Here is a 40696-nt window from a genome sequence, read left to right on the forward strand (position 1 = left end):
GAAGAGGAAATAGATTGCTTGCCTGCTGTTGCTGTAGTCAAATTCTGTGTAGTTACGTGTGCCGTACGTCTCGGTTAGATACACTTGTGCATTGGCTTGCGCTTCGGTCATTTCAATAAAAGCTTCTAGGCTGTCATGATAATGAATATCGACATAAGGCCAGTAATCAAGACCGGCACGTTTAAGCATACGGTCGTCTGTTGAAAAGCCAAGAGGGTGAATTAAATGCAGGCTGGTACCAGTACCAGCACAGGTACGGGCAATGTTGCCTGTATTGGCAGGTATTTGAGGTTGATATAAAACTATGTTCAGGCTCATTTAAATGAATCAATAAATAATATGACCCTTAGTTTATATCAGATAAGACAGATGTTGTATTGCTAAATAATAATTGGTTTGTATTTCTGTGATTGATGATATTATTTGACTGATTTCAATATCAATAGATAATTATCTGAAATAAAAACAGAAAAATGGAATAAACTAAATGATTAATGTAAATGGTATTAATATTAATTATAAAAAATCAGGAAGTGGGGAGGCTTTAATACTATTGCATGGGAACGGTGAAGATCACAGTATTTTTGCTCCACTGATTCAAAAATTTCACCATAATTATACCGTGTATGCAGTGGATAGCCGTAATCATGGTTTAAGTGAAAAAACTACTATCTATGATTATAAAGTGATGGCAGATGATATTTATGCATTGATTATGGCTTTGGCCATTGATCCGGTTAATATTATTGGCTTTAGTGATGGTGCAATTGTTTCTTTATTACTTGCTCTACACGATCAGTCTGTGATTTCCAAGATGGCATTATTAGGAGTGAATCTTTCGCCTGCGGATTTTAATGCTGAAACTTTTGAGTTTATGCAGCAGTACTATGAACAAACAGGTGATCCGTTGTATAAAATGATGTTGGAGCAGCCACAGATTGATATATCTTCTCTGAAGGATGTCACTGTGCCAGCTTTTGTGATTGGGGCGGAAAATGATATTTATCATCCTGAGGTATTTAGCTCAATTGCTGAAGCTTTGCCCCATTCCAAATTAAAAATTGTGCCAGACCATGATCATGGCAGCTATATCATCAATAATGATTTATTGTATTCTGAACTTGCTGATTTTTTTAGTAATTCAGTATAAAGCCAATTTTTAAATGTGTTGTAGGATTCCTGTAAGTCAGTTTTATTGCGCCTTCATGCCAAATGATAACGTTTGGATGGATGTGACAAAAAATGGTAGAGCATGAAACGGTACATAATGAGTATAAATATTTATAAGATAAGAATAATTGCTTTGATTAACTTGGCAACCTAGTATGAAATTTTCTATATGCCTGGGTGTAAAACTGGGCGGTGATAAGCGTAGTAAAAGTCTATAAGCATATAAAGCATGTCTGGAGTCGCAGTAAAACTTGCTTTAATTCGGATATAAGGGGAGCGACAAAAATAAGGATTTGCATAAGAAAATTGCCACTTCAGTTGAATAAATGCTTAGAAGAAAAAAATTGTGTTTTCATGCGAAAATCATTTTTCTGTAAGAATTCGTACGGTCATAAATTGATTAATTTTTCTTAGGGGGAAAAAATAGATAATTTATCAGGTTTCTGTCTGCTAAATTATTTATTATTTTGGTTTATGAATGTGAGGTAGAACCATAAAAAACTAAAATATTCCATTCATTAATATTTAATAATTTTTTAAGAAGTTGCTTCGATGGCCAGTAATTTTATTTCTCTCTAAACCATATTATGCATAATCTATTCTGGCAAGTTTGCAACTAAAGAGTCATTTTGGATAGTGAGTGCCACGGGTGATTGATGCCATCACAAAATCCGTTATGGTAGCAGTTAAATTGCTTCAGGATGTGCGTAGTAAATTGCTGTTGGAGGAATGTTCATGTAGATCGTTTACACGAAACCCAGTGTGGATTTGAATGTTGGTGTACTTAAATGTTCCTAATTAAGGCCTCACTGATTTCAAAGTGAGCTTTTTCATTTAAACCCTAAGCAACTATCATCTGTGGTCTAGTATTGTTCAGTCGTTAAAATCTTTTTTGCGATACTGTGGACGCAATGCCAATAAATGGTTTAACAGGTTTGTTTTGAATTGTTCTTTGTCAGGCTGATAATACATCGGTTTACCGATATTGACATCGATAAACAGCGGCAAGGGAATGCGATTTCCTTTTGCCATAATCTGTTCAGTGCCTTGCAACCATACCGGAATAATTGGTACGTCAGGCATGGTGGCACTTAAATACCATAAACCTGATTTTAATGGCTGCATTTTGCCAGGTTCACCACGGGAGCCTTCTGGAAATAAAATCAGAATTTTGTTTTTGCGTAAGGCTTCTTCACAGCCTTGCAAGGGATTACCTTGACCGTTATTCTGGCGTGTAACCGGAATAATATTCAGTACATTGAGCGCAAACCATGCCATCCATTTATTGCTGAGAAAGTAATCTGCTGCTGCAGCTGGATGAATCTGACGCTGTTGCATGGGAGAATACAGTGACATTAATGCAAACACATCCATGTGGCTATTGTGATTGGCAACGAGAATAGCCGGCCCTTGTTTAGGCAGATTCTGGTGCTGGTGGATACGTAAACCCAGCCATAAACGCATAACTGGCCATACGATGCATAAGGCAAATAATGGTTTGAGTAATGATTTCAGCATGGCTTAGTAGTAAAAGTATCGGACAAAATGAAAAAATACTGGTGCCGTAAATATCAATGAATCAAGGCGGTCAAGAATGCCGCCGTGCCCAGGTAGTAGTGTGCCACTGTCTTTGATACCGATATCACGTTTGATGGCTGACATCACAATGTCTCCACAAAAGCCACTGACACTGATAATCAATCCGGCCAGTATGGCCATACTCCAGTTCAAAGGTGTCAGTATAGGGCCTAATAACATGGCTGCTATAGTGGTGCTACCTATGCCGCCAACCAAACCGGCCAGTGTTTTGTTCGGACTAACTTTTGGGGTGATTTTGATTTTCCCAAGTGATTTGCCCCATAGATATTGGGTAATATCGTTGAATTCTGTCAGTCCAACGAGAAACAGAACTAATAAAGCTCCAGTTTGCTGCTTATCATTGGGTAATACCAGCAGACAGGCAACATGGCTGAAAGCAAATACAGTAGTCATTAATCCCCATTGGAGCTGAGAAACTGTGCGCAAAAAATGTCTGGTATCGCCAGCAATAACCATACGAGCTGGTAAAAATAGAAACATATATACTGGTATGAATACGATAAACAATCCGTACCAGTCGATGCCGATTAACCAGTAGTTAATCGGAATGGTAATAAACATCCATAATATGGGCATTCTGTCTGCATGGCGGGCGGGAACCAGAGTTAAATATTCTTTTAAAGCTATAAAGCTCACTAAAGCAAAAAAACTTAATCCAAGCCAGCATGGGCTGATCAGTGCTAGTGAAAACAAAATAACAATTACCCACCATGTGCGGATACGCAGGGTGAGTTCGCGCCAATCTTTATTTTTTTGCAGGCAAACTAGTAGTCCGTTGATTATTGTTGCCAACAGTAAAAGGCTGAAGATAACCAATAGGGATTTTTGTAGCAGCATATTAACGGCCTCCATGTATGGCGCTGCGACAACGGTTAATGCAAGTCCAAATCAATAAGAGGATAGAGGCACACCAGATGAAATTATTCCAAATTGTTAAATTTGGCCAGATAGCTATCAGTAAAGACCAGCTACCAAAAATCAGCGCACGGTCACTTTTTCCCATCGGGCCAGCATAGCTGCGAATGCCGTTAATGGTTTGCGCGAGAATGCCACTGAATTCAGTTAAGGCTGCACAGAACAGCATAACCAGTACGTTGGCTGTATTGCTGTGGGGTAATAATATAAATGGTAAATACAGCGCAATATCAGATAATACATCGCCAAGCTCGTTTAATACCGCACCAAGCCGGCTTTGTTGATTACATTCGCGTGCCAGCATACCATCCAGTGCATTTAACGCCATGCGGATAAACAAAGTAATCGGCAACAGCCAAAATAATTTGGGATAAGGAAACAGAGCGAGGATGGCACCTATTAAAACTGAAAGGCCGATAGCAGTTAGCGTAATGTGGTTGGCTGTAATGCCTTTTCTGTACAGCCAAAACATTAGTGGACGTAGCAATTTTTGAAAAGCAGGTTTGATGCTATAGAGAGTCATGCTTGTGCAGATAAGTTTTGTAATCTTTATATTATAAAATGTATTTAAATTTAATGTTATGTTGTTTAAGAATGGAATTTGCCTTCAGGCTGATAAAAAATGATGCTACGATTCTGTATCGTGGCAAATAACAATAAAATAGATAACCGGTAATACTTGTAAAGTATTACCGGTTATCCTCAGAAAAGAAGTATTATCAGGCAGCTTATTCAGCCTGTGGCATTACCCACATTTGGTTCTGATTGTATTTCTGCATAAATTGTTTAAATTCATCTGACTGATAAGCTGCTTTTAAATCTTTTGCCCATTGTGTGTCTTTGTTTTTTTCATTGATGGTGACCACCATTTCCATTTCCGGAATCACCTTTTCACGCAGAACAGCTTTTTTCGGATCCAGTTTGGACTGATAGGCAATGCCCCCTGAGGCGAACCCGAAGTCCACTTCATTTAATGTGCGCGGAATCATAACTGAATCAATTTCTTTGATTTTTAGTAGTTTAGGATTGCTGGCAATGTCTCGTGTGGTTGCGAGTATTGGATTGGTGTTGGGTTTTAACTGAATTAAGTGGTTATCGGTCAGAATACGTAATGCACGTGAGGTATTAGCCGGATCGCTTGGAATCAGTACGCTGGCACCGTTGGGTGCCTGCTGGATGGAGGTGTATTTATTTGAATAAATGGCAGCTGGTACGGTTGGAATATGCACTAGCGGATATAGATGTGTGCCTTTTTCACGGTTGAAAACATTCAGATAGGCAGTATGCTGATCCAGATTGAAATCAACCTGTCCATTATTTACAGATTGATTATTCACTTCCAGCGTGGAAAAATTCAAGGTTTTAATCTTATAACCCTGTTTTTCCAGAATTGGCTTAACGCCTTGCTCAAATATGGTGGTGTAGGGCATGGCGGATGCACCGAACACGAGTTCTTTTTTAGTAGCCGTTGCGGCGGATGCGTTATCCTGTTGTGTTTTGGAGCAGGCTATCAAGCCTGTGGCTACCAGACAGGTTATAACAAGATAAATAATTTTGTTCATGATGGACCTGCTGAAATTTAATATGGAATATCAGTATATAATTGGAATTACGTTGCGAATATACTGATTTTAAATAACTTTACTACTAAATAGAATAAGTGTTTATGTCATTTGCTTTTGTCTGACTAGTTATGCTCACAGATTTAGAAAAAAACGCGATACGCGAACATTACCAAAATATCGCCAAAAGTCTGCCTAATTTCCGGCCACGTCAGGCACAGCGGGAGATGGTGGCCGCGATTGCTAATGCATTTTCACGCACTCAACAGCAGGAGGATGGTGGAGAAGCACCACAGCGCAATGGAGAATCAATTGTGGTGGTGGAGGGGCCTACAGGTGTAGGCAAAAGTCTGGCCTACCTGTTGGCCGGCGGGATTATGGCGCAGACGCGCGGCAAAATTCTCGTGGTCAGCAGTGCCACTGTAGCTTTACAAGAACAGCTAGTAGGGCGTGATTTACCCTTTGTGGTCAGACACAGTGGTCTGAATCTCAGCTTTGCACTCGCCAAAGGGCGTGGTCGCTATTTGTGTCCCTATAAACTGTATCAATTAACCCAATTGAACGCACAGGATAGTTTACAAGGGTTTGAACCACAGCAGGCGTTGTGGGACCGGAAACCTAAAAGTGAGGAGCTGGCGGTATTACGTGATATGGGCGACCAGTTTGCTGACCGTACTTTTAATGGAGATCGAGATACGTGGCCGCAACAGATTGATGATGGTCTGTGGCAGAAAGTTACCAATGACCGCCACGGCTGTTTGAAAGCTGGGTGTCCCAATCGACCGGAGTGTCCGTTTTTTTTGGCGCGAGAAACGCTGGAAACTGTAAATGTGGTGGTGGCTAACCATGATTTATTGTTGGCTGATATCGGTATGGGCGGTGGCGTTATTTTGCCATCACCTTCCAATAGCTTTTATTGTATAGATGAGGCGCACCATTTGCCACACAAAGCTTTGCAGCAGTTTGCGGCTGAACACAGCTTGAATCAAGCATTATGGTTTTTAGAACGCACTGGTAATGTTGTGGATAAAGTAGCTGGTGTGCTGGATAAAAGTGAACTTGCTGTAATGGCTACAGAAGCAGCCTCCGCTTTGCAGGAAAATTTGCAGGAATGGATGATGCATTTGGCTGATGAACCCAGCCTGGCGGCACAAGATGGCCATGATGAAAGTAGCTGGTTGTGGCCGGATGGCGTCATCCCAGCTACATTGAAAATATTGGTTGATAATACCGCTTTGGCCGCACGCATGCTGCTTAAACACATCAATAGTCTGAATGAGGCTCTATCGGCCGCACGACGTGATAAAAATCAGGACAGCAGTTTGCTTGACCGGCTTAGCGGTGATCTGGGTATGTTGCTGGCGCGTATAGAGCAAGTGGTTGATGTTTGGGATTTACTCGCAACTGAAAATGTTGAAGGGGAAGCACCGCTGGCTAAATGGATTACCCGAACGAGTAAAGATAAAGTTGATTACAGTTTTAATGCTTCTCCGATTACCAGTGCCGGCAAACTGGCCAGTGGTCTATGGCGACGTGCGGCAGGCGCTTTACTGACCTCGGCAACGTTACGCTCGTTAGGTACTTTTGATTTGCTGCTAAAACAAACTGGCCTTAATTGGTTAACAGATACCACTATGCTGGCACTAGATAGCCCGTTTCATTTTGCCGAGCAAGGGGAGCTATATATACCTGCACTGACTGCCAGTCCGAAAGATGCAGCTGCTCATACCAGCGAAATTGTAGAGTGGCTTCCAAAACTGATTAATGAAAACGAAGCCATTGGAACGTTGGTTCTGTTTTCTTCCCGCCGGCAGATGCAAGAAGTGGCATTGAAATTACCCTACAGCCATTTACCTTTGTTGCTGGTGCAGGGAGAACTACCTAAGCAAGTTCTCTTGCAGCGCCATCATCAGGCTATTACCGATGGAAAACCCAGCATTATATTTGGACTCGACAGTTTTGCTGAAGGGTTAGATTTACCGGGTGAAATGTGTGTACAGGTGATCATTGCTAAGTTGCCCTTTGCGATGCCGGATAATCCGATTGAAAAAACCCGTAATCAATGGATAGAAGCTCGTGGCGGCAATCCTTTTATGGAAATTACTGTGCCTGAAGCCAGCATTAAGCTGATACAGGCCGTTGGACGGCTGATTCGTACCGAAACAGATTATGGCCGTGTGACTATTCTGGATAACCGTATTCTGACAGCGCGCTATGGCAAGCAATTACTGGCATGTTTGCCGCCCTTCAGGCGCATCGGTTAAACAGGCCGGCAAGCGTGAAAAGCACAGCCTGCCTATGTTGCTGAGGATAGAGAGATTGTTGTATGACCAAGCTTAGCAATTGACAATCACTTGATTAATCTTTAATATTAGAAGCTTTCGTATATTTATCTGGATTAGCTCCTATGAAAACCTTTTCAGCTAAGCCGCATGAGGTGAAGCGCGATTGGTATGTGGTTGATGCTCAAGACAAAGTTCTGGGTCGTCTGGCTGCTGAAATCGCTCGCCGTCTGCGTGGCAAACATAAGCCAGAATACACGCCACATGTTGATACTGGCGATTACATCATTGTAATCAATGCTGACAAACTGCGTGTAACTGGTCAGAAACAGACTGACAAAAAATACTATCGCCACTCAGGCTTCCCGGGTGGTATTTACGAGCGTACCTTTGCAGAAATGCAAAACCAGTTCCCTGGCCGTGCGCTGGAAAAAGCCGTTAAAGGTATGTTGCCTAAAGGTCCGTTGGGCTACGCTATGATTAAAAAACTGAAAGTATATGCAACTTCAGAACATGGCCATGCTGCTCAACAACCTAAAGTTTTGGAAATCTAAGGACACGCAATGAACGGTAAATATTACTACGGCACGGGTCGCCGCAAAAGTTCAGTGGCTCGTGTTTTCCTGCAAAAAGGTAGCGGTCAGATTATTGTTAATGGCCGTCCGCTGGATGAATTCTTTGGTCGTGAAACCGGCCGCATGATTGTACGTCAGCCATTAGTGCTGACCGAAAATTTGGAATCTTTCGACATTAAAGTAAACGTTGTAGGCGGCGGTGAAACCGGCCAGTCTGGTGCGATTCGTCACGGTATTACCCGTGCATTGATTGACTACGATGCAGCGCTGAAACCAACTCTGTCTGCTGCTGGTCTGGTTACTCGTGATGCACGTGAAGTTGAACGTAAGAAATTCGGTCTGCGTAAAGCACGCCGTGCGAAACAGTTCTCCAAACGTTAATCTGTATTGCCACTGCCAACACAGTTTACAAATACAAAAAAAGAGCCATGTGGCTCTTTTTTTTGTATGCTTGATAAATAGACAGAAAATTAATCTGAAAATTAATACTATTCAGATGGGTTTTCAATATCAGAAATTTCATTAATTTCTTTACAGCAAAAGTCTGCTTTGGCGTATTCTGTTAGAAATTCATAAATAGTAAAATAGGGGACTCTGAACTCTTTGGCTGCATCGGCTAAATAAATTTTTCTAGGTGAAAATGGATTAGATTTTTCCTGAGAAATTATTGAGTAATTAAATGTAGCCGCATATGAGACTAGCCATGGATCCGCAGTTGTCAAATCAGCAAAATTTTTTTTTGCCACTGGCTTAAAACTTGGGTTATTATGAGCCCACTTAATGATTTCAGCATATTTTTCTATAGCGTCATAGTCATCCAGCCAAAATGATTCAGGTATATTTTTTTGTACCCAAATTGCTAACTCATCTTTTTTAACCTCAACTAATTCATGATAAACGGATTTGAGCGAATAAAGAATCTTTTTTTCATGAAGATTTAATAAAAAATTCCAAAATCCTTGACAGAAACAGAATTGATAATGAAAATTTTTTGCCTGAATAAAAACGTTTGCGTCAATTAAGAATTTTCCCATACTAAATACTATCCCTCATATTGCTATATAGCTTCATTACTGAAGGTGATTTCAGGTTTAATAATTTGGCCGCTTCTGATATCAAGATATGTTGATTTATTGTTTGTGTCAGAATTATTTTAGTTAAGCGCGTGCTGTTGCGTAGAGGATAACTTTTATAAGGATTACCGCCTGTATTTGCTTTCTTTGATTGTTGTCCATTATGTTGATTTTTCACACTATTGATGTAAGAACTAGCAATTAATTTCAGTTTTACCGCTTTGATTGTAGTAGCAAGTCTGCTGACTTTAAATATCTTACTAATTACGTTAATAGTGTCGTATATATCAGAATTAGGGAATTTCTTTCTTTCTGTCTGCCATTTTTGCTTAAACATATCATTAGGCATTAAAAAATGAGCTGCTACTTCATTACAAAATGCCTCCGTGGCATTATCGTTAACAGACCAATCAGATACTCCTTCTTTTCCAATCCATAGGTGAGCAACTTCATGAAGCAATGTGAAAATTTGAGCATTTTTTGAATCTTTAGTATTAATAAAAACAGCGGGAGCATAATTGTCGGTAATTGCAAATCCTCTGAATTCATTGACACTTAACGGTTTTTTGGTATTGTTTTTGACAATACCATTTTGAAAAATCAAAATACCAAGATTCTCAAATCGAGTTACTAAGTTTTTAAAATATACACTTTCTTCTCTGAATGAATCTAAATCGGTTTCGATATTAAAACCAATAGACTTTGCTATATTTTGAGCAACGTATTCCGGTTCAGAAATTTTGTAATCAACGCGTTCTACAAAATCAAGTTTATTATATATGTCTTCTTTTTTGAGGAAGTCTTTATACCATTCTATCTTATTATTTATATCTTCAAGAGTATCATAGAAATCAGTACTCAAAGGTACAGCTTGTTGTGTATTTCTGAAATCTGGTAATGTTGGGCGTGTTATTTCTGGTGGTTTATCTAAAAATAAAAATCCGAAAGGAATGTTTGCCAGTTTAGCTAATCTTAAAGCCTGAGCCTTGTTTACTATACCATTGACAAATCTATCAATTTTTTCTTCGGATTTCACGAGTTCCTGCGCGAGAATTCTAACATCCTTAGATTGTGAGTGTGCAATCCATTCTAGTATAGAATTAGAAATTTGGAATTCATATTTCATAATATTTATTCGAATATTTATTGAGATAGTAGAATACTTTATTAAACTACTTGTTTAATTAAAATTTTATTATACTTAATTAAATTCCTCTATATTGATTATTAAAATCTATATTCTTATCAAATCAAATACATTTCTTTTTGTATATATAATTGTTTTTAAGTGATTTATATGTAAAATTATTTTAGAATTAGTGTTGTAAAAAACTGAATATTATTTTCAATTTGAAATTGATAATATTCAATTCTAGAATTTGTAAACTTAAGCGTGTATGTAAAACCGAGAATTAATTGATTGAAGTGAATATTTAATCATTTGAGCAGCCAAATTCTGGAAGTATTGGGTACGCTTAGTAAAAAAGATGAAATGCATATCACAAAAGTACAGTATTTTCTCTGGCTACAAAGATTTGTGGTTTTCCAAATTTGTGTAGCAAGTTGTTTAGTGTCTAATCTGTGCTTTTCCTAATAAGGTCGAGAAAAACACAACAAGTACCAACATTGAAAGTTGGTGTGATGTCTTCGTAAGTTAGTTGTATTATATTGTAATTGAGGATTCTGAATATTAGCCGTATGGCAGCAATTTGATACAAAAATTTGTTTCTTGCTCTTACAAAAACTGCTTATGAGTTAACTTGATAAGCAGTTTTTGTAAGAGCAACTAGCAAGGTAAGTTATGTATGGCGCTGCTTTGAATAGCCGGTGTGCTGAGACTTTGGGGTAAGCTGCCTGTAAGACTGACGAGGATGCCGCTGAAGTTTACCATCTGTTCCTGACTGACCTGTTGTGCGATTTCGGGCAGGTGCTGCCGTAATTTGAATGTTGTATCATTGCTTTTATATATTTAAATTAAATATAAATCAATATGTTATGGTAAATGATGATGGTTAATCTATCGACAAACGTATTAATTTGCTAACGCTAACTAATCAAGCACTATAGCGCAAACAAAGGTCAGGAAAACATTTTTTTAGTTCAGTTGTGGTGTGATTGTTTTATGGTGATTATTGGGTTTAATTAATTATCTTGAATGAAAATTTTATTTGTTGAGATGCTATTTTTATAAATTTAATGATAATTAATTATGTTTAAAAGCACATATTTGAATTGTTTTTATGTGCTGCTACAAAGTGTGTTGATGTCAATTTTAATTGAGAAGATTGCCATGTCTGTGTAATTATTTTTTTCAGATAAACAACACGATATTGGAAATTGGCTAAATTTCTATTTATATATAATGATTTAGCCTAGGGTGCGGGTTTGTTATGGCGCTGTTTATAACGATTGTAGCCAAATAGGTATTGGCTGGGAAAACGTTTAACCCACTCTTCAACATTGTTATTAATGATTTGTGCATCATGTTCTCTGTTGCCGGTGAGTGTGCCAGTAAGTGGGGCGATGTGCAGGGCAAAGCCGCGGCCATGGGGTAGGCGTTCGCCGCAAAAGAATAGGGCTGTTACATTAGGCATGATGGCGAGCCGTGAAGCCAGTGTCATGGTATAGGCTGGCCGGTCGAAAAAGTTGGCCCAGACGCCTTCACCTTCTCCAGGCACCTGATCAGGCAAGATGATGGTGGCTTCTTTGTTTTTTAATGCCCGTACTACTTGTTTCACGCCTTGCATGTTGGCTGGTGCGGTGTAGCCGTTGTCACGCACGCGGCCGTTATTCATGACGCTTTCCAGCCAGCTTATTTTGGGTGGCCGGTACATGGCAGTGAGAGGGAATGGTAGTTTTTCGCTCAAGTAGCGGCCGGCAAGGTCGTAATTGCCTAGATGCGGGGTAATAAGGAGCAGCCCGTGTTTATTTGCAATGGCTTCTTCAATGTGTTTCCAGCCGTGCACTTCTTTGAACAAGGATACGATGTGGTTGCTGGAGCGGGTCCATGCGATGGACAGCTCTAATCCGCTCTTGGCAGTTTCAGCAAAAATGGATTTGACTAGTTTTTCTGCTTGTTGGTCGTTGGCAGCAATTTTGCTAAAATGCAGATTTTTGGTTGTGCGTTCACGTTCACTGGTGGCGAAGTAAAAGCCAAGGCGCCCCAGTATTGAGCCGATGCCCTGTAAAACTGGCAAGGGGATTAACGCCAATAAGGAAAATACGAAATAAACCAGCTTTTGCATCTGTTCTGTATCTCAAATCAAAATTTGGGCGACATTGTAACAAAAGCATCTATAACTGCCCATAAAGCAATATTAGCATCAGAAAGTATCCGCCAATTATGAGTGAATTTCTGTTTACTTCTGAGTCGGTTTCGGAAGGACATCCGGATAAAGTTGCCGACCAGATATCCGATTCTATTTTAGACGCTATCCTGACGCAGGATCCTTCAGCGCGCGTAGCTGCTGAAACGTTGGTTAATACCGGTTTGTGTGTGCTGGCCGGCGAAGTGTCCACACGCGCACATATTAATTATATACAAGTTGCCCGCGATACGATTAAGCGTATCGGTTATAACTCATCCGAGCTGGGTTTTGATGCCAGTGGCTGTGCAGTCATGGTTTGTTATGACGAACAGTCGCCTGACATTGCGCAGGGTGTGAATGAGGGTGAGGGGTTGGATCTGGATATGGGTGCCGGTGATCAGGGGCTGATGTTTGGTTATGCCTGTGATGAAACCCCGACGCTGATGCCGTTTGCGATTTATTATGCGCATCGTCTCATGCAGCGCCAGAGTGAAGTACGTAAAAGCGGTGAACTGCCGTGGCTCCGTCCGGATGCAAAGGCGCAGCTGACTTGTGTATATGATAGTGAAACCGGTAAGGTGAAGCGCATTGATACGGTGGTGCTCTCTACGCAGCATGATCCCGAAATCGGGCGTGAAGAACTGGTTGAGGTGGTGAAGGAACTGATTATTAAGCCGGTATTACCTGCTGAAATGCTAACTGAAGATACTCAGTATCTGATTAATCCGACCGGACGTTTTGTGATTGGTGGGCCGCAGGGCGACTGTGGATTAACTGGACGCAAAATTATTGTGGACACTTACGGTGGTGCAGCGCCGCATGGAGGTGGCGCATTTTCGGGTAAGGATCCCACCAAGGTAGACCGTTCTGCTGCTTATGCTTGCCGTTATGTGGCGAAAAATATTGTGGCTGCCGGTCTGGCTAGCCAGTGTCAAATTCAGATTTCCTATGCTATCGGTATTGCGCAGCCGACTTCGATTGCAATCGATACTTTCGGTACCGGTAAGATTGAGGAAAGTCGGCTTATTGAGATTGTGCAACAGCATTTTGATTTGCGTCCGAAAGGAATTATTAAAATGCTGGATTTACAGCGCCCTATTTATGCTAAAACAGCAGCATATGGCCATTTTGGACGTGAAGAGCCGGAATTTACTTGGGAGCGTACGGATAAAGCTCAGTTGCTGCGTGAGGCTGCGGGTATCTGATTTAGATGGGTTGATACAAACAGGTTGCTTTTAAGCAGCCTGTTTTTTATTGTATGCAGCTGATAAGGATATTTGTATAAAAGAGAAAAATAATGCTTAAAGCAGGCTGACGATTGGTCGTGAAATGAGCTGAAGTGACAGTTTGTGTGCGTATTGGTGGTTGGTTTGCTAAGAAAACGAGAGTTTTGTACATAGTGTATGGTGCAATTTTGTTGCCGACTGGTGTGAAAGGTTGTTGACACTAGCCAGAAAAAGCCGGTATCTGGTTAATACGGCGTAAAAAATTTCAAAAACTCTAAATATTTAATCTGTTATTAAATATAATTATGGTCTTAACGAATTAGGGTGGTTTGGGGTGATTGTTTTTTATTTTGTTTAGGAAACACTTATCCGATTGATGTCTGTAGCGGTTTATTAATAAGTTCTATTTGCGAATTGGATAATTTCATTCGGGCTGCTGTTTGGTGTGGTTGAATAGCTTGATGTTTCTTTTCTGCAACGATACAGCTGACGGCAGATGGTTTTTGCTAGTGTTGTCTGGTGGTTCAGTTTGTTGAGCTACTGATTATGCTGATGTAACGGAAAATAACGTTGGTATGGGATGGGTGGTGTAAATTAATTTTGTAGCATGCAGATTGATAAGCAAAAAATTTTAAAATTTTGATGCTATAGTGACTATTTTGGGGTTGGAATATTCTCTGCCAAACTATAAGCTCCATTTATAATAAGAGATAAATTTATTATAATGGCTTATTTTATGGACTTTGAGGTGCTCTGAAATGGGTTTTTCTCTTCCTGCTGCCGAACTGGAAGCTACTTTGGGGGTGCTGGCAGTGAAAATGCCGAGCATGAATGTTCAGCTGGTAATGCTAAGCCGTCTGGTGCGTTTGGTGCATGCAACGATTCACAATCAGCTGAATGAGCGTTTGCATAAACACCATTTGTCCGAAAGCTTGTGGCATGCGCTGCTGGCTGTGTATGCGCGGCCAAATCATGAGATTTTACCTTCGGAACTAAGCAATATTCTTAATCTCACCCGTACTAGTGCTACGCGTTTGTCTGATGATCTGGTTGTAAATGGCTGGGCTACTCGTTCAACTCATCCTTTAGATCGGCGCAAAATTACGCTGAAATTAACTAAGGCCGGTGAGGATTTGATTCAACGTGTCAGTCCGGAAACCAATGAGGTGCACCGGAGGGTATGGTCAGCCCTGAGTGAACCAGAATATGAACAATTGCAGCAGCTTTTAACAAAGTTATTAACTGCTGCTTAACTTTTTGCTGAGATTTGCATGAAATTAACTGTATTTGCGCGCCGATTGCGTCAGTTATCTCTTGTCAGCCCGCTGGCTTTGCTGTTGTTGTCTGCCTGTGCCAATTTTGGCCGCCAGCCTGAGTTACAAACCCCGCAGGATGCAGCCCAGCTGCATTTGCCAGCCGGTCAAACCATACAGTCAAAGCAGAGCTGGTGGCTTAGTCTGAATCAGCCGTTATTGAATCAGTTGATGGATATGGGTCTTGCTAGTGCCCCGGATTTACGTATTGCCGCTGCTCGTTTTGCTGAGGCTGAAGCGCAATGGCGTGGAACCAAAGGGGAGGCTGGTGTACAGGTAGCTTTGCAGGCTAATGGTGTGGCCGCTTACCTAAATCCGAAACCAGATTCAAACAGAGCGGGTGATGACCCGAATCATGTGTTTAGCAATGAAATGGCTGCGCTGGCAGTTAATTATACTTTTGATTTTTGGGGTAAGCAGCGTAATTTGATTAAGTCAGCACTAGGTGCGCGTGTGGCTGCCGCTTATCAGCAAGAGCAGGCACGGTTGCTACTAAGCCAAAGTATTGTGTCGCAATATACGCAATGGCAGTTGTTGCAAGAGCAGGCTAATGTGTTGCAAAAGCGTATTGCGGTGAATCAAGCGTTGCAGAAACTGGTGGCGAATCGGATTCGTGCTGGTCTGCAACCAGCAAGTGATGAATATGCTGTGTCGCAAAATGTACTGGCTATGCAAAGCGCTTTGCGCCAGACGCAGGCGGATATCGAACGTGCCCGGCACAGTATGGCTGCGCTGATAGGTGTTTCACCTGCTCAGATGCCAGCGATGGTACCGCAGCCGCTGGGGAAAGTACCAGAAGTGGCGGTAAATGGTTTACATGCCGATATTCTGGGGCAGCGACCGGATATTGCGGCGCAACGAGCTTTACTGCAATCGGATTATTTTGGAATTAAAGCGGCACAAGCAGCGTTTTATCCGAATATAGAAATCAAAGGACTGGCAGGTTTGGCGCATGTTGATGCGTTTGACTTGGTGCATTCTTCTTCACGTATGCTGGGTATTGTGCCGGCTATTTCGTTGCCGATATTTACGTCAGGCAGTTTGCAGGCTGCTTTGGCTGGTAAACGTTCTGCTTACAATGAGCAGGTGGCGCAATACGATAAAACGGTGCTGACGGCTTTGCAGCAGGCAGCCGATGCTGTCAGTGACTATCAGCGTAGTTCTGAAGCATTGCCTTTACAGCAGCAGGCGTGGCGGGTGGCGCAGAAAAATGCTGTATCCAGCAATAGACGCCATGCAGCTGGTCTGGAGAATGCGCTTACCAAGTTGCAACGCGAGGATGCAGCTTTAAGTGCACAGGCAGATTTAGCAAAAACCGCTGCGTGGCGGCAACAGAGCTGGAATAACCTGCATGCTGCGCTTGGTGGTGGTTTTAAAATTCCTGCAAGTGGCAATAATCAGTAACTGAGTGTTAATTTCCTATTTTCTTGAGCTATTGACGTATGAGTGAACAAAAGCAAACCAATGAGGCAGTGACTACCTCTCAACCGGCGGTACAACCGCAGTCAGAACGTGTGCCCGCCGGCCGCAAGCGTAAGCTGGTATTGCTGACGGTGGTATTTGTGCTGATTGCGCTGGGCTTTCTGCTGATGTATCTGCTGGTATGGCAGCATGAGGAATCCACTGATGATGCATATGTGAATGGCCATCTGGTGCAGATTACGCCGCAAATTACCGGTACGGTGCAAAAAGTAAACGTGGATGATACACAGACTGTTAAGGCAGGTCAGGTGTTGGTAGAGTTGGATAACAGTGATATGCAGCTGGCGTTTGAGCGGGCGCATGATGAGCTGATTAATGCGATTCGTCAGAATAAGCAGCAGACGGCTCAGTCGCATCAGGCCAGTGCACAGGTGGCGGCACAACAGGCCCAGTTAAAACGTTTGCAAGCTGATTTACAGCGGCGCCAGAGTCTGGCTGGTACCGATGCAATTTCTGCGGAAGAATTAAGCCATGCCCGTGATGCGGTAGTGGAAGCGCAGGCAAACCTGAAGGCCATGCAGGGGCAGGAAAATGCAGCTAAAGCTGTGCTTGGCCATAATGTGCCGCTGCGTCAGCAGCCAGCTGTGATGACCGCGGTTAGCCATCTGAAAAGTGCATGGCTGGATTTACAGCGTACTCAAATCAAGGCTCCGGTGGATGGACAGGTAGCGAAACGCAATGTGCAGGTAGGCCAGAAAGTGGCAACTGGTGCGGCGCTGATGGCGGTGGTGCCACTGAATAATGTCTGGGTAGATGCGAACTTTAAGGAAAGCCAGCTGGCGAAGATACGTATTGGTCAGCCGGTGGAAATTAAAGCGGATGTGTATGGCAGTAAAGTGACTTATCACGGTAAGGTGGCCGGACTGTCTGCCGGTACTGGTGCTGCGTTTTCACTGTTGCCGGCACAGAATGCGACTGGTAACTGGATTAAAGTTGTACAACGTGTGCCGGTGCGGATTGCACTGGATCCTAAAGAGCTGGCTGCGCATCCGCTGCGGGTAGGTCTGTCTATGGATGTAGAAGTGAATACGCGTAATCAGGATGGTCAGGATTTAACTGCTGCTACGGCGATTCCTACTAATGGCAATATGGCTGCGATTGATTGGACGCCAATCAATAATATGATTGAGCAAATTTTTGCCCAGTACGCGCCCTAATTCTGTTCTGCCTAATTATGATTCGATTGCTGCTGGCGCAGGGTGATTGTTCTCGTGCCAGTGGCGGTTACTGCGATGTTGATCTGGCTTGATTTTTATTTTAATTTCAGAAGCTTTCTCTGGTGAGTAGGAATATTCGTGCTCATGAGGCATGAAATGAGCTGACGCTACACCGAGAAGGTTTTTGTATTAAGGCTTTGCTTGAATGACGCATTCTCCCTTGAAAGGTCCGGCTCTTGCTCTGGTTACGGTGGCGCTGTCACTAGCCGTATTTATGCAGGTACTGGATTCCACTATCGCCAATGTGGCTTTGCCCACCATTACTGGTAATTTGGGTGCAGCCAATAGTCAGGGTACGTGGGTAATTACGGCGTTTGCCGTGGCCAATGCTATTTCGGTACCACTCACAGGCTGGCTGGCGCGACGCTTTGGCGAAGTAAAAGTATTTGTGGTGGCGACACTGTCGTTTGTGCTTGCTTCTTTTTTATGTGGTATTGCGCCTAGTCTGGCCTTGCTGGTGTTTTTCCGCGTGGTGCAGGGTGCTGTGGCTGGGCCGATGATTCCGTTGTCACAAAGTCTGCTGATGGCTGCCTATCCGCCGGAAAAACGCCCAATGGCGTTGGCGATGTGGTCGATGGTGATTATTGTGGCACCGATTTTTGGGCCGATTCTAGGCGGTATCATCAGTGACAACTGGCATTGGGGCTGGATTTTCTTTATTAATGTACCAATTGGTTTGGTGGCTGCCGGTATTTCTTGGCAGATGCTTAAAAAACGTGAAACCGAAACTGAGCACCAGCCTATTGACCGTATGGGTCTGTCGCTAATGGTAGTCGGTGTGGGTGCATTGCAGATGATGCTTGACCGTGGTCATGAGCTAGACTGGTTTTCATCCAATGAAATCATTACGCTAGCGGTAATCGCGGTAGTGTGCCTGAGCTACTTTATTATCTGGGAATGGTATGCAAAGTATCCGATTGTGGACTTGCGCTTGTTTAAGGACCGTAATTTTACTGTAGGGGTGATTACGCTCAGTACTGCCTATATGACGTATATGGGGGCCATTGTGCTATTGCCGATGCTGTTGCAGATGCAGCTAGGATATACCGCAACATGGGCAGGGCTGGCAACGGCACCGATTGGTATCTTCCCAGTATTGCTGTCGCCGCTAATTGGTAAGTTTGGCAACCGGCTGGATATGCGGGTATTGGTGACTATCAGTTTCACCGTTTACGCCATCTGTTTCTTCTGGCGGACTAATTTTAATGCCGGTATGAGTTTTATGGATGTATTCTGGCCGCAGTTTGTGCAGGGTATTGGAATGGCGATGTTCTTTATGCCGTTAACCCAAATCACTTTGTCGAATATGTCTGGTTCGCAGATTGCCAGTGCTTCCAGTATTTCTAATTTTGTGCGAATTTTAGCCGGCGGTATTGGTACGTCGATGGTTAATGTATTGTGGGATAAACGCGAAGCATTACACCATACACAATTGGTGGAGAACATTCATCCTTATAACAGTACTATGAATGAGTCGATTCAGGGGATGAATCAGCTGGGTATGAGTGGAATACAGCCATTAGGCTCAATCGAGCAGACCATCGGTCAGCAGTCGCATATTATGGGTGCCAATGATTTATTTTGGCTGTATGGCATGACATTTTTAGTTCTGATTGTGCTGGTGTGGTTTGCTAAACCGCCATTTGGCAGTGGCGGAGGTGGCGGAGCTCATTAAGCTAGTTTGGTTTATCTGATACGGCCTGTGTATTTGCGATACAGGCCGTGTTTTTATGAACTGGTTTTGTTTGGCTGTAAGTGATAAGAAAAGGGCTTAGATACAACTGTGAATGTAAATTGACGGCAGCTTGTGTACAATAGACGGCGTTTAATGCTGGGCTGGTTGAAAAACCAGTAGGTAATATTGTAATGATGATGAAACTGGCTTTTGCTTTTTTATATATGCTGCAGTTGCTACCTTTAGGGGCGATTCATGCGCTGGCACGCTGTGTGGGCTGGCTGAGTTATTATGCAGTTGCTCCACGGCGGCGAATTGGTTTGATTAATCTGCGCCACTGTTTTCCCGAATGGACGGAGCAGCAGCGACGTAAAGTATTGCGCGAACATTTTTATCATATGTCTATGCTGCTGCTGGAATATGGGCTGTACTGGTATGGTGATGCCGCGCGTTTAAAAAAATTGGTGCGCTATCAAGACAAACATTATCTTGATGAAGCGCTGGCCGCCGGTGAAAAAGTAATTTTACTTTATCCGCACTTTACTGCGTTTGAAGCGGCGGTGTATGCGCTCAACCAAGATGTACCCTTAATCAGTGTGTATTCACATCAGAAAAATAAACAGATGGATGAGCAGATTCTCAAGGGACGCCATCGCTATAATAATGTGTTTCTGATAGGGCGCACTGAAGGGCTGCGTGCGATTATTAAAAAAATCAAAAGCAGCAGTGCGCCGTTTTTATATTTGCCCGATCAGGATTTCGGACGAAGAGAATCGATTTTTGTAAACTTTTTCGGCATTCCCACAGCGACGATTGCTGGGCTGAGCCGTATCGCTGCTTTAACCAATGCTAAAGTGGTTCCAGCAATTCCGACACGGGAATCAGATGGCAAGGTTACCTTGCGGTTTTATCCGCAATGGGATAATTTTCCCAGTAAAGATATAGTGGCCGATACGCAACGAATGAATGATTTTATCGAAGCACGAGTACGAGAGCAGCCGTCACAGTATTACTGGCTGCATAAACGGTTTAAAACCCGCCCCGAGGGTGAAGCGTCGTTTTACCAAAAAATTCACAAATAAAAATCCGATTATCTGTTGTGGCAGACAATTGATTAAAATAAAACTGCTGCCAGAGCTTGGCTCTGGCAGCAGTTTTTGTATTCATACGCCAGACAAAGCGACAGACTGGCCGATATAGGCATCATCATGTAACGCTTTTAGCATGAAGTGCGCTACATCGGCACGTGCTATGCGGCCACTGCCTGCTGGTATGCCCCGTGCTGCCTCAGTATATTTTCCGGTTAGGGTATCGTGGGTTAGGCCAAGTGGGCGTACGATGGTTGCGTCTAAACCGGCTGCCTGAATTTGCGCTATGGCGGCACGATGGTCAGCCAGCGGATGGCGTAAAAACTCCATTGCGGCCTGTCCACGTTCACCTTCCAGCTCATTGTCTACGCCGGCGGAGGCACAATAAACGATGCGTTTAATGCCATGCTGTTGCATTTGTGGGGTGATATTGCTCAGCATACGTTCCAAATCATTGCCTGGCTTTATGCCTTGGTTGGTGTTAAGAGCCGAGGCCACTGCGTCGTAATGGCTGTTGTTTGTAAACAATGCTGCTACATCGGCTTTCTCAAACACGTCACAAAGACGAATATGTAATTTAGGGGGTTGGATATTAAGTTTTTTCTGCGAACGTACTGCTGCTGTCACTTCATCACCGTTTGCCAGTGCCTGTTCGACCAAAGCTTTGCCCACGCCGCCGCTGGCACCGAAAATAAGAATATGCATTAATGTTTTCCCGAAAATTAAAAATCAGTTTAATAAACCGATGTTAGAAAAATAATCTTGATAAACCTGTGCTTTGCGCTCAAGTGAGAGTGGATAAGCTCGCGAAGAAGAAGGCAGTCTGGAAAGGGTCAGCTGCCGTCCGTTTAGTATGGTTTCACTGGGATGGCCGATAGTTGGTACCGGAGTTTCTGCCGGGAGCAGTTGCAATAAAGTGGTGGTGGCTTTGTCGCCTGTGGTCATTATGTGCCGACAGTCTGGAATCTGTACCAGTAATGCCGCTAAATCCACTGGTGTTACCACTTCGAGAAATTTATCCGCCGCATTGTTTTGCAGGCGCTTGATTTGATAGGCTGTATCGTTGATGGCAATGCCACGTTGGTTAAGAAAAGCGCGAATTAAAGGCTCATTGAAGCCTTTTTGATCATTACTAAGAAAATAATTTTTATTCTGAAAAAACACCAGTCCGAATATGCGCCACATATCATTTTGCAGATTCGGATAGTAAAAATCCATTTTCCAACGTGTGGCCGGTGGTGGAAAGGACCCCAACATTAGAAGCTTTGCATTGGCTGGCAGAAACGGTGCTAGTGGATGGGTTTCAATAATAATTTCAGTCATATATTCCTGTTGTGTCATTGTGCATGCTAACAACGGCCAAATAGACAGGCTACCATATGTGCCTGTTCCTCCGTATAGCCGTCCTGACCCAGTCGTGCTGACATTACCCACTCGTTGCTAAAGCCCTGTAGACTACTGTACTCATGCCACAGACGCTGCTGCTCGGCCTGATTACCATGTTTAATTGCCAGATGCAGGCGTTGCTGGATATTTTCCGGTATTGTATCGCTCATCATTACCTCCGTATGCTTCAGATTGCTCGTCCTTGACTTTCGTAGCGACGGTGAAACCACAGTAGGCAGGCACAGCCGATTAAAGTTAACGGTACCCCGAGCAGTGCCGGATACTGATAACCCCATTGGTGGCTGATGGCCACGCCGCCACTGTATGAACCAATGGCATTGCCTAGATTAAACGCCATCTGTACGCTGGCTGCACCCAGTAGCGCACCACCGGGCGAAAAGCGCAGCAATAGGAGCTGTTGTGGTGCTGATACTGCAAACAGACAGAATGTGCATACACACATCAGCGTGGCCGACAGCCAGCCGACAGATGAACACACAAAAATCAGTAACAATGACACTGCGGCCAGCCCTTGCAAACCGGCAGCTACCTGGCCGGGGGTATAGCGATCCGCCAGACGGCCGCCACACCAGTTTCCTGCTACCATACCGGCACCAGCCAGTACCATTAGTAGACTGACCTGATTGCCATTGAAACCGGATACCTGTGTTAATAAGGGACGGATATAGCTGAACCAGCAAAAAATGCCGCCATTACCAAAGGTGGTAGCCGCTAAGATCAACCATGGTGCGGCTGATTTCAGGAAACGGAATTGCCCCAGAATGCCGGTATCAGGTAGCCGTTCCATCTGCGGAATAAAACGCTGTAAGGTAAAAATTAGCACAATTGCCACCACGGCTACCAAAGCAAATACCAGCCGCCAGCTTAAATGCAGACTTAGCCATGTGCCTACGGGTACGCCAAGTAGATTGGCAACCGTCATACCCGCAATCATCATCGCTACAGCCTGTGCGGAACGGCCAGGTGGCGCCAGTTTAGTGGCAACAATCGAGCCGATACCAAAATACGCTCCATGCGGTAGGCCGGAAATAAAACGCGCTACGAGCAGCGTGTTATAGCCGGGTGCAATGGATGCCAGCAGATTGCCGATGGCAATCAGTACCGACAGTGACAGCAAAATGGTTTTCGGCGGTAGGCGGTAACTTAATACCAGCAGCCAGGCACCGCAGCATACGCCGATAGCATAAGCGGCAATAAAATGCCCGCCCTGTGCAATGCTGATATGCAGAGTAGCAGCTACATCCGGCAAAATACCCATCATACTGAATTCTGCCATGCCCAGTGCAAAGGTACCTAATGACAGCGAAAGTAAACTTTTTAGTAGCATAATTATCTACAGCCATTGTCTGTTCAGCTAAAGTACAAGTTTAGACGTAGCCTGCCTACTTGTCACTTTCCATGCTTTATTACGGGATAATCTGTCTGAATAAATTATGAATTACAATCTTAGCTGCGTGGTGCCATCAATATCATGGCAGCGCCGAGGAGGCATACCAGTGCGCCGCTGATGTCCCATTTATCTGGCATGGATTTTTCTACTATCCATGACCACAGCAGTGATGAGCAGATGTAGATACCACCATATACTGCATAGGCACGGCCGGCAATATTGCTTTCTACCAAAATGAGCAGCCATGCAAATAGCAGCAGCGATAATGTGCCCGGTAATGTCCACCATGCAGACTTACCCATACGTTGCCATGCCCAGAAAGAAAAACAGCCACTGATTTCAGCAATAGCGGCGAGAAAAAAATAAATAAAGGTTTTCATTGCTACACCAAAATTAAATTAATTGTTCCAGATACTATCAATATTCGTTAAGAACAATCTATGAAAATAAAACCGCCAATATTTTTCATTATCGACAAAAATATTATGACAATATGTTTATGCTGTGTGGGCGCGTTTAGGCTAAATACAGTTAATGCTTCCGTTTAGGTTGCCGGTGAGTGTGGTAACTAGTGCTCGTGTTGGGAAAATCGCTAATGATCAAGGAGTAGTTTGCAGATGATTTTGATTTTTGTATCGAAATTAGTGGGTGTGGACTAGCAATAATAGTTGATGGAGGCTAGTTCATAAATACTGAATATTTGTACTTTCTATCCGCTGGTTCGATGAAACAGCTCGGACAGAGGCGTTATGTAATCATGCAGGTGATGTTGTTATTGAGATGCTGTTAGTCTGATATTTGATAGCATTGTTAATAGCTGTTCCCTTCATAAAGCAAACTAATCTGCCGAAAAATATTGAAGAGCGTATTTAAGGAAAAAATCTATGTAGATTGATTTATTGATAATTCATTTTTTCGACAAATGCTTGATGGCTGATATTAGCTATAAACTGCTAAATGGAATACAATTAATTAATATGTAAATAAATTATGCAGGAGAATATACATGCAAAAAGAAATCCGGCAGTTTTCTACGATTAATGCTTTGATGGCAGGCTTGTTCGATGGGGTATTTGCGGTTGGGGAGGTAAAAAAATATGGCAATTTTGGTCTGGGTTGCTCGCACGCGTTAGCAGGTGAGGTAATTATTGATCAGGATTTTCTGGAGGCTGATGGCGATAAAGCGGTAAAGGTGATGGGCGATGAAGAGCTGTTGCCATTTGTGCAGGTCACCACGTTTCAACCAGACAAGGTGGTAGATGTGGTGGATATCTGTAAAGACAATCTGTATACCCATCTGTCCAACTACTTGCCTATGGATAATGTGTTTGTTGCGGTGAGAATCAATGCCCGTTTTGATGAACTGAAAATCCGCCGCCCGCATGCGCAGCAGAAACCCTATCCGTCTGTGGTTGAGGTGTTTAAGCAACAGGTGGTGGATACAGTGGAGGCTGTCAGCGGTTCGCTGATTGGGTTCTGGACGCCGGAGTTTTTCAAGGAGCTGTCGGTAGCCGGCTTCCATCTGCATTTTATTGATACCACACGCAAACTAGGTGGACATGTGATTGATTTTCGTGCTGCCAAAGCGGAGCTGGCGTTTGAACGTAAGCAGTCAATAGAAATTGCATTGCCCCAGAGCGAGGAGTATCTGCGTAAAAACCTAAATATGGACGATTTGAATCAGGTGATTAAACAAGTAGAAAATTAGCGCGGACGTGCTACACTGTTTTTTCGTTATCTAATCAATTATAGGGGAGAGGCGGTGCTAGTGTTCGTACAGCCGGATAACGAATTTGCCACTACGGAAAGCGTACTATGAAAAAAATAATTTGCGGGCTGTTTTATATGTGTCTGCTGGGAGGTTGCCATCAGCAAGCTGTGGATGCTGTGGAAGCTTCTGCCGCCAGCCAGCCGCGGCATATGCCGCTGGTAATCGACCCAGCGTTAACCACTTCTGTTGATCAGCAGCTGATGGCGTTGCAAAAAAAATTGCCACAGCAGCATAAGCAGATAAGGTTTAATGCAGCTGTACGCCATAATTACACGATTTATTATTCATATACAATGCTGGACGAAAAGCGTAAGCGAGATAATTTTAATGTAGATTCTGTGAAAAAAGAGCTCATGCGCAGCTGTCGTCAGCCTCTGACACGTCGAATGCTGTTGGGTGGATTTGATTTTGTTTATGTGTATACGTTTCAGGATCATTCACAGCAGAGCATCACTTTGTCTGGTAAAGATTGTCGCTAGTTCTACATTGCTGGCTAGGCTACAAAACAGGGGGGTTATCAACCCCCCTGTTGTTATACCCCCTGTTGTTATATGGGTGCGCCAGCTATTGTTTCAGGCGGGCAAATGCTGCGGCCATGGCATTATCTGTGATGCCGCTGTTATGCCCGGTTTTGTCTTGTTGTCTGCGTGGGCGGTCACTTCTGGATGCTGCTGGTTTGGTTTCGTCGTTTAGGCGCATGGATAAAGCAATGCGTTTACGTGCGACATCGACTTCGACAACTTTTACTTTTACCACATCGCCGGCTTTCACAACGTCACGCGGGTCAGCAACATAGCGGTTGGCCAGTGCTGAAACATGGACGAGGCCGTCCTGATGTACGCCGATATCAACAAATGCACCGAATGCAGCTACGTTGCTAACTACACCTTCAAGTATCATGCCGCTTTTAAGGTCGGTTATGTCTTCAATACCGTCGGCAAAGGTGGCAGTCTGAAATTCGCCGCGAGGGTCGCGGCCAGGTTTTTCTAGCTCAGCTAGAATATCGTTGATGGTCGGCAGACCAACGTGGCTGTCGATATAATCGCTCGGTTTCAAGGTTTTGAGGGCGCTGCGGTTGCCAATGAGTTCTTCGGCACGCAGGTGCGTGGTTTGGAGCATTTTGGCGACGATAGGGTAGCTTTCTGGATGCACGGCGCTGGCGTCAAGAGGTTCATCACCACCCTGGATTCTCAGAAAGCCGGCTGCCTGTTCAAAAGTTTTGCTGCCCAGCCGCGGTACGTTCATCAGAGCGCGACGATTTGCAAAGGCGCCATTCTGGTCGCGATAGGTGACAATATTCTGCGCCAGCGTGCTGTTAAGGCCAGAAATGTGTGCCAGCAATGCTACGGAAGCGGTGTTAACATCTACGCCAACGGCATTCACACAGTCTTCAACTACGGCATCCAGACTTCTGGCTAGCTGGGTCTGGTTCACATCATGCTGATACTGTCCCACACCGATGGATTTGGGATCGATTTTTACCAATTCGGCCAACGGGTCTTGCAGGCGACGGGCAATGGATACGGCACCGCGCAGACTAACATCCAGCTCAGGAAACTCTTTGGCAGCCAGTGCGGAAGCGGAATAGACAGAAGCGCCGGCTTCGGAGACAACAATTTTTTGTAGTTTGCGGTCGGACAAGGCGCGTATCAGTTCGCCTGCTAATTTGTCGGTTTCGCGGCTGGCAGTGCCATTCCCAATAGCAATCAGTTGTACATTATGCTGCTTAACCAGATGCATCAAGGTGTTGAGGGCACCCTGCCAGTCGTTAAGGGGCTGATGGGGATAGGTGGTGGCGGTTTCCAGTAGTTTGCCGGTATCATCTACTACCGCGACTTTAACGCCAGTACGGATACCGGGATCGAGGCCAATGGTGGTGAGACGACCTGCCGGAGCTGCCAGCAGTAAATCCTTGAGGTTTTGCGCAAATACGCTGATTGCAGCCTGGTCAGCATTTTCTTTCAGCCGGTTGAGGGCGTCCAATTCCAGCGATAGGAAGATTTTGGCGCGCCAGCTCAGGCGTACGGTGTCGCGCAGCCAACGGTCGGCAGGGCGTCCATTGTCAGCGATACCAAATTGCTCGGCAATCAACTGTTCGTAAAAACTTTGTTCGCCGACTGGTTTATCGTCCGGTTGATATTTTAGGTTTAGTGCCAGTATGCCTTCATTGCGTCCGCGTAAAACAGCTAATGCGCGGTGGCTGGGCATACTGTGTATCGGTTCGCGGTGATTAAAATAATCTTTGAATTTTTCGCCAGCGCTTTCCTGTCCTTCGAGTACGGTGGCGAGGATTTCACCTTCTCGCCACAGTTTATCGCGCAGATGGCCAATTAGCGTAGCATCTTCGGCAAACTGCTCCATCAGTATGGCCCGCGCACCGTCTAGCGCAGCTTTGCTATCGGGTACATTTTCATTCAGATAGTTTTGCGCCTCTGCTTCTGGATTCAGCTGCGGCTGATTGAGCAGAGCTTCGGCCAGTGGTGCCAGTCCGTGTTCTCGCGCAATTTGTGCTTTGGTACGGCGTTTGGGTTTGTAGGGCAGATAAATATCTTCCAGCGCGGTTTTGTTATCTACTGCAGCAATACTTTGCCGCAGCTCATCAGTGAGTTTGCCTTGTTCTTCGATACTGGACAGGACAGTCTGCTTACGTTCCTGCAATTCGCGCAGGTACTGAAGGCGTTCGGCAAGGGTGCGCAATTGCGTATCATCTAGTCCTCCAGTGGCCTCTTTGCGGTAGCGGGCTACAAACGGTACAGTGGCACCATCATCCAGTAGGTCAATCGCAGCCTGAATTCGTGCCGTAGCTACATTCAGTTCGTCAGCAATTTTCTCAGTGATGTTCATAACAACCTATAGAGCAATAAAAATGCAAGCATAGCCGCCTGTTGTGGCTTTGTCACCTGTTGCAGCTTGTTTGTATGGCAGCAGAATGGTGATAAACGTAGATTGATTTATCTGTAACAGCAGAAAAGGCTATTTGTCATAGACAAATAGCCTTAAACTTGCTCGTTATGCAGAATTAACTGGCAACAGGATAAGTGCCGGGTATCAGGATATCGGTATTAACTTTTTTGATATCGGTGTGGCCGGTAAAAGCCATGGTAGTATCTAATTCGTTGTAGATGATTTCGAGAGCGCGTCTTACGCCGTCCTCACCATATGCACCCAGGCCATACAGAAAGGCACGGCCGATCAGTGTACCTTTGGCACCCATGGCCATGGCCTTTAATACATCCTGACCTGTACGGATACCACTGTCTAGCCATACTTCAATATCGTTGCCCACGGCAGAGATGATATTGGGTAAAGCGTGAATGGTAGAGGGAGCGCCATCTAGCTGGCGACCGCCATGATTAGATACCACGATTGCATCAGCACCGGATTTGACCGCCATTTCAGCATCTTCAGCATCCAGTATCCCTTTGATAATCAATTTACCGCCCCATAAATTCTTGATTTCTTCAATGTCTTTCCAGCTTAGACGCGGATCGAATTGTTCGCTTGTCCATGAAGCCAGTGAAGACATGTCAGCTACGCCTTTGCAGTGACCAACAATATTGCGGAAAGTGCGGCGTTGGGTATTAAGCATAGCCAGACACCATTCCGGTTTGGTGGCCAGATTAATCCAGTTGCGCAAGGTGGGTTTGGGGGGGGTAGATAGGCCATTTTTAATGTCTTTATGGCGCTGCCCCATTACCTGTAAATCAGCAGTAACAACCAGAGCAGAGCAATTGGCAGCCTGAGCACGGCGAATAAGGTCGCGCATAAATTCGCGGTCGCGCATTACATACAATTGAAACCAGAAAGGAGTGCTGGTGTTTTCTGCTACATCTTCAATGGAGCAGACGGACATAGTAGATAAAGTGAAAGGAACTCCGAATTTTTCAGCAGCACGCGCCGCCAGAATTTCTCCGTCGGCATGCTGCATACCAGTCAGGCCAGTAGGAGCGATTGCAACCGGCATTTTCACCTTTTGCCCTACCATGGTAGTTTCCAGTGTACGGCCGGTCATATCAGTTAGTACACGCTGACGCAGCTTAATCGGCTGAAAATCGGTGGTATTGGCATGATAGGTAGTTTCTGTCCATGAACCAGTATCGGCGTAGTCGTAAAACATTTTTGGTACTTTGCGCTTGGCCACTATGCGCAAATCTTCGATACAGGTTATTTTGCTTAATTTATTTTGCATGTAGATACCTAATTTTCAATTTTTGGTAAATGTAATTTTAACTGGACAATATAAACTTATACATCAGTTCTAACGTAATGTAATTATTGTCCTGAATTTTCGCCTGAATCTTACAGACTGAACACCAGTAATTTACAAACCGACAACACGGGACAGCTTATAAATCATAAACATAATCAGAATCAGCAGACAGCTAATGCCTGCCAGCATAGTCCACGGACCCCAGCGCTGAGAACGTCCGCAAAATCCGGCTGTTAAAATGGCACAGCAAACGCCCAGCAGGATAAGCAAAATATAAAAGTTCATCTTTTACTCCGGTAGAAATATATTTATAGTCAATAATTAATGTACTTATTGTAACGGCCGTTTCACAGACATGTCTGTTTTTTTTACAATCACGCAGGGTATTTGCTAGGTTAACCAAAATCTGAAGAGTAAAGCAACATTTTGTTAGTAGCCAGAACGTATGCCTGCATACTTATTTATACTCCTCTTAATATCCAAATTCAGCTTGTGAGCAATATTATTCTCAGTAAAAAGACTTTCTCTTCCTTGACGCGCCTAAAATAAAACCCCGCTTGTTAGCGGGGTTTTATTTTAAAGGAAAAACTTAGTCTTTTTTCTCTTTATCTTTTACTTCTTCAAATTCAGCATCAACAACATCATCGTTACCTTTGCTTTGAGCCTGGTCTGCTTGTGCTCCAGCCTGTTGACTTTCTGCCTGAGCCTGAGCATACATCATTTCGCCCAGCTTCTGGCTGGCTGCACCCAGTGCTTCTGATTTAGCATCAATTGCAGCTTTGTCTTCACCTTTAACAGCTTCTTCAGCTTCCTTAATGGCTGCTTCGATTTTTTCTTTTTCAGCTGCATCAAGTTTATCACCGTATTCGCTCAAAGATTTCTGCACGGAGTGAATCAGAGCTTCGGCCTGATTGCGACTGCTTACCAGTTCAGCCAGTTTGCGGTCTTCTTCTGCATTGGCCTCTGCATCTTTTACCATGCGTTCGATTTCTTCTTCGCTCAATCCAGATGAAGCTTGAATAGTAATGTTAGCTTCTTTACCTGTACCTTTATCTTTGGCAGAAACATGCAAAATGCCGTTAGCATCGATATCGAAAGTTACTTCTACTTGTGGTACACCGCGTGGAGCCGGCGGAATGTCACCCAGATTAAACTGTCCCAGACTCTTATTAGCAGAAGCACGTTCACGTTCACCCTGCAATACATGAATGGTTACAGCACTTTGATTGTCTTCAGCAGTAGAGAATGTCTGAGTTGCTTTGGTCGGAATAGTGGTGTTTTTGTTGATGAGCTTGGTCATCACACCACCCATGGTTTCGATACCCAAAGACAGCGGGGTTACGTCCAGCAGCAATACGTCGCTACGGTCACCGGCCAGTACTGCCCCTTGAATTGCTGCACCAACAGCCACTGCTTCATCAGGGTTAACGTCGCGACGTGGTTCTTTACCAAAGAAATCTTTTACAGCTTCCTGTACTTTCGGCATGCGGCTCTGGCCACCTACCAAAATCACATCGTTAATGTCGTTCACACTTAAACCAGCATCCTTGATGGCAGTACGGCAAGGTTCGATAGAACGGGTAATCAGATCTTCAACCAGACTTTCAAATTTGGCACGGGTGATTTTCATGGCCAGATGTTTCGGGCCAGTCGCATCCATGGTGATGTAAGGCAGGTTGATTTCAGTTTGTTGTCCACTCGAAAGTTCGATTTTGGCTTTTTCAGCGGCTTCTTTCAGACGTTGCAATGCCATTACGTCATTTTTCAGGTCGATACCCTGATCCTTTTTGAATTCATCAATGATGTAGTTAATCAGACGCTGATCGAAATCTTCACCACCGAGGAAGGTATCGCCATTGGTAGCCAATACTTCAAACTGTTTGTCGCCATCAATTTCGGCAATTTCAATAATAGAAATATCGAAAGTACCGCCACCTAAGTCGTAAACAGCAATTTTACGATCGCCTTTTTCGCCTTTGTCCATACCAAAGGCCAGAGCAGCAGCTGTAGGTTCGTTGATAATGCGTTTTACATCCAGACCAGCAATACGGCCGGCATCCTTGGTAGCCTGACGCTGACTGTCGTTAAAATAGGCTGGTACAGTGATGACAGCTTCAGTAACCTTTTCACCGAGATAATCTTCGGCGGCTTTTTTCATTTTACGCAGTACTTCAGCAGAAACCTGTGGAGGAGACAGTTTTTCACCATGTGCTTCCACCCATGCATCGTTGTTATTGGCTTTAACAATCTGGAACGGCATGGATTTGATATCGCGCTGTACTTCAGCATCGTCGAATTTACGTCCAATCAGACGTTTTACTGCATAAATAGTGTTTTTAGGGTTAGTGACTGCCTGACGTTTGGCCGGTGCACCAACCAGAATTTCATTGTCGTCCAGATAAGCAACAACAGAAGGTGTGGTACGTGCACCTTCCGCATTTTCAATTACTTTTGTCTGGCCACCTTCTGAAATGGCAACACATGAGTTGGTCGTACCCAAATCAATACCGATTACTTTTGCCATATTTAAAATCTCCTAATTATTTAATTTCGTGATTTGCAGCATTATCTTACAGTTGCAAATAGGCAGTATGAAACCACCGTTATACTATTGCTAATGAATCGTAAATGGGTATACCTGATACGATTTCAAGCATAGTTTTGCAAATTTTATCCAAATTATTGCACCCCTAATGTCTGCTTTAATATCAATAGCGTTTGCTTACATGGTTGTATGTTATATTCATTCAGGCTTAAACAGTAAAATCATCCTGCTTTTGTCAATGCCGTCTGATACTAATTTGCGCTATGTCAGACGGTGTTTTTCAATATGAGTTTACAATCACTCAAGACATTAATGATTTCTGTCTGGCTGTATCTATTTCTTCATGATTAGGAGTAAGTTGTATGCCTGTCAAAATTGGGTTCAAGCCCATTCCCGCTGCCGTAGCGCTGTTAATCGGCCTGATAGTCTGGTTTGCCATCCCGGTACCAGAAGGGGTTTCTCCTCAAGCTTGGCATTTGCTGGCTATGTTTGTTGGTGTGATTGCAGCTATTATCGGCAAAGCTATGCCCATTGGTGCGCTGTCTATCATCGCTATTATGCTGGTAGCCGTAACCGGTGTTACTGCAGACACACCCAGCAAAGCCATGAATGATGCTTTAAGCAGCTTTGGTAATCCACTTATCTGGCTGATTGGCGTAGCAATCATGATTTCTCGTGGTTTGCTGAAAACTGGTTTGGGCGCTCGTGTCGGCTACCTGTTTATCGGCTTGTGGGGTAAACGTACCCTAGGTGTGGCCTATAGTCTGGCAGTGGTGGAACTATTATTGGCTCCAGTAACCCCCAGTAATACAGCCCGTGGTGGTGGTATCATTCACCCAATCATGAAATCTATAGCATCCAGCTATGATTCAGACCCCGAAAAGGGCACCGAAAAACGCATGGGTAAATTTCTGGCATTGGTAAATTACCACGCTAATCCCATCAGTTCAATTATGTTTATTACCGCTACAGCACCCAATCCTTTGATTGTGGATCTGGTAGCCAAAGCCACCAACAGCGATATTCATCTTTCTTGGGGTACTTGGGCGCTGGCCATGCTGGTACCTGGTTTAGTAGCGATGTTCTTGATGCCGCTGATTATCTACTGGTTGTATCCGCCTGAAATCAAGCACACTCCGAATGCAGTGGCTTTTGCCAAAGAGCGTTTGAAAGAACAGGGCCCGATGACACGTGATGAAAAAATCATGCTGGGTATTTTTGCGGTATTGCTAATTCTGTGGGCAGGTATTCCGGCCATGCTGTTCGGTAAATCCTTTGCAGTAGATCCGACCACCACCGCGTTTATCGGTTTGTCGCTTCTTCTTTTAACCGGCGTATTGAGCTGGGATGACATCCTGAAAGAAAAAAGTGCGTGGGATACCATCACTTGGTTTGCTGCATTGGTAATGATGGCAACGTTCCTGAATAAACTGGGACTGATTACATGGTTCTCCGGGGTACTGGAAAGCAGTATTGGTAGTCTGGGTATGGGCTGGATGGGTGCCTGTACACTATTATTACTGGCGTATATGTATGCACATTATATGTTTGCCAGCACCACGGCCCATATTACCGCTATGTTTGCCGCCTTTTACTCAGCCGGTCTGGCATTGGGTGCGCCGCCCATGCTGTTTGCGCTGATGATGGCTGCTGCTTCCAGCATTATGATGACCCTAACTCATTACGCCACCGGTACCTCACCTGTAGTGTTCGGTTCCGGCTTTGTGACCCTAGGTGAATGGTGGAAAATTGGTTTCATCATGAGCGTGATTGAACTTGCTATCTTCGTTGTAATTGGCGGAGTTTGGTGGAAAGTTTTGGGTTACTATTAATCTGTTATCTTCACAGCAGCAGGCTGCCAAAAGGTTTGGCAGCCTGTTTTATTGTTTAAAATCAAATTTAATGCGTCAATTCAGAAATTCGCTTGTTAATATCGTCCGGATTCGGTTATGATGCAGTGCCTTAAGGGAGTAGTTTCACAGGTAATATCTCCAATACCTGTGGTTACGATCAACATATTTGCAGCATTTGCTGTATGGTCGTAACGTCTAACCAGATGGTGGATTAACGAGACTTGAGACAGGATAAAACTGCAATGGCGGGCGTTTTATCGTGTCTTTTGTCTATGCCCGCCTACGGTATCTCATAATGATTCATGCTTTTCTTTCTTCCGTTGTTCCCGTTGCACTGGCTGAGATTGGCGATAAAACTCAATTACTGACATTATTTTTGGCTACCCGCTTTGCGCGTAAATATGCCATTATTGCTGGTATGTTATGTGCCACATTACTTAATCACGTTGTTTCAGCATGGTTTGGCGTAGAAGTCGCACGATTTTTTACCCCGCAGTTAATGGGCTGGGTAGTTGGTATCAGTTTCTTAGTCGTGGGATTGTGGCTATTAAAACCAGATAAGGATGATGGTGTAGATACCCGATTCATGCGCTACGGGCCGTTTGTGGCTACATCTGTTTTGTTTTTTCTGGCTGAAGTAGGGGATAAAACCCAAATTGCTACCATATTGCTGGCAGCACAGTATCGGGATTTATTTTCTGTAGTTATGGGCAGTACAGCAGGCTTATTGTTGGCAAATGTTCCAGTCATATTTTTTGGTAATTGGCTCATGCAACGATTGCCCTTAAACCGCATCCGCATAGGTGCCTGCGTCTTGTTCTGTCTATTAGGCATCGTGACACTCATTCAGACATACTTAAACTAAATATCATAAATGTTCAGACAGATTAATTCCTTCAATCCAGTGCCAAACATAAAATGCAAAAACAAATAACAAGATGTGAATGGGTCAACGCTGATCCACTATATCAGCAGTACCATGATAATGAATGGGGGCATGTGCAGAAAGACGGCCAGAAATTGTTTGAAAAAATCTGTCTAGAAGGCCAGCAGGCCGGACTATCATGGATAACGGTATTAAAAAAACGTGCTGAATACCGGCGTTGCTTTTATGATTTCAATCCGCAAAAAATTATAACCATCAATGATATTGAGCCATTACTCCGAAATCCGGGACTGATACGCCATCCGGGCAAATTACAGGCAATTATCCATAATGCGCATGCCTATCTTTCCATGCAAGAACAGGGAGAAGATTTTGCTAATTTTATCTGGTCGTTTGTCAATCATCAGCCGATTATCAATCATTATTCGCATTTATCCGAAGTGCCGACTCAGACAAAAATAAGTACGGCCATGTCAAAAGCGCTGAAAAAACGCGGTTTTAGTTTTGTCGGTCCCACCACTTGTTATGCATTTATGCAATCAATGGGACTAGTTAATGATCATCTGCAAGGCTGTTTTTGCGCCCAACATTAAAAACCGCTACTCAAATACATTATCAAACAATAGAAAGTACCAGATTCCACCGCAACAAGAAACATGATAATTATGTTTTTGGTATAATAAAATTAAAGGAAGCAAAGATACATCAATAATTTGTTACAAAATTATATCCAGATACCATACAGGTATAATTTGGAATTAAATACCAAAAGCAGAATAAATGTGATACAAACTTGTTTAGGGTGTTTGATTCAGATTAGACGCAATGAGCCTTAGCCATGCAAAACAAGTTCAAACTCAGCCTCCATCTCAGTATCGGCATACTATTGTCAACATATTTAAATCTAGCTTGGGCTGAAGATAATTCAACTGCCAATGTTACCGCTAGCGAACCGACACAAGTGACATGGTATGCATGTCCATTGGCCAATAACCATGTCAGTTACACAACTAAACCTTTAGACGTGCACTGCCAGATAGCCAAACATCCGCCTACCGATGGTGATAATTTAAAAAAATATTCATTAGAAAATCAGAATGCACCTGGTTTAGAACAGTTACAGCGGTTATGGTACAGCGCTGAATTCGGACGTGATGGCGACCTAATGAAAACCCCTCCAGCTCCTAAAATCGGCATTCTACTGCGTCAGCAAATGCCGAAGTCAGAAGCATCACCTAAAATCAAGAATACACAACCTACCGTCCCAGCCAAAATAATCATCGTACCCAAGCCAACACCGAAACAGCTTGTACAACGTGATATCGTCAGTGAACAGCGGGCACTGGCTGCTGCACAACAGCAACTGCGTCAAGCGCAAAAACAAGGTATCGCCGTTCAGATTCAGCGTTGGCAGCAGAATGTTAATGATAGGCAGGCCAATATCCGCGTACTCAGGCAGGAATTAAACCGGTATTAAATATCACTGATTACAAAATAGCAAAAACAATCGTAGAAAATTATCAAACCTGAAGCCAGAAAGTTACCGGTCCATCATTTACCAAAGAGACCTGCATATTGGCTGCAAAAATACCGGTTTCAGTGGAAATCTGCCTTTGACACAATTCAACGAAATAATCATACAAGCGTTCCGCTGCAGCCGGCGCAGCACCTCTAGTAAAGCTAGGTCTGGTGCCTTTTTTAGTGTCTGCAGCCAGTGTAAATTGTGATACCACCAATACTTGCCCGCCTATCTGCCTAACATTCAGATTCATTTTATTATCCTGATCACTGAAAACACGGTAACCAAGTACCTTATCGCAAAGACGTTCAGCCTTTTGTGTATCGTCTCCCTGTTCAACACCTAATAAAATCAGTAATCCCTGTTTTATCTGACCAACTGTTTCGCCATTTACTTCCACATTAGCTTGCTTAACGCGTTGTATTAAAGCAATCATGCAAAATTCCTTTAAAATCTAAATGTCTCATTCAAACGCTTCAGGTTTATCTGCTAAAACAAACCATAGCTATAGACCAAATTATCCATTTTGAAAAAGACTGATAATCAAACTGACTAATGAAAAAACGCCTGCTTAGACACAGACGTTTTTCAGAAAAGCGAGATATTAATCCACATCATGGATAAACTTCACGCCGGTCAACTGCGAAGACAGGATAGCTGATTTGATAATACGTAAAGCCTTAGGCCGGACAAAATTACGACGCGAAGCCAGTACCACTCTTCGCTCAGGTGTCGGTTTTGAAAAAGGAATAATGCTGAATAATAAATGATCATTATCCGTTAAAGCAGTCGCTGGCATCACACTGATACCTAAACCGCTGGCCACCATATGCCGGATGGTATTAATAGAGCTGCCCTGAATACTGTTCGATAGGCCCAGAATTTTCTGGCGCGAAGCCAGTTCCTGACAACTATCCAGCACATTATCACGCATACAGTTACCCTCAGTCAGCAGCAACACCCGTTCTTCACCCAGCTGTTTCGGCGTTACCTCGTCTAAATGCTCAAATGCATGACCCTTAGGCACAATAACAAAAAAAGGTTCATCATAAAGCGGTATCGTTTGCAAACCGTTTTCCTGAAACGGTTCTGCAACAACAATCGCATCCAGATCGCCTCGCTTAAGCGATTCTTTTAAAACATCCGTATAATTTTCATCCAGCTGTAAAGGCATTTCTGGCGCCAGCTGACGTAGAGATAAAATCAGCTTTGGAAGCAAATAGGGAGCAATAGTGAATATCAGCCCTAGTTTGAAAATTCCTTCAAGCTCACTTTGCTCCTGATTGGCCATCAACTTAATGCGGTCAGCCTCCTCAAGCACACGGCGAGCCTGAAGCACAATGCGCTGACCAGCATCAGTTGTCATTACCTCATTACTGCTGCGGTCAAATAAAGTCAGCCCCAGCTCTTCTTCCAGCTTCTTAATTGCAATAGATAAAGTAGGCTGGCTAACAAAACATCGCTGGGCAGCACGCCCAAAATGTTTTTCCTGAGCAACAGCCACAATATAGCGCAATTCAGTCAGCGTCATTCACTGGCCTTTTTCTTTCCTGTTTCCGGTAAAGTAATATTAAGTGCCAAGACATCCATACCATCTTTCTTTTCTTGAGAAATATGAATATCGTCTAAAGAAACATGGACATACTTTGAAAGTACTTGCAACAGTTCCTTTTGCAGCGTAGGCAAATAATCCGGAGTCTGAGTAGCGCGTTCCTGCGCAATAATAATCTGCAAACGGTCACGCGCTGTCTGAGCGGATTGCTGCTTTTTGCCAAAAAGAAAATCCATTATAGACATGTCTTAACCTCCGAACAGACGCTTGAGAAAGCCTTTTTTCTCAGCATCCACAAAGCGGATTGGACGGTCTTCACCCAGCAGGCGCGCAACAACATCTTTATAAGCTTCCGCCACTACCGAATTTTCCTGCAAAATTACCGGCGTGCCAGAATTAGAAGCCTGCAATACGTTCTGGGATTCTGGAATCACACCAATCAGCGGAATACGTAAAATATCCTGAATATCTTGTACAGACAGCATCTCACCTTTGTCTACACGTTCAGGTGAATAGCGCGTAATCAGCAAATGTTCTTTTACCGGTTCACTGTTGGTTTCAGCTCGTCTGGATTTGCTCGACAAAATACCCAGAATACGGTCAGAATCACGCACACTGGAAATTTCTGGGTTAGTGGTAACAATTGCCTCATCCGCAAAATACAAGGCCATCAACGCACCCTGCTCAATGCCTGCCGGTGAGTCACAAACCACATATTCGAAACCCATCTTCGTTGTTAAATCCTTCAGCACCTTTTCCACCCCATCACGGGTCAGTGCATCTTTATCACGAGTTTGCGAAGCAGGTAACACATAAAGATTATCACAGTGTTTATCCTTGATTAATGCCTGATTCAGCGTAGCTTCATCCTGAATAACATTAATCAGGTCATAAACCACTCGGCGCTCACAACCCATAATCAAATCCAGATTACGCAAACCCACATCAAAATCAATTACCGCAGTTTTATGGCCGGCTAAAGCCAGACCAGTTGCAATACTGGCACTGGTCGTGGTTTTACCCACGCCGCCCTTACCTGACGTCACCACAATAATCTTTGCCACAATTAAATTCCTTTTGTTATATAAACGAATATACAAAACATTCACAAATCAGCCACACACCGATGCGTGTCCCTGAATTAACTAATGCGCCTGAATCGCACTGAGTACCAGCCGGTCATTTTGCAGGAAAATCTGTACCGGATGGCGATCCAGATGCGCCGGCAACTGCTGGTCAAAAATACGATAAATACCGGCCACAGATACCAGCTCAGCTTGCATAGACTGAGCAAAAATACGTGTTTCCTTATTCCCTGCCGCACCGGCCAGAGCTCGTCCGCGTAAAGGACCATAAATATGAATATTGCCATCAGCAATGATTTCCGCCCCTTCACTGACCAAACCCAGAACAATCAAATCTGATTTTTCCGCATATACTTGCTGACCAGTTCTTATGGTGCGATCAATGACCAACGTAGGCAGAGCACTTGCAGCAACTGAAGAATTTATTTTGTCATTAACATCGGCAGAAGGCTGAACCAGCGCATCAGCCACAGCTTTAACCCTACTGTTAGCCTGTTCTTCCGGTAAAATACTGAAAGCTATATTATGTTGTTTGGCTAAGCTGACCCAGGCTGCATCAGAATGACGGATAGCAATAATACGCAAATGATAACGTGAAAACAGTGCCACAATTTTAGCCAAGTCCAATGTTGCCGGATTGGCAAGATTGTGCAGATCAAGTGTAAAAGGCATATTACGCAAATTACCAAAACGCTCTGCACGTTGCTTTAATTCATGGTTAATCAAAGTCAGGTCATCCGTCAGCAACTGTACCGACAAAGTATCTAGACGCGCGGATTTCACATTAAAAGCTGGTTTCATTAACGTGTTTGCCCAAAAAATTATGATTAGAATAAAGAGTAAGTACCGAAGTGTACCGTTTTGGTTAAGCGGCTTCAATTACAACTCATATCCTTCAGCAAAATAATTACCTAATCAACCCTATAAAACCCATAATGACCAATATCCCCACCATCAAACCACAACTCAATATGTCTTCCCAACTGCGTGTAAATATCATCGGTACCGGTAAAGTAGCCTCCAGCCTCGCCATCATCTGGCATCAGAGCAAGCAAATAAATATACAGGCAGCATGGAACCGCAGCTTCATCACAGCGCAAAATCTTAAAAACCATATACCTTCTATTCAACTATGCAAAGAATTAAGCAATCTACCGCCAGCTGATATTTATGTTATAGGTGTCAGCGATCAGGCTATCGAAAAAATAAGCTGGCAAATTCAACAAAATCATTGCCTAACACGCAATTCATTAGTTATTCACCTAAGCGGTGCGTTAGACAGCAAAATATTAAAATCAAACCAAAATAAAGTGCTGGCAGGCTCCCTGCATCCGGTATTTCCTTTTGCCTCAATCGAAATAGCCTTAAATCAATTAGCCGGACACATGTGCGCCATAGAAGGCGATATAGTTGCTTTACCTATACTGCAACAACTGGCTCAGGCTGCAAAATTAAATAGCTTTATTATTGATGCAAACCAGAAAAGCCGCTATCACACCGCACTATCAGCCAGTGCCAATTTTCTGATTACCCTAAATGCATATGCGCGTAATATACTTACTTCTTTGTCTATACCGAAAAGCCTGGCTGAACAACTCGTAAACCAGCTCATGCAGCAAAATCTAAACCAACTACAAACAATGGTTCCGGAAGAAGCCCTTACAGGTCCAATAAAACGTGGCGATAGCACCACAATCGCAAAACATTGGCAGGCATTAAACACAACAGAGCAGGAGATATATAGCGTACTCGCCAAGCAGACATTAAATTTGACCAAATTAAGCCAAGACAAGCGTCAGCAAATATTACAAATCATATCACCAACGCAAACGAAGCAAAATTAAGAGTCATAAGAAGTGAGGAATATAGAGTGTGATAATTATAGAAGGTTCAAACGGAGCAGATGACGCTAAAAAATAAAGCTTATTAAAACAGTGAATTGGCAGATTGTATAAAAATAAGTGGAGGAAGTAGTTGACAGGGTGTATGCAGG

The 40696-nt window shown here is 43.7% G+C and carries 39 protein-coding genes; 17 read left to right on the top strand and 22 right to left on the bottom strand.

Going from position 1 to position 40696, the window contains the following annotated elements:
- Positions 1–318: tRNA (cytidine(34)-2'-O)-methyltransferase (locus J3U67_RS08565; RefSeq protein ID WP_267404757.1), on the bottom strand; the 318-nt coding region annotated here is incomplete at its 3' end.
- A 169-nt stretch (positions 319–487) separates the two neighbouring features.
- On the opposite strand from J3U67_RS08565, the gene J3U67_RS08570 reads away from it, so the two are divergent.
- Complete coding sequence (locus J3U67_RS08570; RefSeq protein WP_267391963.1) at positions 488–1150, top strand: alpha/beta fold hydrolase; 663 nt, start codon at positions 488–490, stop codon at positions 1148–1150.
- 893 nt (positions 1151–2043) lie between these two features.
- Here the strand turns inward: J3U67_RS08570 and J3U67_RS08575 are convergent.
- From J3U67_RS08575 to J3U67_RS08590, 4 genes are all read right to left on the bottom strand, one after another.
- Positions 2044–2688: a lysophospholipid acyltransferase family protein gene (locus J3U67_RS08575; RefSeq protein ID WP_267391964.1), complete on the bottom strand. Its 645-nt coding sequence runs from the start codon at positions 2686–2688 to the stop codon at positions 2044–2046.
- A gap of 3 nt (positions 2689–2691) precedes the next feature.
- The gene (locus J3U67_RS08580) at positions 2692–3606 is read right to left on the bottom strand and encodes a phosphatidate cytidylyltransferase (protein WP_267391965.1); all 915 of its coding nucleotides are present in this window, start codon (positions 3604–3606) and stop codon (positions 2692–2694) included.
- A gap of 1 nt (position 3607) precedes the next feature.
- A complete protein-coding gene (locus J3U67_RS08585; protein ID WP_267391966.1) occupies positions 3608–4207 on the bottom strand; it encodes a CDP-alcohol phosphatidyltransferase family protein in 600 nt (199 codons plus the stop codon).
- 205 nt (positions 4208–4412) lie between these two features.
- Positions 4413–5246: a MetQ/NlpA family ABC transporter substrate-binding protein gene (locus J3U67_RS08590; RefSeq protein ID WP_100140890.1), complete on the bottom strand. Its 834-nt coding sequence runs from the start codon at positions 5244–5246 to the stop codon at positions 4413–4415.
- A gap of 131 nt (positions 5247–5377) precedes the next feature.
- Between J3U67_RS08590 and dinG the strand changes: the two genes are divergently transcribed.
- The 3 genes from dinG to rpsI all read left to right on the top strand — a co-directional run bounded on the left by dinG (position 5378) and on the right by rpsI (position 8484).
- On the top strand, positions 5378–7510 hold the full coding sequence (dinG, locus tag J3U67_RS08595) for an ATP-dependent DNA helicase DinG (protein ID WP_267391967.1): 2133 nt from the start codon (positions 5378–5380) through the stop codon (positions 7508–7510).
- A 143-nt stretch (positions 7511–7653) separates the two neighbouring features.
- The gene (rplM, locus tag J3U67_RS08600; RefSeq protein ID WP_100140892.1) at positions 7654–8082 is read left to right on the top strand and encodes a 50S ribosomal protein L13; all 429 of its coding nucleotides are present in this window, start codon (positions 7654–7656) and stop codon (positions 8080–8082) included.
- A gap of 9 nt (positions 8083–8091) precedes the next feature.
- Complete coding sequence (rpsI, locus tag J3U67_RS08605; protein WP_100140893.1) at positions 8092–8484, top strand: 30S ribosomal protein S9; 393 nt, start codon at positions 8092–8094, stop codon at positions 8482–8484.
- A gap of 107 nt (positions 8485–8591) precedes the next feature.
- Here rpsI and J3U67_RS08610 read toward each other — a convergent pair whose 3' ends face one another.
- The 3 genes from J3U67_RS08610 to J3U67_RS08620 all read right to left on the bottom strand — a co-directional run bounded on the left by J3U67_RS08610 (position 8592) and on the right by J3U67_RS08620 (position 12421).
- The gene (locus J3U67_RS08610) at positions 8592–9137 is read right to left on the bottom strand and encodes a DUF4411 family protein (protein ID WP_267391968.1); all 546 of its coding nucleotides are present in this window, start codon (positions 9135–9137) and stop codon (positions 8592–8594) included.
- Position 9138: 1 nt separating this feature from the next.
- Positions 9139–10212 carry an ImmA/IrrE family metallo-endopeptidase gene (locus J3U67_RS08615; protein ID WP_267404758.1) on the bottom strand — a complete coding sequence of 358 codons (1074 nt, stop codon included), beginning with the start codon at positions 10210–10212 and terminating at the stop codon, positions 9139–9141.
- Between the two features lie 1336 nt (positions 10213–11548).
- The gene (locus J3U67_RS08620) at positions 11549–12421 is read right to left on the bottom strand and encodes a lysophospholipid acyltransferase family protein (RefSeq protein WP_267391970.1); all 873 of its coding nucleotides are present in this window, start codon (positions 12419–12421) and stop codon (positions 11549–11551) included.
- Positions 12422–12519: 98 nt separating this feature from the next.
- Here J3U67_RS08620 and metK point away from each other — a divergent pair, with 98 nt between their 5' ends.
- The 6 genes from metK (at position 12520) to J3U67_RS08650 (ending at position 20479) form a co-directional block, all read left to right on the top strand.
- Positions 12520–13689 carry a methionine adenosyltransferase gene (gene metK, locus J3U67_RS08625; RefSeq protein WP_267391971.1) on the top strand — a complete coding sequence of 390 codons (1170 nt, stop codon included), beginning with the start codon at positions 12520–12522 and terminating at the stop codon, positions 13687–13689.
- A 779-nt stretch (positions 13690–14468) separates the two neighbouring features.
- Positions 14469–14963, top strand: a complete 495-nt coding sequence (locus J3U67_RS08630; protein ID WP_100140896.1) for a MarR family winged helix-turn-helix transcriptional regulator — start codon at positions 14469–14471, stop codon at positions 14961–14963.
- A gap of 18 nt (positions 14964–14981) precedes the next feature.
- Positions 14982–16427, top strand: a complete 1446-nt coding sequence (locus tag J3U67_RS08635; protein ID WP_267391972.1) for an efflux transporter outer membrane subunit — start codon at positions 14982–14984, stop codon at positions 16425–16427.
- A gap of 38 nt (positions 16428–16465) precedes the next feature.
- The gene (locus J3U67_RS08640; protein WP_267391973.1) at positions 16466–17662 is read left to right on the top strand and encodes an efflux RND transporter periplasmic adaptor subunit; all 1197 of its coding nucleotides are present in this window, start codon (positions 16466–16468) and stop codon (positions 17660–17662) included.
- A 205-nt stretch (positions 17663–17867) separates the two neighbouring features.
- Positions 17868–19397 (top strand): DHA2 family efflux MFS transporter permease subunit, encoded by a 1530-nt coding sequence (locus J3U67_RS08645; RefSeq protein WP_267391974.1) that lies wholly within the window; start codon positions 17868–17870, stop codon positions 19395–19397.
- A gap of 197 nt (positions 19398–19594) precedes the next feature.
- Entirely contained in the window at positions 19595–20479 is an 885-nt protein-coding gene (locus J3U67_RS08650) for a lipid A biosynthesis lauroyl acyltransferase (RefSeq protein WP_267391988.1), read from the top strand.
- Positions 20480–20560: 81 nt separating this feature from the next.
- Here J3U67_RS08650 and J3U67_RS08655 read toward each other — a convergent pair whose 3' ends face one another.
- The 5 genes from J3U67_RS08655 to J3U67_RS08675 form a co-directional block, all read right to left on the bottom strand.
- Positions 20561–21190, bottom strand: a complete 630-nt coding sequence (locus J3U67_RS08655) for an NAD(P)-dependent oxidoreductase (protein ID WP_267391975.1) — start codon at positions 21188–21190, stop codon at positions 20561–20563.
- Between the two features lie 24 nt (positions 21191–21214).
- Complete coding sequence (locus J3U67_RS08660) at positions 21215–21808, bottom strand: uracil-DNA glycosylase family protein (protein ID WP_267391976.1); 594 nt, start codon at positions 21806–21808, stop codon at positions 21215–21217.
- Positions 21809–21834: 26 nt separating this feature from the next.
- Positions 21835–22044, bottom strand: coding sequence for a cyanate hydratase (locus J3U67_RS08665; RefSeq protein WP_267404759.1), 210 nt, complete (start codon positions 22042–22044; stop codon positions 21835–21837).
- Between the two features lie 14 nt (positions 22045–22058).
- The gene (locus tag J3U67_RS08670) at positions 22059–23219 is read right to left on the bottom strand and encodes an MFS transporter (RefSeq protein ID WP_267391978.1); all 1161 of its coding nucleotides are present in this window, start codon (positions 23217–23219) and stop codon (positions 22059–22061) included.
- Positions 23220–23338: 119 nt separating this feature from the next.
- Positions 23339–23662, bottom strand: a complete 324-nt coding sequence (locus J3U67_RS08675; RefSeq protein ID WP_267404760.1) for a YnfA family protein — start codon at positions 23660–23662, stop codon at positions 23339–23341.
- 626 nt (positions 23663–24288) lie between these two features.
- On the opposite strand from J3U67_RS08675, the gene budA reads away from it, so the two are divergent.
- Positions 24289–24990: an acetolactate decarboxylase gene (budA, locus tag J3U67_RS08680; protein ID WP_267391979.1), complete on the top strand. Its 702-nt coding sequence runs from the start codon at positions 24289–24291 to the stop codon at positions 24988–24990.
- A gap of 107 nt (positions 24991–25097) precedes the next feature.
- Positions 25098–25532, top strand: coding sequence for a hypothetical protein (locus tag J3U67_RS08685; protein ID WP_267391980.1), 435 nt, complete (start codon positions 25098–25100; stop codon positions 25530–25532).
- 85 nt (positions 25533–25617) lie between these two features.
- Here the strand turns inward: J3U67_RS08685 and J3U67_RS08690 are convergent, their stop codons facing one another.
- From J3U67_RS08690 to dnaK, 4 genes are all read right to left on the bottom strand, one after another.
- Positions 25618–27897 carry a Tex family protein gene (locus J3U67_RS08690; RefSeq protein WP_267404762.1) on the bottom strand — a complete coding sequence of 760 codons (2280 nt, stop codon included), beginning with the start codon at positions 27895–27897 and terminating at the stop codon, positions 25618–25620.
- Positions 27898–28072: 175 nt separating this feature from the next.
- Positions 28073–29242 carry an alpha-hydroxy acid oxidase gene (locus J3U67_RS08695; protein WP_267391982.1) on the bottom strand — a complete coding sequence of 390 codons (1170 nt, stop codon included), beginning with the start codon at positions 29240–29242 and terminating at the stop codon, positions 28073–28075.
- A 132-nt stretch (positions 29243–29374) separates the two neighbouring features.
- Positions 29375–29548, bottom strand: coding sequence for a hypothetical protein (locus tag J3U67_RS08700; RefSeq protein ID WP_180295819.1), 174 nt, complete (start codon positions 29546–29548; stop codon positions 29375–29377).
- 304 nt (positions 29549–29852) lie between these two features.
- Positions 29853–31787 carry a molecular chaperone DnaK gene (gene dnaK, locus J3U67_RS08705; protein WP_267391983.1) on the bottom strand — a complete coding sequence of 645 codons (1935 nt, stop codon included), beginning with the start codon at positions 31785–31787 and terminating at the stop codon, positions 29853–29855.
- Between the two features lie 395 nt (positions 31788–32182).
- Between dnaK and J3U67_RS08710 the strand changes: the two genes are divergently transcribed.
- The 4 genes from J3U67_RS08710 to J3U67_RS08725 all read left to right on the top strand — a co-directional run bounded on the left by J3U67_RS08710 (position 32183) and on the right by J3U67_RS08725 (position 36024).
- Positions 32183–33640, top strand: coding sequence for a DASS family sodium-coupled anion symporter (locus J3U67_RS08710; RefSeq protein ID WP_267391989.1), 1458 nt, complete (start codon positions 32183–32185; stop codon positions 33638–33640).
- Positions 33641–33959: 319 nt separating this feature from the next.
- The gene (locus J3U67_RS08715) at positions 33960–34526 is read left to right on the top strand and encodes a TMEM165/GDT1 family protein (RefSeq protein WP_267391990.1); all 567 of its coding nucleotides are present in this window, start codon (positions 33960–33962) and stop codon (positions 34524–34526) included.
- 53 nt (positions 34527–34579) lie between these two features.
- Positions 34580–35140 carry a DNA-3-methyladenine glycosylase I gene (locus J3U67_RS08720; RefSeq protein WP_100140910.1) on the top strand — a complete coding sequence of 187 codons (561 nt, stop codon included), beginning with the start codon at positions 34580–34582 and terminating at the stop codon, positions 35138–35140.
- Positions 35141–35385: 245 nt separating this feature from the next.
- Positions 35386–36024 carry a hypothetical protein gene (locus tag J3U67_RS08725; RefSeq protein WP_267391984.1) on the top strand — a complete coding sequence of 213 codons (639 nt, stop codon included), beginning with the start codon at positions 35386–35388 and terminating at the stop codon, positions 36022–36024.
- Between the two features lie 43 nt (positions 36025–36067).
- Here the strand turns inward: J3U67_RS08725 and dtd are convergent, their stop codons facing one another.
- The 5 genes from dtd to minC form a co-directional block, all read right to left on the bottom strand.
- Entirely contained in the window at positions 36068–36502 is a 435-nt protein-coding gene (dtd, locus tag J3U67_RS08730) for a D-aminoacyl-tRNA deacylase (protein WP_267391985.1), read from the bottom strand.
- A 168-nt stretch (positions 36503–36670) separates the two neighbouring features.
- Entirely contained in the window at positions 36671–37597 is a 927-nt protein-coding gene (locus J3U67_RS08735; RefSeq protein ID WP_100140913.1) for a hydrogen peroxide-inducible genes activator, read from the bottom strand.
- Entirely contained in the window at positions 37594–37863 is a 270-nt protein-coding gene (gene minE, locus J3U67_RS08740) for a cell division topological specificity factor MinE (RefSeq protein ID WP_100140914.1), read from the bottom strand. The genes J3U67_RS08735 and minE overlap by 4 nt, the downstream gene beginning before the upstream one ends.
- A 3-nt stretch (positions 37864–37866) precedes the next feature.
- Positions 37867–38682, bottom strand: a complete 816-nt coding sequence (gene minD / locus J3U67_RS08745; RefSeq protein WP_100140915.1) for a septum site-determining protein MinD — start codon at positions 38680–38682, stop codon at positions 37867–37869.
- 81 nt (positions 38683–38763) lie between these two features.
- A complete protein-coding gene (gene minC / locus J3U67_RS08750; protein WP_267391986.1) occupies positions 38764–39504 on the bottom strand; it encodes a septum site-determining protein MinC in 741 nt (246 codons plus the stop codon).
- A 134-nt stretch (positions 39505–39638) separates the two neighbouring features.
- Here minC and J3U67_RS08755 point away from each other — a divergent pair, with 134 nt between their 5' ends.
- Positions 39639–40547: a Rossmann-like and DUF2520 domain-containing protein gene (locus J3U67_RS08755; RefSeq protein ID WP_267391987.1), complete on the top strand. Its 909-nt coding sequence runs from the start codon at positions 39639–39641 to the stop codon at positions 40545–40547.
- The last annotated feature ends 149 nt before the right edge of the window (positions 40548–40696 follow it).

Source organism: Snodgrassella sp. B3837, assembly GCF_026535955.1.
Classification (GTDB): domain Bacteria; phylum Pseudomonadota; class Gammaproteobacteria; order Burkholderiales; family Neisseriaceae; genus Snodgrassella; species Snodgrassella alvi_E.

Bases quoted from the DNA above. Each gene is read 5' to 3' on its own strand.
- J3U67_RS08665 (WP_267404759.1), bottom strand. From the start codon at position 22,044: ATGATGAGCGATACAATACCGGAAAATATCCAGCAACGCCTGCATCTG.
- rplM (WP_100140892.1), top strand. From the start codon at position 7,654: ATGAAAACCTTTTCAGCTAAGCCGCATGAGGTGAAGCGCGATTGGTAT.
- minE (WP_100140914.1), bottom strand. From the start codon at position 37,863: ATGTCTATAATGGATTTTCTTTTTGGCAAAAAGCAGCAATCCGCTCAG.
- J3U67_RS08690 (WP_267404762.1), bottom strand. From the start codon at position 27,897: ATGAACATCACTGAGAAAATTGCTGACGAACTGAATGTAGCTACGGCA.
- rpsI (WP_100140893.1), top strand. From the start codon at position 8,092: ATGAACGGTAAATATTACTACGGCACGGGTCGCCGCAAAAGTTCAGTG.
- J3U67_RS08610 (WP_267391968.1), bottom strand. From the start codon at position 9,137: ATGGGAAAATTCTTAATTGACGCAAACGTTTTTATTCAGGCAAAAAAT.
- minC (WP_267391986.1), bottom strand. From the start codon at position 39,504: ATGAAACCAGCTTTTAATGTGAAATCCGCGCGTCTAGATACTTTGTCG.
- J3U67_RS08695 (WP_267391982.1), bottom strand. From the start codon at position 29,242: ATGCAAAATAAATTAAGCAAAATAACCTGTATCGAAGATTTGCGCATA.
- J3U67_RS08590 (WP_100140890.1), bottom strand. From the start codon at position 5,246: ATGAACAAAATTATTTATCTTGTTATAACCTGTCTGGTAGCCACAGGC.
- J3U67_RS08670 (WP_267391978.1), bottom strand. From the start codon at position 23,219: ATGCTACTAAAAAGTTTACTTTCGCTGTCATTAGGTACCTTTGCACTG.
- J3U67_RS08755 (WP_267391987.1), top strand. From the start codon at position 39,639: ATGACCAATATCCCCACCATCAAACCACAACTCAATATGTCTTCCCAA.
- dinG (WP_267391967.1), top strand. From the start codon at position 5,378: ATGCTCACAGATTTAGAAAAAAACGCGATACGCGAACATTACCAAAAT.
- J3U67_RS08685 (WP_267391980.1), top strand. From the start codon at position 25,098: ATGAAAAAAATAATTTGCGGGCTGTTTTATATGTGTCTGCTGGGAGGT.
- J3U67_RS08645 (WP_267391974.1), top strand. From the start codon at position 17,868: ATGACGCATTCTCCCTTGAAAGGTCCGGCTCTTGCTCTGGTTACGGTG.
- dnaK (WP_267391983.1), bottom strand. From the start codon at position 31,787: ATGGCAAAAGTAATCGGTATTGATTTGGGTACGACCAACTCATGTGTT.
- J3U67_RS08585 (WP_267391966.1), bottom strand. From the start codon at position 4,207: ATGACTCTCTATAGCATCAAACCTGCTTTTCAAAAATTGCTACGTCCA.
- budA (WP_267391979.1), top strand. From the start codon at position 24,289: ATGCAAAAAGAAATCCGGCAGTTTTCTACGATTAATGCTTTGATGGCA.
- dtd (WP_267391985.1), bottom strand. From the start codon at position 36,502: ATGATTGCTTTAATACAACGCGTTAAGCAAGCTAATGTGGAAGTAAAT.
- J3U67_RS08660 (WP_267391976.1), bottom strand. From the start codon at position 21,808: ATGACTGAAATTATTATTGAAACCCATCCACTAGCACCGTTTCTGCCA.
- J3U67_RS08575 (WP_267391964.1), bottom strand. From the start codon at position 2,688: ATGCTGAAATCATTACTCAAACCATTATTTGCCTTATGCATCGTATGG.
- J3U67_RS08700 (WP_180295819.1), bottom strand. From the start codon at position 29,548: ATGAACTTTTATATTTTGCTTATCCTGCTGGGCGTTTGCTGTGCCATT.
- J3U67_RS08655 (WP_267391975.1), bottom strand. From the start codon at position 21,190: ATGCATATTCTTATTTTCGGTGCCAGCGGCGGCGTGGGCAAAGCTTTG.
- J3U67_RS08725 (WP_267391984.1), top strand. From the start codon at position 35,386: ATGCAAAACAAGTTCAAACTCAGCCTCCATCTCAGTATCGGCATACTA.
- J3U67_RS08720 (WP_100140910.1), top strand. From the start codon at position 34,580: ATGCAAAAACAAATAACAAGATGTGAATGGGTCAACGCTGATCCACTA.
- metK (WP_267391971.1), top strand. From the start codon at position 12,520: ATGAGTGAATTTCTGTTTACTTCTGAGTCGGTTTCGGAAGGACATCCG.
- J3U67_RS08580 (WP_267391965.1), bottom strand. From the start codon at position 3,606: ATGCTGCTACAAAAATCCCTATTGGTTATCTTCAGCCTTTTACTGTTG.
- J3U67_RS08675 (WP_267404760.1), bottom strand. From the start codon at position 23,662: ATGAAAACCTTTATTTATTTTTTTCTCGCCGCTATTGCTGAAATCAGT.
- J3U67_RS08640 (WP_267391973.1), top strand. From the start codon at position 16,466: ATGAGTGAACAAAAGCAAACCAATGAGGCAGTGACTACCTCTCAACCG.
- J3U67_RS08620 (WP_267391970.1), bottom strand. From the start codon at position 12,421: ATGCAAAAGCTGGTTTATTTCGTATTTTCCTTATTGGCGTTAATCCCC.
- J3U67_RS08735 (WP_100140913.1), bottom strand. From the start codon at position 37,597: ATGACGCTGACTGAATTGCGCTATATTGTGGCTGTTGCTCAGGAAAAA.
- J3U67_RS08570 (WP_267391963.1), top strand. From the start codon at position 488: ATGATTAATGTAAATGGTATTAATATTAATTATAAAAAATCAGGAAGT.
- J3U67_RS08635 (WP_267391972.1), top strand. From the start codon at position 14,982: ATGAAATTAACTGTATTTGCGCGCCGATTGCGTCAGTTATCTCTTGTC.
- J3U67_RS08630 (WP_100140896.1), top strand. From the start codon at position 14,469: ATGGGTTTTTCTCTTCCTGCTGCCGAACTGGAAGCTACTTTGGGGGTG.
- J3U67_RS08650 (WP_267391988.1), top strand. From the start codon at position 19,595: ATGAAACTGGCTTTTGCTTTTTTATATATGCTGCAGTTGCTACCTTTA.